This window comes from Pseudomonas sp. efr-133-TYG-5 (genome assembly GCF_030209175.1).
Classification (GTDB): Bacteria; Pseudomonadota; Gammaproteobacteria; order Pseudomonadales; family Pseudomonadaceae; genus Aquipseudomonas.
The window spans coordinates 227,970-283,585 of record NZ_JARVSM010000010.1 but is presented as its reverse complement, the minus strand read 5'-3'; the positions used below and the strand labels follow the sequence as shown (position 1 = coordinate 283,585).

The following is a 55,616-nucleotide window of genomic DNA, read 5'->3' as shown; positions in this document are numbered from 1 at the left end:
CGACCCGGTTGCGCTTCTCGTCATCCGCGGTCTTCACCGCACGGATCGCACAGGTGCGCTCGGCCAGCTTGATCAGTGCGACGCGCACGTCGTCGACCATCGCCACCAGCATCTTGCGCAGGTTCTCTACCTGGCCCTGGGTGCCCAGCACCATCGATTGGCGCGGGCTCAGACTGGCGCTGATCGCCGCCATGCGCAGCACGCCGTCGATCAGTTTGGCGACCACCGGACCGAAGCGCTGGCTGACTGCCGCGAGCTCGATCTGGCCTTCACGCACGCCCCGGTACAGCACCGCGGCGACCAGCGAATCCTGGTCCAGCTTGAGGTCGGCAAGAATCTCCGCTATTTCCAGGCCCGTGCTGAAACTGCCGCTGCCTTCGGACCAGAGATTCTTCGCCGCATTGGATTGTTGCTCGGCCTGGCGAGCGTACTCGCAGGCTTCCTTCAAGGCCTCGCGATCCAGTGCCAGATCGACACTGACCGCATGATCGAGCCAAGCCTCGAGATTGATACTGCCGTCGGTGTTGATCGGCTGGTGTGCTCTCACCTGTACCATGTTGCTTTACCTTCCCTACGACGCAGATTCAATGCGTCAAATCGCTGACCTTCATTGCCCGTTCGCGCTCACGGGGCTAAGACGAGCGCTGCACGGGCGGACCAGTCGGATCAGACGAGCCATCCTAGCTCGCTTCAAATAACGCCATGGCCTCGACATGTGCCGTCTGAGGAAACATATCGAGAATCCCGGCACGTTTTAACCGGTAGCCCTGCTTGACCAATTCGACCGTATCGCGCGCCAGCGTTGCCGGGTTGCACGACACATACACCAACCGCTTGGCGCCCAGGGTCGCGAGCTTGCGCACCACCTCGAAAGCACCGTCACGCGGTGGGTCCAAGAGTACCGCAGAAAAGCCGCTTGCGATCCATTCGGCATCGGTCAAAGGCTGGGATAAATCGGCCTGAAAAAACTTTGTGTTATGCAAATTGTTACTAGCCGCGTTGGCCGCAGCGCGGTCGACCATGGTCTGCACGCCCTCGACCGCCACCACTTCGCGCACGATCGTGGCCAGCGGCAGAGCAAAATTGCCCAGGCCGCAGAACAGGTCAAGCACGCGCTCGTCCGCCTTGGGCTGCAGCCACTCCAGCGCCTGCGCCACCATGGCCTCGTTGACCGCGGCGTTGACCTGGATGAAATCGCCCGGCCGCCAGGCCAGATCAAGATCCCAGGTCTGCAGGCGATACCCCAGCGATTGCGTGGCGTCCACCGGTTGCGGTTCGCCGTCGCCGTGCAGCCACAACTGCGCTTGGTGGAACGCGCAGAAATCCTTGAGGATCGTCAGGTCGGCGTCGGACAGCGGCGCCATATGGCGCAGCAAGAGCGCCAGCGAAGAACCGCTGAACAGCTCGACATGGCCCAGGGCCTGAGGCTTGCTCAAGCGCCGCAGCATTTCCGGCAGGCGGGCCATGATCGGTTGCAAGGGCTGTACCAGCACCGGGCATTCGCTGATCGCGACGATGTCCTGACTACCGGCGGCGCGAAAGCCCACGTCGAGTTTTTTCGCCTTGCTGTCCCAGCGCACGGCGACGCGGGCGCGGCGGCGATAGCCGAACTCCGTCGCCGTCAAGGGCGCCGCCCAGGCCTCGGGTTCGACCCCGGCCACCCGCGACAACTGTTCAGCGAGCATGCGCTGTTTGAGGGCAAGCTGTTCGTCGTGGGGCAGGTGCTGGACACTGCAACCGCCGCAGCGACCCGCGTGCTGACACGGCGCCGGGCGCCGCAACTCGCTGGCGCTGAACACGCGTTCGGTACGCGCCTCGACCACTTTGCCGTGGGCGCCGAGCACCCGCGCTTCGACTTCTTCACCCGCCAGGGCGCCAAGGACGAACCAGGTACGACCTTCGAAAAACGCGATGCCACGACCGTCGTTGGCCAGGCGCTCGATCTTCAAGCGCTGCTTTTTGCCGGTCGGGATTTGCGCAGCCTTGCTGCCGCCGGTGGGCTGGAAGCGCAGGCCTCTTTCGTGCCTGGCCATCAGTTGGCCGCGTCGAAAATGCCGGTCGACAGGTAACGGTCGCCACGGTCACAGATGATCGCGACGATCACCGCGTTTTCAACTTCCTTGGACAGGCGCAGCATCGCTGCCACCGCACCACCCGAGGACACGCCGCAGAAGATGCCTTCTTCGCGGGCCAGTCGGCGGGTAACGTCTTCGGCTTCGCTTTGCGCCATGTCGACGATGCGGTCGACACGGTCGGCCTGGTAGATCTTCGGCAGGTATTCCTGCGGCCAGCGGCGGATGCCGGGAATGGCCGAGCCTTCCATCGGCTGCAGACCGATGATCTGCACGCTGTCGCTCTGCTCTTTCAGATAGCGCGACACGCCCATGATGGTACCGGTGGTGCCCATGGAGCTGACGAAATGGGTGATGGTGCCCTGGGTCTGGCGCCAGATTTCCGGGCCGGTGGTGGTGTAGTGCGCTTCAGGGTTGTCACCGTTGGCGAACTGGTCCAGCACCTTGCCGCGGCCTTCGGCCTCCATGCGCTGGGCAAGATCGCGCGCGCCTTCCATACCTTCTTCCTGGCTGACCAGAATGAGCTCGGCGCCATAGGCGGTCATGGCCGCCTTGCGCTCGGCGCTGGAGTTGTCCGGCATGATCAGGATCATCTTGTAACCCTTGATCGCAGCGGCCATCGCCAGGGCGATCCCGGTGTTGCCCGACGTCGCCTCGATCAGCGTATCGCCGGCATGGATCTGTCCACGCAACTCGGCCCGGGTGATCATCGACAGCGCCGGACGATCCTTGACCGAACCCGCCGGGTTGTTCCCTTCGAGCTTGAGCAAAAGCGTGTTGCTGGTAGCACCGGGCAGGCGCTGCAAACGGACCAGCGGAGTGTTGCCGACGCAATCGGCGATGGTTGGGTACTGCAGGGTCATGGCGTATTCGCAATCCAGACGTGCGGGGGCGCCTATCATACCGGCAAACCCGCGCAGGCCATATCACGCAAAGTGCGGTGCTTATGGTTTATGGGAATAAGCGCTTGAATCAGTCCGCGTCACCTTGCGCCATATTCAATGCATAAAACTCGTGCAGCTTGGCCTGCAACAATTGCTTGTCGGGCAGTTGCACCTGGTATTGCGCGATCAACGCCGGAGACAGACTGCGATTGAGCGCGTATTCGACCACTTCGTCCTCCTTGCTGGCGCAGAGCAACACGCCGATGGCCGGGTTTTCGTGCGGCTTGCGCTCATCACGATCCAGCGCCTCGAGGTAGAAGTTGAGCTTGCCCAGGTATTCGGGTTCAAAGCGACCGACCTTGAGTTCGATGGCTACCAGGCAGTTCAGCCCTCGGTGGAAGAACAACAGATCGAGGGCGAAGTCCCGACCGCCGACCTGCAGCGGGTACTTCGAACCCACGAAGCAGAAGTCACGCCCCAGCTCACTGAGAAATGCCTTGAGCCGGCCGAGCAGGCCCTGATGCAGATCGGTTTCGGCATGGCCGCCGGGCAGGTCGAGAAACTCGAGCATGTAGGCATCACGGAAGATCTCGAGTGCAGCAGGATGGCTTTGCTTGAGCATTGCCGAGGTTTTGGCCGGTTGGGTGACGCTGCGCTCGAACAGGGCCGCTTTGAGTTGGCGTTCCAGTTCGCGTTTCGACCATTTTTCCTGGATGGCCATGCGCAGGTAAAATTCGCGTTCTTCGGGGCGTTTGCTTTGACCGAAAATGACTACGTTGTGTGACCAGGACAATTGTCGCGCCAGTGGTGCGACTTTTTCTTCGGCGCGATAAATCTCATAGAACTGGCGCATTCGAAACAGATTGGAGCGGGTAAAACCGCGCAATCCGGGCTGACTTCTAGCCAGATGCTCGGCCAGTTGACCGACCACCGAATCGCCCCACTCGGCTCGCTCGATCTTGCGACTGATGTAGCCACCGACCTGCCAGTACAGGTCGATCAGCTGGGTATTCACCGCTTGGATCGCCTGTTGCCTGGCACCTTGAATCAGTGCCAGCACTTCGTTGAAACGATCAGTGTTTGCGTTGCCGGTGACGTCGGATGCGCGCATGCCTTACTCCTTGAAGACTCGTGAAGAGCGGAGCTTAATTCTTCACTCGCGCTGCCATTTGCCGCTGATCCCCTTTGGGAAACGTCGTACAAAAAGCTCGGAGCACTCCGACAAAATACGCCTGAGGGCGAATCTGCAAGCCGCTTCCCAGCCTGCGCAAGATCGGCCGAGTCAAACCAGGCCTGGCTGATACCCGGCCATATCGAGATCAGGCCGGTTCGCGCCTGTCTGCGCGACTAAAGGGCCGTCGTCGGCAATCAGGCGCAAATTCAGGCGCAACCCCGTGCCGCTGTTCTGCGCCCACAGTCTGCCGCCCTGGCGCTGTACCGCGTTGCGGGCAATGCTCAGGCCCAGGCCGAAACCGCCGTCCCCCGGGCGCGAACCGTCAAGGCGAATGAACGGTGAGAAGATCCGCTCCAGATCCGCTTCGGCCACCCCGCCGCCCTGATCCTCGAGCCACAGGTGCCAGTAAGCGCCATCGCGCCGACCGTCGAGACGGACGATGCCGCCCGCAGGCGAATGACGGATGGCATTGCGCAGGATGTTTTCCAGGGCCTGGGCCAGCGTATTGAGATTGCCCCGAACCCAGCACGCAGCGTCGACTGCACATTGCAGTTGCAGACTCGGCCAGCCACTTTCATAACAGGCGTTGTCGGTGAGCATTTCCCACAGCGCCTGGATCTGGATCGCCTCCTCCGGCAGTGGCGCGCGCTCGGTGTCGAGCCAGGCCAGTTGCAGGGTGTCTTCCACCAGCCGCTGCATGACGTCGACCTCGCGCCCGATGCGCTCGCGCAGCGCCAGCAGGTCCTGCTCGCTGTCGCTGGCCACGCGCAATCGACTCAACGGCGTGCGCAGTTCATGGGACAGGTCGCGGAGCAATTGCTGTTGCAGGGCGACGGTGGATTGCAGGCGTTCGGACATCGAGTCGAATGCCCGGGCCAGCTCGCCGAGTTCGTCCGGGCGTTCGGTGATGCCGCTGGAGAGCCGCACGTGCAACTGGTCGGCGCGCCAGGCGTTGGCCTGTTCGCGCAGGTTGTTCAGCGGCACCACCAGCAATCGATACAGACCGATACACAGCAACAAGGTGAACAGACCAGGAATCACCCCGTTGGTGATCACCCGCCAGAACACGCGATATTTGCCCGGCAGGAAGCGCTCGGGGAGCTCGATGACCAGACTGCCGGCGGCTGGATCAGTCGGGAACGGAACGCGCAGCCACGGTCGACCCTTCTTGTGGATCGGCCAGTCGAGACCGCGCAGAAAGGTCAGGTGCTGAATCTCTTCGGCGTTCAGCGCAGCGCTGCTCAGCGATTGCAGATTGCGGTCGATCACCCCGACCCAGGCCGCCTCGCGCAGCTCCATGCTCTGCAGCCAGCTATCGATTCCGGCACGCTGCCCGCGTTGCCAGGCCTGCTCGGCTTCAGCAGCGTAACGGCTGAGGGTGCCGCGCGCCTCGTCGGAGAGAAACTGATTGCGCTCCTCCATATAGCGCCCCCAGGACCAGCTCAGCCAGATCATCAACAGACAGAACGCCACCAGCAGGCAGGCGAGTTTCCAGAACAGCGAGTGCCGGCCCGGCAGGTCAGACATTGTCATCGCTGGCGCTCAATACATAGCCTTTGCCCCACACCGTGCGCACTTCGCGCTCGGTATAGCCGATGCCCTTGAGTTTGCGGCGGATCTGGCTGATGTGCATGTCGAGGCTGCGATCGTGCGCCGCGTAACCGCGCTGCAGCACATGCTGATAGAGGAAGGCCTTGCTCAGCACCTCTTCATCATTGCGGTTGAGGGTTTCCAGCAAACGGTACTCGCTACGGGTGAGGCCGGCGGCCTGCCCGGCGAAGAAGACGTCGCACTGCTCGTCGTCAAAGCGCAGTCCGCCCACCGCCGCGGGCGTGGCGACGGGCACGGGCCGCCGGTCGAGCGCGACCCGGCGCAGGATCGCTTCGATGCGCACATGCAATTCGGCCATGCTGAATGGCTTGGGCAGGTAATCGTCGGCGCCGAGGCGGAAACCGCTGATGCGATCGGCCTCCGCCCCCAGCGCCGACATCAGCAGCACCGGGGTGGAGTGGCTCTGGCGCAACTGGGTCAGCACATTGAGGCCGTCCAGGCCCGGCAGCAGGATATCCATCAGCACCACATCGAACGGCTGGCGCCGAGCCATGTTCAGGCCTTCGTTGCCATTCTGGCACCAGGTCACCTGGAAACCGCTGCGGCCCAGATGCTCGTGGACATAGGCACCGAGCACCGGGTCGTCTTCGATGGAAAGAATGCGTGGCGGGCCAACGGGAACAGGAGTCATGAGTATCTGCAAATAATTCTCAGTTGACCGATTATTCAAGATTGCCAGGCATCGGGCAACCCACGTCTGCCCTGTCGGCGATTCCACACGCCGGTGGCCGACGAATGACGACATCATTTTTCCGGAGAACGCCCGCCTGCAAATCGCTACACTGCGCCAATGTCGCGTGCCGGAAGCACGTGTGAGACAACGATCAGCGGGATGCGGGAGACAGGCGTGCTCAAGAAACTGGGAATCAAAGGTCGCGTGCTGTTGCTGACCCTGGTGCCGACAAGCCTGATGGCGTTGGTCCTGGGCGGCTACTTCACGTGGATGCAGCAGTCCGATTTGCAGTCGCAATTGATGCAGCGTGGCGAGATGATTGCCGAGCAGCTGGCGCCGCTGGTGGCACCGGCCATGGGCCATGGCAACACCGAACTGCTCGAGCGCATCGCCACGCAGTCCCTGGAACAACCCGACGTGCGCGCGGTGACGTTCCTCGCTCCCGACCGTTCGCCGCTGGCCCACGCCGGCCCGACCATGCTCAACCAGGCCCCCAGCGGCGACAGCGCGCAACTGCTGCGGCGCAGCGGCAACGATGCCACACGCTATCTGCTGCCGGTCTTCGGCAAGCACCGCAACCTGGCTGGCGAACTGATCCCCGCCGAATCCGAACGTTTGCTCGGCTGGGTCGAGCTGGAACTGTCACATAACGGCATGTTGCTGCGCGGCTATCGCAGCCTGTTCGCCAGCCTGCTGCTGATCGCGGTCGGCCTGGCCGGCGCGGCACTGCTGGCACTGCGCATGGGCCGCACGATCAATCGGCCGCTGAGCCAGATCAAACAGGCCGTGGCCCAGCTCAAGGACGGTCACCTGGAAACCCGTCTGCCACCCCTCGGCAGCCAGGAGCTGGACGAATTGGCCTCGGGCATCAACCGCATGGCCGGCACCCTGCAGAACGCCCGCGAAGAGTTGCAGCACAGCGTCGACCAGGCCACCGAAGACGTCCGGCAGAACCTGGAAACCATCGAAATCCAGAACATCGAACTCGACCTCGCACGCAAGGAAGCCCTGGAAGCGAGCCGGATCAAATCGGAATTCCTCGCCAACATGAGTCACGAGATCCGCACCCCGCTCAACGGTATTCTCGGTTTCACCCACCTGCTGCAGAAAAGCGAACTGACGCCGCGTCAGCTCGACTACCTGGGCACCATCGAAAAGTCCGCCGACAGCCTGCTGGGGATCATCAACGAGATCCTCGACTTCTCGAAGATCGAAGCCGGCAAACTGGTGCTCGACCACATTCCGTTCAACCTGCGCGACCTGCTCCAGGACACCCTGACCATCCTCGCCCCCGCCGCCCACGCAAAGCAACTCGAACTGGTCAGCCTGGTATACCGCGACACACCGCTGTCGCTGGTCGGCGACCCACTGCGGCTCAAGCAGATCCTCACCAACCTGGTCAGCAACGCGATCAAGTTCACCCGCGAGGGCACCATCGTCGCCCGGGCGATGCTCGAGGAAGAACACGAAGACAGCGTGCAGTTGCGCATCAGCATCCAGGACACCGGCATCGGCCTGTCGAGCCAGGACGTGCGGGCGTTGTTCCAGGCATTCAGCCAGGCCGACAACTCGCTGTCGCGGCAACCCGGTGGTACCGGCTTGGGCCTGGTGATTTCCAAGCGCCTGATCGAGCAGATGGGCGGCGAAATCGGCGTCGACAGCACGCCGGGCGAAGGCTCGGACTTCTGGATCAGCCTGAGCCTGCCCAAGACCCGCGACGACGCTGAAGACCTGCCCGCCGCGCCATTGCTCGGGCGTCGCGTGGCGGTGCTGGAGAGTCATGAACTGGCGCGCCAGGCCCTGCAGCATCAACTGGAGGATTGCGGCCTCGACGTCACGCCGTTCAATACCCTGGAAAGCCTGACCAATGGCGTCACCGGCGCGCATCAAACCGAGCAGGCGATCGATCTGGCGGTGCTCGGCATCACCAGCAACGACATGCTCCCGGAGCGCCTTAACCAGCATATCTGGGATCTGGAACACCTCGGCTGCAAAGTGCTGGTCCTGTGCCCGACCACCGAGCAGACGCTGTTCCACCTGTCGGTGCCCAATCCGCACAGTCAGTTGCAGGCCAAGCCGTCGTGCACGCGCAAGCTGCGGCGGGCGCTGTCGGACCTGGTCAACCCGCGCCAGCCACGCCACGAGCCGGGCGAACCGCTGTCGAGTCGGGCACCCAAGGTGCTGTGTGTCGACGACAACCCGGCCAACCTGCTGCTGGTGCAGACCCTGCTCGAAGACATGGGGGCCAAGGTGCTGGCGGTGGAGAGTGGGTACGCCGCCGTCAAGGCGGTGCAGAGCGAGTCCTTCGATCTGGTGCTGATGGACGTTCAGATGCCGGGCATGGACGGCCGCCAGAGTACGGAGACCATCCGCCAGTGGGAAAGCGAGCGGCACTGCACGCCGTTGCCGATCGTGGCCCTCACCGCGCACGCCATGGCCAACGAAAAACGCGCGTTGCTGCAAAGCGGCATGGATGACTACCTGACCAAACCGATCAGCGAACGGCAATTGGCCCAGGTAGTGCTGAAGTGGACCGGTCTGGCCCTGCGCAATCAGGCGCCCGATCGACTCGGCGACAGCCCCGCGGGCGCTCAGGAACTGCCGGTACTCGATCACGAAGAAGGCCTGCGCCTGGCCGCGGGCAAGGCCGATCTGGCCGCCGACATGCTGGCCATGCTGCTGGCTTCGCTGGAAGCCGACCGCGAGGCGATCCGTGCCGCGCGCGACAGCCACGACCCCACGGCCCTGCTCGAACGCGTGCATCGCCTGCACGGCGCGACCCGCTACTGCGGCGTGCCGCAATTGCGCGCGGCCTGCCAGCGCAGTGAAACCCTGCTGAAAAAGGACGACCCGAAAGCGCCGGCGGCGCTGGACGAACTGGAGCGCGCCATCAACCGCCTCGCCGCCCAGGCCCGTATCAGCGCCTGATCCAGGGCAACATCGCTGACCGTGGGGTCGGCTAAAGTGATCGCGGGTGAACCGGCCCGCGACGATGTTCCAGGAGGACCGCATGCGTACGATCGTTTTCAGCAGCCAGACCTACGACCGCGACAGTTTCCTTGCCGCCGACTGCCCGCCCGGCATCGAACTGCACTTTCAACCGGCACGGCTGAGCCTCGATACGGCGGCGCTGGCCGAGCAGCACGAGGTGGTCTGCGCCTTCATCAACGACGACCTCGGCGCACCGGTGCTGGAACGCCTGGCCCAGGGTGGCACTCGGCTGATTGCCCTGCGCTCGGCCGGCTACAACCACGTCGACCTGGCCACGGCAAAACGCCTGGGACTGGCCGTGGTGCGGGTGCCGGCCTATTCGCCGCATGCCGTGGCCGAGCATGCCGTGGCCCTGATCCTGGCACTCAACCGCCGCCTGCATCGCGCCTACAACCGCACCCGCGAAGGTGATTTCAGCCTGCACGGGCTGACCGGTTTCGATCTGGTGGCCAAAACCGTCGGCATCGTCGGCACCGGGCAGATCGGCGCCACGTTCGCGAAAATCATGCACGGTTTCGGGTGCCGCTTGCTGGCGTTCGATCCCTGTCCGAACCCGGCTGTCGAAGCCCTGGGTGCGCGTTATCTGGCGCTGCCCGAGCTGCTGACGCAAGCCCAGATCATCAGCCTGCACTGCCCGCTCAACGAGCAGAGCAAGCACCTGATCAACCGCGCTTCGCTGGCGCAAATGCAGCCGGGGGCCATGCTGATCAACACCGGGCGCGGCGGCCTGGTGGACACGCCGGCGCTGATCGACGCCTTGAAGGACGGCCAGCTCGGTTACCTGGGCCTGGATGTCTATGAAGAGGAAGCGCAGCTGTTCTTCGAAGACCGTTCCGACCTGCCGTTGCAGGACGATGTGCTGGCGCGGTTGCTGACCTTTCCCAACGTGATCGTCACGGCGCACCAGGCATTCCTGACGCGCGAAGCACTCGGCGCGATTGCCGCGACCACCCTGCGCAACATCGCGAACTGGGCGGCAGGTGCGCCGCAGAACCAGGTCGAGGGCTGAACCGACAGCGGTTCAGGACGGTGACAGCGACGACGCCAGGATCAACAGACCGAGCCAGCCGAAACCGAACAGCCGCTGCTGGAACGAGTGGCCCCGGCGCAGCAGGAACCAGACGAACACCATGGGCAGCAGGAACACCATGATCCTCAGCCAGGTTTCCACCGTACGCGAACCGTCGGGGTTCAGCGGCGGCTGAAATTCCGGCTGCTGCGCCTGCTGGCGGCGACGACGCCCGGCGGCGGCCGGCATCGCTTTCGGTGCTGGCGCCGGGGCTGGCGTGCTGGCTACGGTCTCGGCCACCGCCCGGTTGCGCGGCAGGCTGCCAAAGGAAATCGTCGTGCCTTTGGCAGCGGCGGGCGCGACCTCTGCCTGCGTCTGCTGCGCCGCCATCGGCGCCCCGCAATGAATGCACGCCGACGCTTCGGAGCTGATGCTCCGTTGGCATTCATAACATTCGATCAGCGCCATGTTCCGTTCCTTCAGATTCGAAGGCGGCAGTTTGCCACGACTGTCGGGTCGATTTGAACCGGATCGAAGGTCGCATGCGTGCGTCATTCTGCAATCGAGCCCGTGCTAGCATGTCGCGCATATTTGGAGGACCCATGGTCGAACACGATTTCCGCTACACCCTGATGAACCCGCAACACACCCTCACCGAATGCCGCGCGCTGGTCCCGGGCCGCTATCAGGTCACCGGCAACGGTGGCTCGATCCGTACCGGCGACGTGCTGCTGGTGACGCTCAAGGGCAGCAAGGACTTGTCCATGCGCCTGACCGTCGACACTGTCCGCCACCTGATCAATCCGCCGGGCCAATGGACCGCGATGACCAGCGGGCCGGTGTTCGGTGAACTGGCGATCCACACCTGGCAGGTCAACTGCGACAGCTGCGCCAAGGAACTGAGTTTCGAATTCGCCGTGGATGCCAAGCTTGGCAAGCCGGCGGAAAAAGTCGCCGCCACGGCACGCATCGCCGAACTCGGCTGGAAAGCCGTCGGTGACAAGCACCTGTGCCCGCAATGCCAGGAGCCGGCGTGATGAAACACCTGGTCCTGACCGCCGCAGTCGGCGCCGGCCTGCTGGGCTGCTCCGCGGAGCCGGTGCAGCTGCAACAGAACCGCAGCTACATTCTGGAATGGATCGGCGAACGTCCGCTGATGGATTACAGCCACCTGACCATCACCCTCGGCGACGATGGTCGCGCGTATGGCAATGGCGGCTGCAATCACTGGTTCGCGCCGTACACCCTCGAGGGCGACAAGCTGAGCTTCGGCAAGATCGGCAAGACCCGCAAACTGTGTGCCCCGGCGCTGATGGAGCAGGAGCAACGCTTCCTGCAGGCGCTGGAACATGTGCAACGCTGGGACATCTCGCCGATCGAGCAGATGCGCTTCTGGCCGGCCGAAGGCAAGCCTTTGCGCTGGTGGCTGGAAGAAGGCTGAGCCGCTGACGCCGATTCGTTCCCGCGCTGAGCGTGGGAACGAATCGGCGCGCCGGCGTCTTATTTCGTCGCCTGCAACGCCTGCAGCCGGGCCATCACGCCGGCGGCGGTCTGCTCGCCGAGCAACTGCTCACGCACCTTGCCCTTGTTGTCGATGATGTAGGTCACCGGCAGCGCTTCGCTGCGCGGCAGGTCGAAGAGCTCCGCCGGATCCTGCGCCAGCACGGTGAATTTGATTCCCAGTTTCTCGCTGGCGCCCTTGAGTTCTTCGCCCTGCACGTTGTCGAAATTGACCCCGAACACGCCGACTTGCTTGTCCTTGAGCTGTTCGGCCAGGTGATTGAGCTCGGGGATTTCCGTGCGGCAAGGCCCGCACCATTCCGCCCAGTAGTTGAGCACCACCCATTGTTTGTCCAGGCGCTCGGACGCCACTTTCTGACCGTTCTGGTCAATGCCATAGTCGTTGCCGCAGCCCCCCAGCAATAACGCTCCCATGATCGTCAGTGCTGCTGCCAATCGCCGTGTCATGTCGTGTTCCTTGTGAAAAATTGAATGCGCCTGCGACCCATCGCCTCCCACGGTTCTGGATTGCGCGCTGCACAGTTAGAATAGCCGCCACTTTACGCCAGAAGCGACCTGCCATGACCGATCTGACGCTTTATCACAACCCGCGCTGCTCGAAATCCCGCGGTGCGCTGGAACTGCTCGAAGCCCGAGGCCTGACGCCGAACGTCGTGCGCTACCTCGAAACGCCGCTGGACGCCGGGCAAATCAAGGCCTTGCTGGGCAAGCTCGGCATCAGCGCCCGGCACCTGCTGCGCACCGGGGAAGATGAATACAAAATGCTTCAGCTCGCCGACGAAAGCCTTGGCGAAGAACAACTGATCGCCGCCATCGCGGCCCACCCGAAACTGATGGAGCGGCCGATTCTCGCCGTCGGCGACCGCGCCGTGATCGGCCGGCCACCGGAGCGGATCCTGGAGTTGCTGCCGTGAGCGCGCCGTACATTCTGGTGCTGTATTACAGCCGCAGCGGCTCGACCAACGAGATGGCCCGGCAGATTGCCCGCGGCGTCGAACAGGCCGGCCTCGAAGCGCGCCTGCGCACCGTGCCGGCGATTTCCACCGAGTGCGAAGCGGTCGCGCCGGACATTCCTGACGAAGGCGCGCTGTACGCAACCCTCGACGACCTGAAGAACTGCGCCGGCCTGGCGCTCGGCAGCCCGACCCGTTTCGGCAACATGGCCGCGCCGCTGAAGTATTTTCTCGACGGCACCAGCAACCTGTGGCTGACCGGCGCGCTGGTCGGCAAACCGGCCGGGGTGTTCACCTCCACTGCCAGCCTGCATGGCGGCCAGGAAACCACCCTGCTGTCGATGATGCTGCCGTTGCTGCACCACGGCATGCTGATCACCGGCCTGCCCTACAGCGAATCGGCGCTGCTGGAAACCCAGGGCGGCGGCACCCCTTACGGCGCCAGCCACCACGCCGGCGCCGATGGCAAGAAAGGCCTCGACCAGCACGAAATGGCGCTGTGCCGCGCACTCGGCGCACGCCTGGCGAAAACCGCGCAGAAACTGGAGAGCTGAGATGGCCCGGAAGCCGAAAGTCCTGCCCAGCATCGCGTGGCTGGAGCCACGGGTGCGGGCGATGCGGGTGCTCAGTCTGCTGTGCTTTTTCGCTCTGGCAGGATTGCTGGCGGCTTATTACCTGGGCTTCGCCGACCTGCACGGCGCCCGCCCGTGGGTGATTTTGCTGGTCGAGCTGATCCCGTGGCTGATCCTCGCGCCAGGGATGCTCATGGGCAACGCACGTGCGCACTCGTGGATGTGTTTTGTGGTGAACCTGTATTTCATCAAAGGCGCACTGGCGGCGTACGACCCGAACCGGCAGCTGTTTGGCGTATTGGAGATGCTGGCCAGTCTGGCGCTGTTCTGCTCGGCCCTGCTGTATGTGCGCTGGCGCTATCAGCTGAATCGCAAACTGGCGGGTGAAGGCGAGATCGCCGTCGCCTGACAGAGGGCTATCGCTGGCAAGCCAGCTCCCACGGCTTTTGTGTCGATCACAAGATTGTGTTTCAACAAGGGATCCTGTGGGAGCTGGCTTGCCAGCGATTGAAGCGACTTGGTGTCAATGATTGACGGTGTACGCCAGCATCATCGAGATCTGGCTCATCGGCCGACCGCCACTCTGTTCATGCCACTGGTTGAACGCGTTCTGCACAATCGCCAGATCGCGCAGGCTGGTCGGCACCTTGTCGACGATCTTCTGCGCATTCAGCGCCGCGACCACGTCATAGCTGGGCACGAACGTGTCCTTGCCGACCATGCGCAAGAAGCGTGGCGCCGACAATCCACCCAACTGATGACCGTGCTTTTTCAGGTAGGTCCACAAGCCAACGATATCGGTCACCGGCCAGTCGGCGATCAACGCACCAAAGCTGCCCTGCTCCTTTTCCACGTCGAGGATGAACTGTGCATTGCGCGGCACGCTCTTGAGCTTGCCCAGGTGGCGGATGATCCGCGCATCCTGCATCAGCCGCTCGAGGTGTTCGGCGCTCATCAGCACGACTTTTTCCGGATCGAACCTGAAGAACACTTCCTCGAAGGCCGGCCACTTGGCGTCCACCAGACTGTGCTTGAGCCCGGCGCGAAACACCCGCAGGGCCATGGTCGAGAGGTAGCGATCGTCGCTGATCTTGCGCAGTTGCGCCGGGGTCTTGGGAACGGGCAGATGGGCTTCCAGTTCAGCCGCCGAACCGAAGCGGTTCAGACAGTATTCGTGCAGCCACTTGTAGTCGCGCATGCCCTCTCCTGAGGTTTAAATGAAATTTCACCGGTGAACCGAAAACACTGTGGGAGCTAGCCTGCTAGCGAATGCGGTAGGCCAGTCGACAAGCATGTCGGCTGACAGTTCGCCATCGCTAGCAGGCTAGCTCCCTCAGAGATCGGGTTTACAGGTTGACGACGTTGACGAAGCGCGAAGCCGCGGTTTCGTCGATCTTCAGGCTGGTGAAGTCGAACAGGTTGCGGTCGGCCAGTTGCGACGGCACCACGTTCTGCAGGCTGCGGAAGATGCTCTCGGTGCGGCCCGGAGTCTTGCGCTCCCAGTCCTGGAGCATTTCCTTGACCACCTGACGCTGCAGGTTTTCCTGCGAACCGCAGAGGTTGCACGGGATGATCGGGAATGCCTTGAAGTCCGAGTAGGCCTGGATGTCCTTCTCGTTGCAGTAGGCCAGCGGACGGATCACCACGTTGCGCCCGTCATCGGCGCGCAGCTTCGGCGGCATCGCCTTGAGGGTGCCGTTGAAGAACATGTTGAGGAAGAACGTCTCGACGATGTCGTCGCGGTGATGACCCAGGGCCATTTTCGTTGCACCGATTTCGTCGGCGAAGGTGTACAGCGTGCCGCGACGCAGGCGCGAGCACAGCGAGCAGGTGGTCTTGCCTTCCGGGATCAGTTCCTTGACCACCGAATAGGTGTCTTTCTCGACGATGTGGTACTCGACGCCCAGCTCTTTCAGGTAGGCCGGCAGCACGTGCTCGGGGAAACCCGGCTGCTTCTGGTCCATGTTCACCGCAACGATCTCGAACTTGATCGGGGCAACCTTCTGCAGGTGCAACAGCACGTCGAGCATGGTGTAGCTGTCCTTGCCCCCGGACAGGCAGACCATGACCTTGTCGCCGTCTTCAATCATGTTGAAGTCGGCGACCGCTTCGCCGGCCAGGCGGCGCAGGCGCTTTTGCAGTTTGTTCTGGTTGACCGTAAGAGTGCCCATGACGCGAAATCCGTGAGGTGTGACGAAAGGCCGGCATTTTACGCAAAAACCCAGCCGCGGCGCAGCATCCTGACGGACGCACCCTGCAGGAGCTGCCGACGGCTGCGATGGTTTGCGCCTGTTTTCGGCAATCCAGGAATCGCAGCCGTCGGCAGCTTCTACAGATGCAACTGCGATTACCCCACCTGTTTACAGCGCGATTTGCTCTAAGCCCCTATCACCTGTGCGGGTAAGTCCTTTCTATACTGCGACATAAGGTCGCACACAATCTGAAGACCTGTATTTGCTCGGCCACCTTGGCCCGTAGGCGCTCCGTTGGGGGGCGATGGCAATAACAAGAGGAGTGACTGGCATGATCCATCACGTAGTGGGACTTTTTACCCACCCCGATCAGGAATGGAAGGAGATCCGTGGCGACCAAGAGGAAAGCATCAGCCACATGTACCTGACCCACACGCTGATCCTGGCGGCCATCCCCGCCGTGTCGGCGTTCATCGGTACCACTCAGGTCGGCTGGGTGATCGGCAATCGTGCGCCGGTGATGCTCACCGTCGAAAGCGCGATCTGGATGACCGTCATGTCGTACCTGGCGATGCTTGGCGGCGTCGCGGTGATGGGCGCCTTCGTGCACTGGATGGCCCGCACCTATGACGCCAATCCGAGCCTGGCCCGCTGTGTCGCGTTCGCCACCTACACCGCTACCCCGTTGTTCGTCGGCGGACTGGCGGCGCTGTACCCGCATATGTGGTTGGGCATGATCGTCGGCACCGCAGCGATCTGCTACACGGTGTACCTGCTGTACGTGGGGCTGCCGACCTTCATGAACATTCCGTCGGACGAAGGCTTCCTGTTCTCCAGTTCGGTACTGGCCGTGGGCCTGGTGGTGCTGGTGGCCATCATGGCGTTCACCGTGATTGTCTGGGGGCTGGGCGTGGGCCCGGTCTACACCAATTGACTTGATTCACCGTCGAGAACAACAAGATCTGCCAATACAGGCCGCCGCAAGGCGGCCTTCTCGTCGCTGCGCCGCAGTCGACGACCATTCGGCAGTTCGCCGATTCGCAAGTCCCGAGGGTTGCGGCATACTCGACGCCTCTGGAGATCCATCAAGCATGCCCGAGCAACTCAATACCCGCGTCGAAGACTGTTACCAACTCGCTGAATCCTTTTTCAAACGCTCCTTCAAACGCCCCGTGGTGAGCCTCAAGCTGCGCGGGCAAAAAGCCGGGGTCGCGCACCTGCACGAGAATCTGCTGCGCTTCAACCCGCAGCTGTACCGGGAAAATACCGAACACTTCCTCAAGCAGACCGTGGCCCATGAAGTGGCGCATCTGATCGCCCACCAGTTGTTCGGCGACCGCATCCAGCCCCATGGCGAAGAGTGGCAACTGATCATGCGCGGCGTCTATGAGCTGCCGCCGGATCGCTGTCATACCTACGCCGTCAAACGCCGCAGCGTGACGCGCTACATCTACAAATGCCCGTGCGCCGACAGTGACTTTCCGTTTTCCGCGCAGCGCCATAGCCTGGTGCGCCAGGGCCGACGGTATTTGTGCCGCAGGTGCCGCAACACCTTGGTGTTCAGCGGCGAGATGCGGGTGGAATAAGCAGTTTTGCAGTGTTGCGACTGGCCTCATCGCTAGCAGGCTAGCTCCCACCAGAGATTTGTGAACCCTACAGATTCAATGGTGGGAGCCAACCTGCTGGCGATGAGACCGGTGCAGGCGCTAGAGAATCACCTTGGCCGCACGCAATTGCGCAATCCGCTGCGCACTGAAGCCCAACTCCGTCAACACCTGCTCCGTGTGCTGCCCCAACGCCGCGCCGACATGTCGCGGCGCCGGCAAAGCCTCGGAAAATTTCAGCGGACAGGCGATCTGCGCCTGCGTCGTGCCGTCCCCGCGCGGCACCTGCGTCACCAGCTCCCGCGCCTGCAATTGCGGGTGACGCAGCGCTTCACCCAGGCTCAGTACCGGTTCGACACAGGCATCGAGGCCGGCGAACAACTCGCACAATTGGCCGAAGTCATGTTTCTCGAACTCGATTTTCAACGCCTCCTTCAGCGCCTGCTGTTGCTCCGGCCTGGCTGACAGCCCTGACGCCGCCAGCTCCGGCCGGCCCAGTGCGGCGCACAGTGACTGCATGAACCCGGGCTCCAGGCTGCCCACCGACATCCAGCGGCCGTCGCGCGAGCGGTAGTAGTCGTAGAAGCTGCCGCCATTGAGCATCTGCGCTTCCCAATCCGGTTCCTCGCCGCAGGCCAGATAACCGGCACCGGCCATGGCGTTGAGGCTGAACGCACAGTCGGTCATGCTCACGTCCAGGTGCGTGCCCTGCCCGGTCTGCTGGCGCGCGATCACCGCCGCCAGCAGGCCGATCACCCCGTGCAGCGAGCCACCGGCGATGTCCGCCACCTGCATGCCCAGCGGCAACGGCCCGCTGTCGGCGCGGCCGGTGTAACTGGCGAGCCCGGCCAGCGCCAGATAATTGATGTCGTGCCCGGCGCGATCACGGTAGGGGCCGGTCTGGCCGTAACCGCTGATCGACAGGTAAATCAGCTTCGGGTTGATCGCCTTCAACGCTTCATAACCCAGGCCCAGGCGCTCCATCACCCCGGGGCGAAATTGCTCCAGGACGATGTCGTAGTCGCTGACCAACTGCTTCACCACCTCGAGCGCTTCGGGCTGCTTGAGGTCCAGTGCCAGGCTGCGTTTGTTGCGGTTCAGGTAGGCGTGGCTGGCCGACATGCCGTGGTCGTGCGGGGGCAGCACGCGCATCAGGTCGAGCCGCGTCGGCGACTCGATGCGCAACACCTCGGCGCCCATGTCCGCCAGCAACAGCGAGGCAAACGGCCCCGGCAGCAGCGTCGAGAAATCGAGAATCTTCAGTGAAGCCAGCGGTGCGGACATGGGCGAACTCCTTGGGCAATGCTTGCAGCCTAGGCAGCGCCGGCGCGTACAGCAATCACCGGATCCATCAGCCCGGGTGACCGTTGCGCTCAAATCGCCGGCAAGAAAAAACCCGCCGCAGCGGGTTTTTCCATACAGCCAAGGTTACTTGACGTTGCTTGGGGTCGGGCCTTCAGCCACACCCAGGTCATCTTCCTGACGCTCGTCGGAGATACCGCGACCGCCCGAGGCCAGCTCGGATTGCAGCACGTCGGTGTCCAGCTCCTTGACCCACTTGGCCACCACGATGGTCGCCACGGCGTTACCCACCAGGTTGGTCAGGGCACGGGCTTCGGACATGAAGCGGTCGATGCCGAGGATCAGCGCCAGACCAGCCACCGGCAGGTGACCGACCGCCGACAGGGTGGCCGCCAGCACGATGAAGCCCGAACCGGTCACACCGGCAGCGCCCTTGGAGGACAGCAGCAGCACCACCAGCAGAGTGATCTGGTGAGTGATGTCCATGTGGGTGTCGGTGGCCTGGGCAATGAACACGGCCGCCATGGTCAGGTAGATCGCCGTACCGTCGAGGTTGAACGAGTAACCGGTCGGGATCACCAGACCGACGACGGATTTCTTCGCGCCCAGACGCTCCATCTTGATCAGCATGCGTGGCAATACCGATTCGGACGAGGACGTACCCAGCACGATCAGCAGTTCTTCACGGATGTAGCGGATCATCTTCAGCACGCTGAAGCCGTGCATGCGGGCGATCGCGCCGAGGACGATCAGAATGAACGCCAGGCAGGTGATGTAGAAGCAGATCATCAGTTGACCCAGCTGCACCAGCGAGCCGACACCGTAGGCACCGATGGTGAAGGCCATGGCACCGAAGGCACCGATGGGTGCGAGCTTCATGATCATGTTGATGATGTTGAACATCACGTGGGCGAAGCGATCGATGAAGTCGAGGATCGGCCGGCCGTAGTCACCCAGACGGTGCAGGGCGAAACCGAAGATCACCGAGAACATCAGCACTTGCAGGATGTCACCGGTGGCGAACGCGCCGACGATGGTGGTCGGGATCACGTTGAGCAGGAAGCCAACGACACTCTGGTCGGCGCCCTGAGCCACATAAGTGGCGACTTTCGAGGCGTCCAGGGTGCTGACGTCGATGTGCATGCCGTTGCCCGGCTGCACGATGTTGACCACGACAAGGCCGACCAGCAGGGCGATGGTCGAAACGATTTCAAAGTACAGGAGCGCGTAACCACCGGTCTTGCCGACCGACTTCATGCTCTGCATGCCGGCGATGCCGCTGACCACGGTGCAGAAAATGATGGGCGCGATGATCATCTTGATCAGTTTGATGAACCCGTCACCCAGCGGCTTTACGGCGACGCCGAACTGCGGGTAGTAGTGACCCAGCGCGATACCGATGATGATGGCGATGATCACCTGGAAATACAGGGATTTGTACAGTGGCTGACGAGTCGTCATTGCAAAGTTCCTCAAGAGTCTCGCGCGGCAACATCCATCTGTTGAACGCGACACCTGAATTGCGAACCCTCCTGCACTGGAGGGATTTGTTGTGTCGAACGGCGCGTTTTCATACCGACTCGGCGCACGCTTCTGTCGCTCTTATCGCAAACGTCGTGCCACTTTGGTGCAAATCGCTGCAAGCCTTTTGATATCAGGGACTGCAGGTTTTTCCATGTCACCCTCCGGTTACCCGACAATGGCGGATTTCCGCCAACCCGGCCGATCCCGTCCTACAATTTGGCGGAAATCCGCCTTGTTGCCACTTGCCGGCCGCGGCTACCATCCAGCGCCAGAGGAAGGATTTGCCGCTTATGCGCGAACGCACCATCGCCAGTCATTTCGCCCGCGCCGCCCTCGGTGGCGCGCGCCGCTCGGGGCTGGACTGCTCGGACCTGCTGTTGCAACTGGGCATCAGCCCCGAGTTGCTCGACGAACCTCGGGCGCGCATCGCCCCGGAGCAGTTCACCCGCCTGATCCAGGCGCTGTGGCTGGCACTGGACGACGAGTACCTGGGTTTCGCCAGCGCGCCGAGTAAACCCGGCAGCTTCGCCATGATGTGCCACGCCATTATTCATTGCCGCAATCTGGAGAAGGCTCTGCATCGCGGCTTATTGTTTTATAGCTTATTCCCCGCAGCCCCGCGCCTGACCCTGAGCCGCGAAGACGAATGGGTGCGCCTGAGCCTCGACGACGCACAGCTCTGCGACCCGGATCACTTTCTCAGCGAAAGCCTGCTGGTGATCTGGCACCGCCTCGGCAGTTGGCTGATCGGCCAGCGCATTCGCCTGGAGCAGGCCACGTTCAGTTACCCGAAACCGGCGCATGGCGCCGAGTACGACTTGCTGTTCCCCTGCCCGCTCGAGTTTGGCAAAGGGCAGAGCAGCCTGCTGTTCCACAGCCGTTATCTGCCGATGCCGCTGTTGCAGGACGAACGCACCCTCAAGCATTTTCTCGAGCGCTCCCCCGCCGACCTGCTGTCGCGCCCGGACGACGGCGACAGCCTGAGCAGCCGCCTGCGCCGCTTGCTCAGCCGCGACAGTGCGCGCTGGCCGGATCTCGAATCGGTGGCGGCGCACCTGCATAGCAGTCCGCAGACCCTGCGCCGGCATCTGCGCGAGGAAGGCACCAGTTTTCAGGCGTTGAAGGATCAGTTGCGCCGCGACATCGCGATTTATCACTTGGGCCGGGCAGACCTGTCACTGCAGCAGATTGCCGAGCAGTTGGGCTTTTCCGAGCCGTCGGCGTTTCACCGCGCGTTCAAGAAGTGGACTGGGCTGACGCCGGGGGCTTATCGGGCGCAGGAGCAGTAAGCCCCGCTGTGAACTGACTGACGCCTTCGCGAGCAGGCTCGCTCCCACAGAGGATTCAATCTGGGAGCGAGCCTGCTCGCGAAGAGGCCGGCAAGGCCTGCAATCACACCGCAGGAAAGTGAATGCGGAACGCTGCGCCGCCCATCGGCGAATCGCCCAGGGTCAGTTTCGCGCTGTAGCTCTCGATGATGTCCTTGACCACCGCCAGGCCGATGCCCTGCCCCGGATGCTGGCGATCCAGGCGCTCGCCGCGCTCGAGAATCCGCGCGCGCTGATCCGGCGGCACGCCCGGGCCGTCATCCTCGATGCACAACTCGATGCCGGCGAGACTGTCGCGCACGCTGATGCGCACTTCGCCCAGACACAGGCGATAGGCGTTCTCCAGCAGGTTGCCCATCATCTCCAGCAAGGCGCCCTGTTCGATCGGCACGTAGCAATGCTCCGGCAGATCGAACGCCACCCGCACATGTTTGTCGCGGTAGACCTTGTCCAGCGTGTCGCACAGGCTCTGCAGCACCGGGCGCAGGCGCACCTGATGGCGCACCAGGCCGCTTTTGCGCAGGCTGGCCCGCTGCAACTGGTAACCAATCTGCTGGCTCATGCGTTCGATCTGGGTTTGCAGGACCCAGGCCTGATCGCGATCCTCGGGGCGCTGGGCCATGTCTTCGCTGACCCCCTGCAACACCGCCAGCGGGGTTTTCAGGCTGTGCGCCAGATCGTCGAGGGAATCGCGGTAACGGCTGCGCTGCTGGCGTTCGCTGTGCAGCAGGCGGTTGAGCGAGCCGGTCAGGCGCAGCAGTTCCCGCGGGTGCTGTTCGCTGAGGCTTTCGCGAGTGCCGCTTTCGATCTCGTCGAGTTCCTGGCTGAGCCGGCGCAAGGCCTTGAGGCCCCAGGTCAGGCCGATCCACAGCAGCGCGAGCAACACCAGAAGCGCCGCGCCAAAGCCCAGATAAAGGTTTTCACGCAACCCTTCGAGGGTGGTTTCGTATTCGCGTACCGGTTGCAGGGCGACGATGCTGAACGCCGCGCTCTTGCCGCCGAGCAGTTTGACTTCGACGTCATAGACAAAGAATTCCTGGCCACTGGCTTCGCGGATCCGCGCGAACTCGTTGCCACGCCCGTCATAACGCGGGGTGTAGTTGATTTTCTCTTCCTGGGTCGCCTTCGAGCGCCAGACCAGATGCCCCTCGCGGTCATAGATGTAGCCGAGCAGACGGCTGTCGGTGAGATTGAAGCGCTCGTCCGGCAGTTGCGCCGGCATCACCAGGCGATTGCTTTCAATGCGCGCGGCGGAAATCAGCGTGGTCACGTCCGAGGCCAGGCGCTGCTCGATCGAATCCTGCAGCGCCAGGCTGAAGGCGCCCTGCATCGCCGGCAGCAATGCCAGCATGAACAACACCGCCAGTGTGGTGGCGGCGAGCATCAAGCGAACACGCAGCGAACGGATCAAGTGCAGCGCTCATTGAACAGGTAGCCGAGCCCGCGCACGGTGTCGATCGGCTTGAACCCGGCCGGCCCTTCGAGCTTGCGCCGCAACCGGCCGACCAGCACTTCGATCACGTTCGGATCGCGCTCATCGTCATCCGGGTACAGCTGCTCCATCAGGCGATCCTTGGGTACCACCTGCTGGTGGTGACGCATCAGGTATTCGAGGATCCGGTATTCATACGCGGTCAGCGCCAGCGGTTGCTCATCGAGGGTCGCCTGCTTGCGGTTCAGGTCGAGCAACAATGGGCCGGCGACGATGGTCGACTGGGTGAACCCACTGGAGCGCCGCAGCAAGGCATTGAGCCGCGCTTCGAGTTCTTCGAACTGGAACGGCTTGACCACATAGTCGTCGGCACCGGCGGCCAGGCCTTCGACCTTGTCCTGCCAGTTGCCGCGCGCGGTGAGAATCAGGATCGGGAACGTCTTGCCCGTCGAGCGCAACTGGCGGATCAGGTCGAGCCCGCCCATGCCCGGCAGGCCGAGGTCGATCACCGCCAGGTCAAAGTTGAACTGCGCGGTCTGGTACAACGCCTCTTCGGCATTGGCCACGGACTCGACCACATGGCCGCTCTCCGTCAGGCGGGTTTGCAGGTGATGGCGCAACAGCGCTTCATCTTCGACGACCAACAGTTTCATGCCCTTCTCCCGGATAAATCGACAACTGCACAGGCTTTCGCCTGACATGGCTGCGCCGGATCGCCCCCTGAGGGACGACCCGGCGCGGGCCTGACGCCAGTCGCTTGTCAGAAAGCGTAGTTGGCCGACAGGTAGGTCTGGGCGCTGCTGGTCAAGTCCAGCGAACCCTGTTTGCTGCCGCCGCGCTCGCTCATCTCGGTGCTGGCGTTGCTGCGCAGGTAACGGTAACCGAGTTCCACCGAGGTGTTCTGCGAGACTTGCTGCAACACACCGAACTGGCCGCCGAGGGCATAACCGATATCGCTGTCGTGGCTGTAGCCTGGCGATGTCTGGCTCAGCTTGGTCACGCCGGCGGTGGCGCCGCCGAACAGCTTGGTGCTGCCGCCCACCGGGTAGAACAGATCGTAGCTGCCCAGCAGGTTTTCCTGGCGCAGTTTAATGCCATTGTGCGAGCCCGAAACATTGTCGTAGGTGGCATAGTAGCGGCCCTGGCTGTTCTGCTGACCGAGGCGCACACCGTAGGTATTGTTGCCGTCGATCGCGCCACTGGCGTCCGGGTGCCCCAGGTTGTCGTTCAGGGCATTGGATTTTTTCACCTTGTCACTGGTCTGGCCGAAGGTCAGGCCGGCGAAGTTCGAGGAAGTGTCAGCGTGGGCGGCAAGGCTGGCGCCCATCACGGTGAAAGCCAGCAGCAGCTTGTTCAAACGAGTCATCGAGTAGTCCTCAGTTGTGCTCTTCGGGTATGGCGCAAGGTTACTGGGGTACCCCTGTACCGCCCCTGAACGCTCTCTGAACCCGAGCTGAATCAAATCGACTAGGCTGTCTTGACCACTCACTGTCAGGAGACCTCGACCATGCGCCTGTTTCTCGCCTTCGCCCTGCTCGCCATGAGCAGCCTCAGCCAGGCTGCGATCAAGACCCAGGAAATCCCCTATCAGAGCGCCGACGGCACGAAACTGATCGGCTACTTCGCCTACGACGATGCCATCCAGGGCCCGCGCCCCGGCGTCGTGGTGGTGCATGAGTGGTGGGGCCTCAACGATTACGCCAAGCGTCGCGCCCGCGACCTCGCCGGGCTCGGCTACAGTGCGCTGGCCATCGACATGTACGGCGAAGGCAAGAACACCGAGCACCCGAAAGACGCCATGGCCTTCATGCAAGCGGCCACCGCGGACGCAGCGGCGGCCAGCAAGCGCTTCCAGGCCGGGCTGGACCTGTTGAAGAAACAGCCGCAGACCGACGTCAACAGACTCGCCGCCATCGGCTACTGCTTCGGCGGCGGCGTGGTGCTGAATGCGGCCCGTCAGGGTGAGCCGCTGGCCGGGGTGGTGAGTTTCCACGGCGCGCTGGCGACCAAGACGCCGGCCACGCCCGGCAGCGTCAAGGCCAAGGTGCTGGTCGAACACGGCGCGCTGGACAGCATGGTGACGCCGGACAATGTCGCCGCGTTCAAGGCGGAAATGGACAAGGCCGGCGCCGACTATAAATTCGTCAGCCTCGACGGCGCCAAGCACGGTTTCAGCAATCCCGATGCCGATCGCCTGAGCCACGGCGAGCATGGCGGTCCGGACATCGGCTACAACAAGGCCGCCGATGAAAAATCCTGGGCGGACATGCAGGCGTTCTTCAAGAAAATCTTCAGTTGAGCCACCCGCGGCTGTGCCGAGCATTCCCCCGCAGCGCCTGGGAATGCTCACGGCACGGCGCAGCGGAACGCGCCTGTCCACTATCCAGTCCCGCAGCTAACCGGCAAAATGCCCGCCATGAATTCCAGCCCCTTCTTCCCCGCCTGCTGCACCCCGCTCGATGCCCACTGGCCGTTGCCGACGGTACTGCCGGACACGGTGCTGCTGAGCACCCATTTCGACCCGTCACGCCTGCTCGGCGATGACTTCAGCCGCAGCGCCATCGAACCGCCGGCGAGCATCCAGCGCTCGGTGGCCAAGCGCCAGGCAGAGTTTCTCGCCGGACGCCTGTGCGCGCGGGCCGCGCTGCAGCAACTGGAGGGCTCGAACGTGGTGCCGGCGATTGGCGAGGATCGCGCCCCGGTCTGGCCCGCGCACATCTGCGGTTCGATCACCCACAGCACCGGTCGCGCAGCGGCGATTGTCGCCAACCGCCAGCACTGGCGCGGCCTGGGCATGGATCTGGAAAACCTGCTCAACGCCGAACGCGCCGAGCGCCTGGCCGGGGAAATTCTCACGCCGGCGGAAATGCAGCGCATGGCCGCCGGCCCGCGCGATCAACTGGCGCTGCTGGTGACCCTGACGTTTTCGGTGAAAGAGAGCCTGTTCAAGGCGCTGTATCCGCTGGTGCAGCAGCGCTTCTACTTCGAGCACGCCGAAGTGCTGGATTGGACAACGGCCGGTCACGTGCGGCTGCGGCTGCTGACCGACCTGTCCGGCGAATGGCGCAACGGCACGCAACTGGACGCGCAGTTCGCGGTGCAGGACGGGCAGTTGCTCAGCCTGGTCAGCGTTCGCGCCTGAGCCCTGCTGGGCTCAACGCCGCTCCTGGTGGCGCGGCCAGCTCAAACTGAAACACGCCCCGCCCAGACTCTTGCTCTTGCCGATCAACGCCCGGCCGTCGTGCCAGTGGATGATCCGCCGCACAATCGACAGACCCAGGCCATGCCCGCCAGACGCCCGCGTGCGGCTGTCATCGAGGCGCAGGAACGGCGTGAAGATTTTTTCCCACGCCGATTCCGGCACACCCGGGCCGTCGTCCTCGACGTCGACCCGGCAGCGCATCTGCCCGACCTGATAACTGACGGTGACCTTCGACGCCGCATGACGCATGGCGTTGCCCACCAGATTCTGCAAGGCGCGGTGCAGGTAGCGCGGTTCAGCTTCGACCCAGGCATCGTCGCAATCGGCAGCCGACAGGCACAGGCCGCGCTGCACGGTGACGCCGGCGCGCAACGGCGCCAGTTCGGCGATCACCTGGTTGACCAGCGCGTCCAGATCGACACGCTGGAAAGTCAGCGCCGGCGAGCCCTGCTCCAGCCGCGCGTAGGTGAGCATTTCGTCCACCAGCTTGTCGAGGTCCTCGATGTCGTGATCCATGCCTTCGCGGTACTTCTCCAACTGTTGCGCGGTGGTCGCCGAACCGATCATCTCCAGGCCGAAACGCAGGCGCGCCACCGGCGTGCGCAGTTCGTGGGACACCGCACGCACCAGTTCGCGCTGGATCGCCAGCAGTTGTTGCAAATGCTCGGCCATGCCGTTGAACGCCGCCGCCAGTTTGCCCACCGAATCGGCGCCACGGGCCGGCACCCGGGTTTCCAGACTCCCCCGGGCAATCCGCGTGGCGGCTGCCTCGAGGCCGCGCAACCGGCGCTCGAGCTGACGCACCAGCAGGTAGACGATCAGCCCGATCAGCGTCAGGCCCAGCGCGGCAATCAGTACCAGCCACTCCGGCGGATAAGGATTCATCTGGTACAGCGGGCCGATCTCCAGGACCCACGGTGTGCCGACCATGCCGGCAAACACGCGGATCGAATCGCCGCCCTTGCCCAGCGCCATCACCGTATCGCCCTCGGACACCCGCCGGCTCTGGTCTTCGTCCATGTCGGCCTCGCCCACCGTGACCAGCCGCAGGTCGAAACCGAAGCCCTTGTCGTCCTTCAACTGCGCCAGGCGTTTGGGCTGCTCGGCCACGGGCACGCGCACCAGTTCATCGGCGAGCAGGTAAATCGTCGCCCGGGCCAGTTGCTCGCTGATCTGCTGGACGTCGCCGGTCAGCAGCAGTTGCTCCTTGTCGCTGACCAGTCGGTAGACCCGCGCCGCGTGCGGGCCGGTCTGCACCACCAGTGCCTGGCCTCGCTGCACGCGGCTGCGCTGGGTCAGGTCGAGGTCGGTTTCGGCGAAGGTTTTCAGCGCCAGCGGAATGCCGAGCAGGCGCTCCCACACCAGCAAGGCGCGATGACGTTCGGTTTCATTCAGCGGCTGCAGGTTGTCCGCCATCAGCGAGAACGTGCCGTGGGCCAGGCGCTCGCGGTACTGCTCGCTGCGCACCTGATTGAGCAGGTGCAGCGCCAGTACACCGAGCACCGCTACCAGAATCAGCGCTGCGCACATGCCGCCATAGATGCGCAGGAAGATCGAGTTCACAGCGGCAGGTCTGCGCAGGCTTCGGGGACGAACAGGTAGCCTTTGCTGCGCACGGTCTTGATCAGGCGCGGGTGATCGGGGTCGTCGCCGATCTTCGGGCGGATGCGCGAGATGCGCACATCGATGGAGCGGTCCTGACCGTCGTAGCCGATGCCGCGCAGCGCGGTGAAGATCTCTTCCCGGGACAGGATCCGGCCGGCGTTCGACACCAGCAGCCACAGCAGGTCGAATTCGGCGCTGGTCAGCTCGATGCCGCTGTCACTCAGCCACGCTTCGCGCAGGGCGTTGTCGACCACCAGCGGTCCGAATTGCAGGCGACGGCTGTTGGCGGCCGTCGGTTCGCCGGCGTCGCTGCGCCGCAACAGGGCCTGGATGCGCGCCAGCAACAGCCGCGGGCGCACCGGTTTGCATACATAGTCATCGGCACCGAGGTCCAGGCCCTGGATCTGGTCGGCATCATCGGTGCGCGCGGTGAGCATCAGGATCGGCCCGTCATAGCGGTCGCGCACCTTGCGGCAGATGCTCAGGCCATCCTCGCCGGGCAGCATCAGGTCGAGGATCACCAGGTCCGGTTGTTCCTTGATGATCCGCGCGGCCGCCAGCGCGCCATTGCCTTCGATCTCCACACGCAAGCCGTTGGCTTGCAGGTAATCGCGGGTCAGTTCGGCCAGACGCTGGTCGTCCTCGACTATCAATACCTGCCAGGCTTCTTGCTCCACCGGTGACCTCTGCTTGCTGTTGTTATTGATAAGGCAGGAATGCGGCGCTCCCCGACACAGCTGTGCGGGTGCCCGCAGATCCGGATCCTCCCGACTTTTTGTCATGTTGGTGGAGGATAAGAATGGCTGAACACCGCCCGCTTGTATAAACGCCGTACAGCCAGAACACAAGTCGGCAAATGCGTTCGGACACGGCGGATTTTTGTGATAGGGTTCGCGCCCTTAAAAATCCGCTGAAGCGTTTTTCCCGGCGAAAAAACAGTGACAAACGGTCTAGCTCAGCAGGTTCGCGGCCTACACGCGGATTCCCCTTTTCGCACACAATTTACGCACAGGGTTATCCACAGGTAGTACGTTGCAATCCCCCCCTAAAACGCATTATCTTGTAGCCCGTGCGCAAAAAAACCCTACATGTAGGGGTAGGCGCTAAAAAACCAAACACAAACCGGACAGTGAATTCAAGGCTTTTTATTGCCATTGTCGGGTTGAACCAAACGTATTTTCAGAAGCCCAAACCGCGCCTGCGGATGGCTACCGTTTTTCAGTCGACCACGGCGATAACGGTACGGGTGTTGCAGTCCGAAACTGCCCCCCAACGGAATGCGGTTTCACGCGTATCGCGCGAACCGAAGACTTCGGCATGGAAGCGGCGCCCACAAGGCCCCCTTCCTGAACTGTCCCGAAGTCGTTACCCGGCGCATGCCGGTCGTAGTGCTTCAGGACGGAACGGTGGGCACCGTGATGGTGCCCAAACAAACATAGAGAACGTGGAGACACCCATGCAAACCGACACAACTCGCGAGAACCCGCAGGGCACCTTGCCGCAGGCCGCCGATTCGAATTCGGATCTGGCTGCCACCGCGCCAGGTCAGCTGCGCGTGATCAAGCGTAATGGCACTGTCGTTCCTTACACCGATGACAAGATCACCGTCGCTATCACCAAAGCGTTCCTCGCAGTTGAAGGCGGCACCGCTGCCGCTTCGTCGCGAATCCACGACACCGTTGCCCGCCTGACCGAACAGGTCACCGCGACCTTCAAGCGTCGCATGCCATCGGGCGGCACCATCCACATCGAAGAAATCCAGGACCAGGTCGAACTGGCCCTGATGCGTGCCGGCGAGCAGAAAGTCGCTCGCGACTACGTGATCTACCGCGACGCCCGTTCCAAGGAACGCGCCACCCGCACCACCGCCGAAGCACCGGTGCAGGCTCACCCGTCGATCCGCATCACCCGTGCCGACGGCACCCTGGCGCCGCTGGACATGGGCCGCCTGAACACCATCGTCACCGAAGCCTGCGAAGGCCTGGAAGAAGTCGACGGCGACCTGATCCAGCGCGAAACCCTGAAGAACCTGTACGACGGCGTAGCCCTGAACGACGTCAACACCGCCCTGGTGATGACCGCGCGTACCCTGGTCGAGCGTGAGCCGAACTACTCGTTCGTTACCGCCCGCCTGCTGATGGACACCCTGCGCGCCGAAGGCCTGGGCTTCCTCGAAGTGGCCGAGAGCGCCACTCACCACGAGATGGCCGACCTGTACGCCAAGGCCCTGCCGGCCTACGTGGCCAAAGGTATCGAATTCGAACTGCTGAACCCGGTGCTGGCCACCTTCGACCTGGAAAAACTGGGCAAGGCGATCAACCACGAGCGCGATCAGCAATTCACCTACCTGGGTCTGCAGACCCTGTACGACCGTTACTTCATCCACAAGGATGGCGTGCGTTTCGAACTGCCGCAGATCTTCTTCATGCGCGTGGCCATGGGCCTGGCGATCGAAGAGAAGCAGAAAGAAGACCGCGCGATCGAGTTCTACAACCTGCTGTCCTCGTTCGACTACATGGCGTCGACCCCGACCCTGTTCAACGCCGGTACCCTGCGTCCACAACTGTCGAGCTGCTACCTGACCACCGTGCCGGACGACCTGTCGGGCATCTACCACGCGATCCACGACAACGCCATGCTGTCGAAATTCGCCGGTGGCCTGGGCAACGACTGGACCCCTGTGCGCGCACTGGGCTCGTACATCAAGGGCACCAACGGCAAGTCGCAGGGCGTCGTGCCGTTCCTCAAGGTGGTCAACGACACCGCCGTTGCCGTGAACCAGGGTGGCAAGCGCAAAGGCGCTGTGTGTGCCTACCTGGAAACCTGGCACATGGACATCGAAGAGTTCATCGAGCTGCGCAAGAACACCGGTGATGACCGTCGTCGTACCCACGACATGAACACCGCCAACTGGATCCCTGACCTGTTCATGAAGCGCGTCTTCGACGACGGCAAGTGGACCCTGTTCTCGCCATCCGAAGTGCCGGATCTGCACGACCTGACCGGTAAAGCCTTCGAAGAACGCTACGAGTACTACGAAGCCCTGACCGAGTACCCGGGCAAGGTCAAGCTGTTCAAGACCATCCAGGCCAAAGACCTGTGGCGCAAAATGCTCTCCATGCTGTTTGAAACCGGCCACCCATGGCTGACTTTCAAGGACCCGTGCAACCTGCGCAGCCCGCAGCAGCACGTCGGCGTGGTCCACAGCTCGAACCTGTGCACCGAGATCACCCTGAACACCAACAAGGACGAGATCGCGGTCTGCAACCTGGGCTCGATCAACCTGCCGAACCACATCGTCGACGGCAAGCTCGATACCGCCAAGCTGCAACGCACCGTGAACACCGCCGTGCGCATGCTCGACAACGTGATCGACATCAACTACTACTCGGTGCCGCAAGCGAAGAACTCCAACTTCAAGCACCGTCCGGTCGGCCTGGGCATCATGGGCTTCCAGGACGCGCTGTACCTGCAGCACATCCCGTACGGTTCGGATGCAGCAGTCGAGTTCGCCGACAAGTCGATGGAAGCCGTCAGCTTCTACGCCATCCAGGCGTCCTGCGACCTGGCCGACGAGCGTGGCGCGTACGAGACGTTCAATGGTTCGCTGTGGTCCAAAGGCATCCTGCCGCTGGATTCGCAACAGATCCTGATCGAGGCGCGCGGCCAGAAGTACATCGACGTTGACCTGAACGAAACCCTGGACTGGGCACCGGTTCGCGCCCGTGTACAGAAAGGCATTCGTAACTCCAACATCATGGCCATCGCACCGACCGCGACCATCGCCAACATCACCGGCGTCTCGCAGTCGATCGAACCGACCTACCAGAACCTGTACGTGAAATCGAACCTGTCGGGCGAATTCACCGTGATCAACCCGTACCTGGTTCGCGACCTCAAGGCGCGCGGCCTGTGGGACTCGGTCATGATCAACGACCTGAAGTACTACGACGGTTCGGTGCAGCAGATCGAGCGCATCCCGCAGGAGCTCAAAGAGCTCTACGCAACCGCGTTCGAAGTGGACACCAAGTGGATCGTCGACGCCGCCAGCCGTCGTCAGAAGTGGATCGACCAGGCTCAGTCGCTGAACCTGTACATCGCCGGTGCCTCGGGCAAGAAGCTCGACGTGACCTACCGCATGGCCTGGTACCGTGGTCTGAAAACCACCTACTACCTCCGTGCCCTGGCGGCGACCAGCACCGAGAAGTCGACCATCAACACCGGCAAGCTGAACGCTGTTTCCAGCGGCGGCAATCACGGCGACGATTCGGTTCTGGCAGCTCCAGCCGGTCCGGCGCCAGTGCCGAAGGCTTGCGCCATCGACGAGCCGGATTGCGAAGCTTGCCAATAAGCTGAGCCGAGTCAGGCGTTGCGAGACGCCTGATCGAAAAACCCCCGACAGACCTCTGGTCTGTCGGGGGTTTTCTTTTGTCCGCGGGAAAAGCAAAGCGCCCTCTTCCCTGAGCCTGCGTTTCGCGCAGCCCAACACATCGAGAGCAGGTGCAGCGAAGCAAACCGTAGGCGATGCCCCGGATGAATCCCGCCGCGAAGGAAACCGAGCCTGAGCGAGGGACCCACGCCATTCACCAAACAGCCACCCACAAAAAAGCCCCTCCAAAGAGGGGCTCCCTTGCACAACCAGAAACCGCAATCAGGTCATCTGAATGATGGTCTGCATGATGGTGCTCTGGGTGGAGATGGTCTTGGCGTTCGCCTGATAGTTGCTCTGACCCTTGATCAGGTCCACCAGCTCGTTAGTCAGGTTGACGTTGGACTCTTCCAGCGAGTTGGACTGGATGGAACCCAGGGTGCCGGTTTCCGGCGCGTCGTAACCCGGGATACCCGAGGCGAAGGTTTCCTTCCAGCTGGTACCGCCGACAGCCTGCAGACCCTGTTCGTTGGTGAAGCTGGCCAGCGCAACCTGGCCGATGGCCTTGTTCTGGTTGTTGCTGAAGTTGGCGAACAGCGTACCGGTGCCGTCGATGGTCAGGTTGGTGATCTGGCCAGTGGCGTAACCGTCCTGAGTCGGGATCGAACGGGCGGTATCGGCGTTGAACTGGGTGGTCTTGGCCATGGAAATGGTGATGCCGGCCGGGTTCGCGGCAGCGCCGTTGGCGGTCCAGGTGCCATTGGTCACGGTACCCGGTACCCAGCCCTTGAGGATCAGGTCGCTGCTGATGATCGGGGCGCCGCCCGCCGGGTTCGGCGTGCTGACCTGAGTCAGTTTGCCCGTGGCGTCGAAGGACATGGTCGAAGCCACCGGCGCGGTGACTTTCGGATCGCTGCCGGTCGCATCCGGGTTGCGGCCATCCACCAGCGTGTAGACCTTCCAGGTGTTGCTGCCAGTCTTCACCATGTACTGATCCATGGTGTGCTGGTTGCCCTGGCTGTCGTAGATCGGCGTGCTGAACGACTTGGTGTAGGTCGCGGTATTGCTCGGGTCAAACTTGCCCGCAGCCGCGGTGTCGTCGATCACTGGCGCGGTCGAGTTGAGGTTGATTGTCGAAGTCACCAGCGAGGTCGACTTCGGCGCCAGGTTCGAGGTGTCGATCTTCAGGTCGGTCAATACGCCGTTGATGATCTTGCCGTTGGAGTCCACACCGTAGCCCTGCAGACGCGAGGTGTAGTCGGTGTTGGTGATGTAACCATCCTTGTCGACCTTGAACGTGCCGGCACGGGTGTAGGAAATCGAGCCGTTGTTGCTCAGGGTGAAGAAGCCGGAACCGTTGATGCCCATGTCCAGCACGTTACCGGTGTTGTTGATGTCACCCTGGGTGAACTGCTGGGAAACGTTGGCCAGGCGCACGCCGTTGCCGATCACTTTGCTGCCGCTGCCCAGACGAGTCGCCGAGTAGACGTCTTCGAATTCCGCGCGCGAGGATTTGAAACCGGCGGTAGCGACGTTGGCGATGTTGTTGCCGGTCACGTCCAGTTGTTTGTTGGCTGCATAGAGACCGCTAAGGCCGATATTGAAAGACATATTCCACTCCTTTGTGCCGGTTAGTCGGCTCTATATACCAATGGTTTGAACTTTGGACAGGGCGACCGTGCCTTTGCCGGACAGGTTGAGCATCAGCTCGCCGCCGGTCTGGCTGATGGTCACGCTGTTGACCGTTGCCGGCAGGTAGGTCGCCAGGTCGGTCGACGTGCCATTGATCGAGGCGTTGGCCTTGACGGTATAGGTACCGGCCTTGACCAGGTTGCCGTCCTTGTCCTTGCCGTCCCAGGTGAAGCTGGCATTGCCTGCCGCGCGACTGCCCAGATCGATGGTGCGAATCGCCGTGCCGCTGCTGTCGGTGATGGTGACCGTGCCGCCGGCAATCGACGACGGAACGGTGACCGAACCGGTCATGCCCTTGCTCGGGTCGTCCATCTGAACGCTGTTGGTCTGCACGATCACGTTGCGGCCCACCAGCGACGAGGCCTGCAGGGCCTGCGACGAGTTGTAGTTGCCGGCCAGCGAGCTGACCGTGCTGTTGAGCGTGGTGATGCCTTCGAGGCTGCTGAACTGCGCCAACTGCGCGACGAACGCACTGTTGTCCTGCGGATCGAGCGGGTTCTGGTTTTTCAGCTGGGTCACCAGCAGTTGCAGGAACGCGTCCTTGCCCAGGGCCTGGCCGCCGGTGCTGCTGTTGGTGGCCGAAGCGATGCCATCGGCGGTCGAACTGGTCTTCTTCGACGAGTTCGCCAGGATGTCGTTCATGCTCAGGCTGCTGGTGGTATCGGTAACGCTCATGGCAGTCGCCCCTTATTACTGACCGAGGGTCAGTACCTTCTGCATCATGGTCTTGGCGGTGTTCATCATTTCGGCGTTGGTCTGGAACGAACGGCTCGCGGAAATCATGTCAGCCATTTCTTCCACCACGTTGACGTTCGGGTAGTAGACGTAGCCCTTGGCGTCGGCGGCCGGATGGTTCGGCTCGTAGCGCGCTTCGAGATTGCTCTGGTCTTCGACCACGCCGAGCACCTGCACGCCCTGCCCCGCCGCGTCCTGGCTCTGGAACAGCGAGTTGCTGCCGCTGTTCTGGCCGCCCTGGAACATGGTGGCGAACACCGGGTGACGGGCACGGTAGGTCTGGTCGATGCTCGACGAGACGGTTTCGGCGTTGGCGATGTTCGAGGCCACGGTGTTCAGACGCGTGGTCTGTGCGCTCATGCCGCTGCCGGCAATGTTGAAAACGCTGGACAGGGACATGGATTATTCTCCGCGCAGGGCTGATACCAGCCCTTTGAATTTGCTGTTGAGCAGCGTGAAGCTGGCCTGGAAACCGACGGCGTTTTCCGCGTAGTTGGACTGTTCCAGTTGCGCGTCCACGGTGTTCTGGTCGATCGACGGTTGCATCGGCGTGCGATACAGCAGCGACTCGTCGCCATTGCCCAGGCCTTCAGCTTCGATGTGACGGCTGTTGGTCATGTTCAGGGCGATGGTGCCGTTGGCGTTCTTCTGGGTCTGTGCTTCAAGCACTTTGGAGAAGTCCAGATCCCGAGCCTTGTAGTTCGGGGTATCGGCGTTGGCGATGTTGTTGGCCAGCACTTCGGCACGCTGGGCGCGGAAGCCCAATGCCTTTTCGTGAATGCCGAGCGCTTTATCGAAGCTGATGCTCATGTCGGGAACCTTCAGGTGACCGGATTTTTCGTACCTGAGCTTTAGCAAGCGCCGTGCCAAACAGGAAAACCCCCGTAAACCGGGGCTTTGCCAGCATTCGGCAAAGCGGCAATGCCAGAAAAGCGGCAAACGGTTTCCGCTGGCTGCCGCTTTTCTGCCGCCTGCCTGCCTTCGATCAGCCAACACTGAACCCTGTGGGAGCGGGCTTGCCTGCGAAGACGTCAAGTCAGTCGAAATTGGTTTTTCTGCCACCCCGCCTTTCGCGAGCAGGCTCGCGCCCACCGGGTTTTGCCGTGATTCGGGCTAAAGACCAGGCAAAAAAAACGGGAGCCCCTGAGGACTCCCGTTTTTGTGTTGCCGCGGCCAATCACTTGGCCTGATAAATGATCCCCGGGCTGCACTGGACCATCTGGTAGTGATCCGGCAAACCGTTCAGCGCCTCGGAAGCGCCAAGGAACAGATACCCGCCCGGCTTCAGCGTGCTGTGGATGCGCAACAGGATGTCCTTCTTCACCTCGGCGGAGAAGTAGATCAGCACGTTGCGGCAGAACACGATGTCGAACTTGCCGAGACTGGCGTAGCTGTCGAGCAGGTTGAACGAGCGGAATTCCACCCGGCTCTTGATCGGCGCCTTGACCGCCCAGCGCCCCGGCCCTTTCGGATCGAAGTAGCGCTGCAGACGGTCGGCGGACAAGCCGCGACCGATTGCCAGGCTGTCGTACTCGCCGGTCTTGCAGTTGGTCAGCATGCTGCCGGACAGATCCGTGGCAACGATCTGCACGCCCATCTTCAACTGGCCGAGGTTGCTGCGCTCGAACTCATCGATCGACATCGACAGCGAGTACGGTTCCTGGCCCGACGAACACGCCGCCGACCAGATCCGCAGACGCTGGTTGGGACTGGCCTTGATCGCCTCGGGCAGCACCTTGTTCTTCAAGACTTCAAACGGATAGGTGTCGCGAAACCACAGGGTTTCGTTGGTCGTCATGGCATCGACCACCTGCTCGCGCAAACCGCTGCGCGGCTGGGTCTGGATGCGCTGTACCAGCTCACCCAGGGACTTGATGCCCTGCTGCTCCATCAGTTTGTTGAGACGGCTCGACACCAGGTACTGCTTGTTTTCACCGAGCAAAATGCCACAGGCTTTTTCCAGGAAGACCCGGAACTGTTCGAAATCCAAATTACCCGTAGACAAATGATGCCGCCTCTTAAATCGTGTTGACCGCCAGGGGCAGAAGGCCCCTAGCTGATATCTGCTGCTTTGATCCGGTCGACTACCCGGGATGCCAGGTCATCAGGACGGAATTTGGCCAGGAAGTCATCGGCACCGACTTTCTTGACCATCGCCTGGTTGAACACACCCGACAACGAAGTATGCAGGATGATATGGAGCTTTTGCATGCGCGGGTCGCTGCGGATTTCCGCCGTCAGGGTGTACCCGTCCATCTCCGGCATCTCGATGTCGGAGATCATCATCAGGAACTCTTCTTCCGGCTTCTTGCCCTCGTCGACCAGTTTGCGCAGGTAATCCAGCGCCTGCCGGCCGTCGTTCAGCGCCACCACCTCGACACCCACGGTCTGCAGGCAACGCGTGACCTGCTTGCGCGCCACCGAAGAATCATCGACCGTCAGCACCCGCAGCGACAAGGCCTTGCTCTGGGTCTCGACATCCACCACGCCGACCGAAATCGCCTCCGGCGTCGGCGCAACCTCGGCCAGCACCTTCTCGACGTCGATGATTTCGACTAACTGATTGTCCACCCGAGTCACAGCGGTCAGGTAGTGATCGCGACCCGTGCCCTTGGGTGGCGGATGGATCTCTTCCCAGTTCATGTTGACGATACGTTCCACCGAGCGCACCAGGAAACCCTGGGTCTTGGTGTTGTATTCCGTGATGATCACGAACGGACTGTTCTTGTCTTTCAACGCACCGGAGCCGGTCGCCATTGCCAGATCCAGGATCGGAATGGTCGCCCCCCGTATATTCGCCACCCCGCACACGACAGGACTGGACTTGGGCATCAGCGTCAGTTGCGGGCATTGCAGCACTTCCCGCACCTTGAACACGTTGATCCCGTAGAGCTGCTGGCCGTCGAGACGGAACAACAACAGCTCCAGGCGATTCTGCCCTACCAGTTGCGTGCGCTGGTTCACCGAATCCATTACACCAGCCATGCCCAGACTCCTACCCAACGCCAAGTGTTGTTGCGACGCACATTCATTGCTAAACGGCACGGCGCTTGCTTTTTAACTCGTATGAACATTCAAACGACATTTTTCCGACGCCTGACATCCCTCATCCGCAGATGGCTTTGCGCGGTGTCGGCCGTTTGCTTTTTTTACGCGGGCAGCCCTGCCGTTGCTGATGCGGTTACCTTGCCTGACATGCTTATCGGCGTCACTCAGGGCTTTCTTGAATTCACCGTAGAAGACTATCTGGCTACCAGTCAAACGGAAGGTCGCTATGAAATCGAGGTCAACCAGCTCGATCCGCGTATGCGCATGCCTATGTGCGACAAGGAATTGACAGCCAGCCTGGAGAGTCCGGCACGCCCGTTGGGGCGGGTCACGGTCAAGGTTCGCTGCGAGGGCGCCTCGCCCTGGACGGTGTTCGTGCCCGCTCAAGTGCGCCTGTTTCGCGAGATTGTCACCACCACCCGACCGCTCAAGCGCGCCGGTATCATCGAGCCGCAGGACGTGACCTTGCGCGAACGCGATGTCAGCCAGATCAACCAGGGCTTCCTGACGTCGGTGGATGAGGCGATCGGGCAGAAATTGACCCGACCAACGGTAGCCGATCAAGTGATTACCCTGGTGCATCTGGAACAGGCCGAAGTCGTGCGCAAGGGCGACCAGGTAGTGATCACCGCCCGCAGCGGCACGCTGGCGGTACGGATGCCGGGCGAAGCCCTGGCCAACGGCGGTTTGAAGGAACAGATCCGGGTAAAAAACCTCAATTCCCAGCGGGTCATCAAGGCGCAGGTCACCGCGCCGGGCCAGGTGGAAGTCGCCATGTGAACGAGCCTGTCGGCGGCCACGGAGAAAACTGGCGCTGACCTCAGTCGTTCCCTAAACTGTGGCTCATCCACGGCGAGCGCTGACGCGCGCAAGCTCATTGATAAATGGGCCTAAAGTTTTGTCGGGTATGGCCGAAAACATGGCAAGCGTCCAAATACCCAGAGGTTTTTATCATGGTCATCGATTTCAGCCGTTTGAACAGCTCCTCGTCACTTACGGGCAGTACACGTACCAGCAACGCCAAGGAAACCGCCGAAACCGGCACCTCCGCGCCGCTGAATACCCCGGCCGAACAGGCCAGTACCGCTAAAAGCGGGGAATCGGTACACCTCAGCAATGAGGCTCAACAGTTGCAGAAGGTCACTGACAAGCTGCGCGATCAACCTGCCGTCGACAAGGCCCGCGTGGCCGAATTGAAAGCAGCGATTGCCGATGGCAGCTATAAAGTCGACAGCAACCGTGTAGCCAGCAAACTGCTCAACTTCGAAGCCCAGCGCTAGGCCTCGGTCTGCGCCAGGCTTTTGGACGCTTAAAACCCAAGGCCAGCCATGCACGACACTACTTTATTGCAACTGATCACCGACGACTTTGCTCCAGCTCAACAATTGCTGGAGTTACTGCATACCGAGTCCCTCGCCTTGCACGGTCGTGACATGCCACAACTGGAAGACGTTCTGGCACGTAAACAGGGTCTGATCATTCAACTCGAGCAGCATGGCCGCAAACGCAGCGAAATCCTCGCCAGCCTCAACCTGCCGGCCAATCGCCAGGGCCTGGAACAACTGGCCAGCCAGTCGAGCATCGGCGACCAGTTGCTGGCACAGAGCGATGTCCTGACCGACCTGATTGCCCAATGCCAGGCGGCCAACCTCAAGAACGGCCAGTCGATCGTGGTGCAACAGGCCGCGACCGCCAATCAGCTGAAGATCCTCACCGGTGGCGAGCCGCCCGCGCTCTACGACGCCAGCGGCACCTTCTCCAAACTGCAGAAACCGCGTGCGCTCAGCCAGGCGTGAGCCGCGGCATGCGCTTGCTCTATCCACTCGGGAAACATGCTGGCAAAATGCTGGCCAGCCGTAGTCAAATTTTGTCTGGAGATTGATTCAACGTGTCCAACGTCCTCAGCGCGGATGATGCTCCGCAGCCACCAAAGGTGCTTACCACACCTCTGGAAATCTCCAGCAACCTGCGCCAGCTGCAAGAAAGTCATGATCCGCTGATCATCACGTTTCACGAGCGTAGCCAGCGTTTCCAGAGCTACCTGATCAAAGTCGACCGGGAAACCGCCACCATCGCCCTGGATGAAATGATCCCGCGCGACGGCGAGCGCTTCCTGCAGGCCGGCGAACCGTTCAAGGTCGAAGGCTTCCACGACGGCGTGCGCATCGCCTGGGAATGCACCGGTACGCTGAACATCGAAGAATCCGCCGGCGACCGTTTCTACACCGGCGCACTGCCGAGCGAAGTGGTCTACCACCAGCGCCGCAACGCCTTCCGCGCCGCGCTGAAACTGACTGACCTGGTCAGCGTCGAACTCGGTGGCGAAAAACTCAAGGCGCCGATTGGCGGCAAGCTGCTGGACATTTCCGCCACCGGTTGCAAGCTGCGCTTCGAAGGCGACATCACCGACCGCCTGCAACTGGGCCAGGTCTATGACCGCCTGATCGCCGCGCCACTGTTCGGCAACCAGCCGACCTCGGTCGAACTGCGCTACCTGCACTTCGAAGAAAAACTCAACATCACCTTCGCCGGCCTGCGCTTCCACAACATCAGCGGCCAGGCGGCGCGCAACGTCGAGCGTTTCGTCTATCAGCTGCAACGTGAAGCACGGCGGTTCGACAAAGACGATCTGTAAGGCGTCGGCGCCAATGAAAACGGGCAGTCCCTGGCGGGAACTGCCCGTTTTTTTTTACGCCGATTTTCTGTCAGGGCCTGGCGCCACTGATGTCCGGGGCGGGCGGCTCGTTACCGGCCTCGGCCTCAGTGGCCGGCTGCGGTTCGGGTTCGGGCTCAGGTTCCGGCTCCGGGCTGACCGGATTCTGCATCTGCTCCTGCACCACCTGCTCATCGACCCGTGGATCGAGGGCGGCCACCAGTGGCGAACTGGACATGCTGTCCGGCATGGCCACGTGATGCAGCGGCGCATCGTCGACCTGATGCAGGTTGGTCACGGCTTTCGGCCGGATGCGCCACACCAGCACCAGCGCAAAGAACGTGAAGAACGCGTACAGGCTCTGGCTGCCGAACAGCTTCATCAGCACGCCTGCCACCAGCGGCCCGATGCTGGCGCCGACACCGTAGGTCACCAGCAGCATCGCCGTCAGCGAGACCCGCCGATCGCCCTCGACGTGGTCGTTGGAGAACGCCACCGCCAACGGGTACAGGCAGAACTGCACCAGCGAACAGAGGAAGCCGACGACAAACAGCACCTCCAGCGGCACCTGCGGCAGGATCGCCAGCGGCAATGCCGCCACCGCCAGAAACCCGGCAAAACAGCGAATCAGCAGCGCCCGGTCATAACGATCGGACAACCAGCCCAGCGGCCACTGCACCAGCAGCCCGGCGAAAATGCAGCTACCCATGAACAGACCGACCTGCTCGGTGGACAGCCCCTGCTGCGAGGCATACAGCGGCGCCAGGCCGTAGAACGAGCCGATGATCAGACCGGCGCCGAGCACCGTGCTCAGCGACTGCGGAACGCGCTTGATAAAGAAGCGCGGCTCCATCGGTGCCGGGTGCAGCGGTGCCGGGTGAATCCGTCGGGTCAGTGCCACCGGCACCAGACACAGGGCAAAACACAGCGCCACCAGCATCAGCAGCTCCAGGCCGAGGCCCGGGTGCATGACCAGAATCAGCTGCCCGAGCACCAGGCCCAGGTAAGACGCAATCATGTAGCCGCTGAAGACCAGGCCACGCTGGTTGGCGTCCGCCTGCTCGTTGAGCCAGCTCTCGATCACCATGTACTGGCACATCATGCCGAGGCCGACGATGGTCCGCAGCACCAGCCAGGCCGGCAGCCAGTCGACCAGGCCATGGCCGAGCACCGCCGCGCCGACAATCCCGGCACACGCCGAATACGCACGGATATGCCCGACCCGGGCAATCAGTCGGTGACCGATCTTGCCGCCCAGCACCAGGCCGAAATAGTTGGCCGCCATCAACGCACCGACCCACAGTCCGTCGACGTTATCGGCGGCCAGGCGCAAGGCCAGATAAGTACTCAACAGGCCCGAGCCGATCAACATCATCAGCGAGGCGAAATACAGCGCTCGAAAGGATTTCCAGATTTGGCGCATCGGCGTTCCGAGCGGCTCCTTGCAGTAAGTATCGGGCTATCCAGACGATAGCCCGACGGCGACGGTACGTCAGGCCTGGGCTGCTAGAACACGCCGTTCCCAGGGAGTGATTTCATCGAAGAAGTTGGTCAGCTCCATGGTCTTCGAAGCGATGTAGCCTTCGATGAACTCGTTGCCGAACAGTTCCTTGGCCAATTGGCTACGTTTCAGACGCTCCAGGGCCGCGTGCAAGGTACACGGCAGCGAAAGATTGTCCGGCACCTCGAATTCGCCCTGGATCGGCGCACTCGGCTCCAGCTCGTGCTCGATGCCGTACAGGCCGGCGGCAAGGCTCGCGGCAATCGCCAGGTACGGGTTGGCATCGGCGCCGGGCAAGCGGTTTTCGACGCGCCGCGCCACCGGCGAACTGGCCGGAATCCGCAACCCCGCCGCCCGATTGTCATGCGACCAGCAAGCATTGTTCGGCGAAGCGAACGGATGGCACAGGCGCTGATAGGAATTGACGTTCGGCGCAAACAGCGCGGTGAAATCGGCCATGCCGGCCTGCTGCCCGCCGATGAAATGGCGGAACATCGCGGTCGGCTGGCCATCGGCGTCATTGAACACATTCCTGCCGCTGCCGATTTCGACCAGGCTCTGGTGAATGTGCATCGAACTGCCCGGCGTGTGCGCCAGCGGCTTGGCCATGCAGACCACGGTCAGGCCATGCTTGAGCGCGACTTCCTTGAGCAGGTGCTTGAACAGGAAGGTCTGGTCGGCCAGCAACAGCGGATCACCGTGCAACAGGTTGATCTCGAACTGACTGACGCCCATCTCATGCATGAAGGTATCGCGCGGCAGCCCCAGGGCCGCCATGCATTTGTAGACTTCGTTGAAGAACGGGCGCAGCCCGCTGTTGGAGCTGACGCTGAATGCCGAATGACCGTCCTCGCGGCGCCCGTCGAGGCCCACCGGCGGCTGGAACGGCCGGGTCGGATCGGTGTTCGGGGCGAACACGAAGAACTCCAGCTCGGTCGCCACCACCGGCGCCAGGCCCAGCGCCGCGTAACGCGCGATGACCTTCTTCAACTGGCCGCGGGTCGACAGGTTGGAGCTTTCGCCGGTCAGCTCATCGGCATCGCAGATCGCCAGGGCGCGTGGCTCTGCGCTCCACGGCAAGGCGTGGATCTGCGCCGGATCGGCGACCAGCGCCAGGTCACCGTCATCGCTGCCGTAGAAGCGCGCGGCGGGATAGCCGCCCATGATGCATTGCAGCAGTACCCCACGGGCCAACTGCAGACGCCGCCCTTCGAGGAAACCCTCGGCGGTCATTACCTTGCCCCGTGGCACGCCATTCAAATCCGGCGTGACACATTCAATCTCATCAATGCCCGTCAATCGCTGCGCGAGTGAACGCTGGCCATCGGTTGTCATGACGCAATCCTTGTTATTGTGCGAGCCGCGAACGGCGACCCGGACAAAATAGGCCTGCGCTGTTCGGAATATCAAGCAGCGTCAACCAAAAAGCCAAACAACACCAATAACCCCTGCCGCCGCGAGACATTTCAGGGCAGATAGAGGCTGAATACCCCGCCACCCAACGGCCCGCCATTGCGGATCTCGGTGCGCCCGCCGACGCCGTTGCGCTGATGCAGCGCGGCGATGCGTCCGGCGAAGTACAGGCCCAGCCCGGTGCTGCCACTGCTGTGATTGATGCCCTGCACGTAATCGCTCTGGCGTTCGAGCATTTGCGCCGGATAACCCGCGCCGTCGTCGTTGATGCTCAGCACCAGTTGCCCGGCCTCGTCGCTGACGGTGATCAACAGCGATTCGCGGGCATGGCGGATGGCGTTGTTGATGCAGTTGCCGAGCACCGAGGCGATCAGTTCGCGATCGAAGAAACCCAGCGGACTGAGCGGATCGACCTCATACGTGGCGACGATGCCGCGACTGGCGAACACTTCCTGATGCGCCGCCAGCTGCGCCTCGATGAAGTCATCCAGTTCGTGGTACGCCGGCTGCAACGGCATCTGGTTGACGCCGAGTTTGTACAACCCGAGCAACTGCACCAGCATGCCGTTGAGATGGGCGAACTCGAAGTCGATCACGCCTTGCTCGGGCCCGCCGCGCTGCGCGGCGGGCAGACGCGCCAGCCATTGACTGTGGGCCTGCATCAGCATCGCCAGAGAGTTCTTCATGTCGTGGACGGTGGAGGCGATCACCGTGGAGAAATCCAGTGCCTGCTCGTCTTGATTCATTCGCCAAACGCCTTGCTTTTCAGCTTCTGATAACGCGGATAACGCGCGTCGGTGTCGGGCATCAGACCGACCATTTTCAGGCAGGCCCGACATTCTTCCAGCTCCGCCGACGGCACACTGGTGTCGGTGCCGTGCAGCAGCGACTGAGCCATGTTCAGCGCAATACTGATGTTCTTCGGTTGCATCTTCAGCGCCTTGCGGAACACCTCGCGGGCCTCCACCAGGTTGCCGGTCTTGTACACGCGCACGCCTTGCCGGTTGAGGTCGGCGGCAGCGTTGCTGGAACTGAGGATAGTCGGGTCATCGGTGAGCTTGGCGATGTCTTTCATGACCGTCGGATCGTCGCCGTAGATTTCCGCGCAACTCTTGAGCATCGACGTGCCCGCCTCGGCCTGGCCGAGCATCTGCAGCTGCTTGGCCACCAGCAACGCCGCCTCCGGACTCATGAACTGCTCCATGCCGTCGAGGCGCAGCAGTGCCTGCTCGGTAAGCTTCTCGGCGGTTTCGGCGTCGTTGAGCAGCAGGCTGGTGGCCTTCATCAGCCGGGCACGAATCTGCAGGCCCGGGTCGCTCGGGTTTTCCTTGGCCACGGCACTGAGGGTGGTGTTGATCTCCAGCCGCGTGCGCGTGTCGAGCCCACGCTCGCTGCCCTTGCTGATCAGCGCGTGGGCCAGGCCGAGATTGCTTTCCGGGTCCTTGAAACGCGACTGCGCACCCTGGGACACAGCCTGCCGGTAAGCCCGCGAAGCCGTGTCGAAATCTTCGTTGGCCATCGCCAGCTTGCCGAGCAGCGCCTGGCGGCGCACCGCCAGCGGCGATAGCCGGATCGCCTCTTCCAGCACCCGCTGCGCGCCTTTGCTATCGCCCTCGGCGACCAGCACGTCGGCCATGCCGTCATACAGCGCCGGCATCATCGGGAACACTTTCAGGGCTTTTTCATAGACGTCCTTGGCCTGGCTGACCTGCCCGCGCTTGAACAGCAACTTGCCCAGTCCGGCAAACGCCCACGGCAGCGGTCGGTCGGCAATGATGCCGTCGTACAGGCGTTCGAGCGCTTCGTTCTGGTTCATGTCACGCAACGCATCGGCGCGGTAGCGCAGGCACAGCGGCGAATAACGGATGTCCTGCTTGCACAGGGCGATGCAGGCGTTGAGCACCTCGACCGGCTTGCCGCGATCGAGGGCCTGCAGAATCGGTTTGAGCAGCGTCTTGCGCTGCTCCAGACGCTCCAGGCGCTGGGCCAGCCCGGAGCGGTTGAACGGTTTGGTCAGGTAGGCATCCGGCTCATGCTCGAGGGCGCTGAGCACCATCGCCTGACTGGTCTCGGCCGTCACCATGACGAACACCGCTTCATGGCTGATGAGCTTTTCCGACATCAAGTCTTCGAGCACCTGCTGACCGTTTTTCTTGCCATCGCCGAGATGGAAATCCTGCAGGATGAAGTCGTAGGACTTCTGCGCGCACATCTTCAGCGCCTGCTCACCGGTGTCGGCAGTATCCACGTCCTTCACACCCAACTCGCGCAACATCGAGCGCACCGAACTGCGGAAATCCGAGAAATCGTCGACGATCAGAAAACTCTTTTGGTGATACGACAGCATCGAGGATTTCCAGGCAATTTAGAGGATGGACCGAGGGTTTTACAGGCGCGCAGATGATAACTGGAGGCCAAATGCTATCAAGCGATTTCGTGCGCCGCTGAAGCCACCGAATGAGTTATCGGCAGGCTCTGCGGTTCTCTTGAAGCAGGGCTTCAAGATTCCTTGCGCAGTGATTACCCTGCACACCCGCCAACTTCTCGATACAAGGCTGATCCCGTGTACCTCAAAGGACGCTACATCCTGTCCGCCTGTGCGCTGCTGTTTCTCCAGCACGCCACGGCGAGCGCAATGGACTGCACAAAAGCGGCGAACGCCGTGGAAAACACCATTTGTGCGAATAACGGCTTATATGAACTCGACGCACAGCTGGGCGAGGTTTATCGAGAGCTGATGAACGCCTCTGCGGCGGTGAAACCGCAACTCAGAGGCACGCAACGCCTCTGGCTGCAATCGCGCAATGAATGCGTGGCCGATATCGCTTGCCTGGAGCAGCGCTACCGCGAGCGCCTGAAAGACTTGCAGGCGCAGTGGACGGAAGTGCTCGCCCATCAGCCGCGCGGCGTCGACAAACAAGTATTGGACGAGCTGCAGAACCGGGTTCGCGCCAGCAGGAAAAATGACCCGGAGTTTGCCCTCGAGCGAACCCTCGCTTCGCTGGCGCTAAAAGGCCCGGAGACCACCTTTTCTGCCGAGCCGGACGCCGATCCGTCTTCGGAAAAAACCCACTTCCCGAAGACTGTCGCCAAAGGTGTTTCCGCGGATGAGTGGCAGGCGTTGAGTGCAACTGATTTCGCCGCTGACACCGCCCTGGGCGCCACGTCGTTCACCCTGCTGGACCTGGACGGTGACGGGCAGCGCGACCTGATCGTGCAGACCTACACCGGCGGCACCGGCCTGTTCACTTTCGTGGAAGTGTTTCGCCGCGACGGCGACCGCTTCATCCGCCGGACTCCGGCGTCGGACGGCGAATCCATTGGCGGCGCGCTCTACTCCATCAGTGAGCGCGGCGCCAACCAGTCGGTGAACTGGATCAGTCTTGGCGACAGGGTCTATGCCGCCTATCGCGAGGGGGGCTACGGCATCGACGAGGTCTACCTGCTCAATCCCTTTCAGGTCAACCATGAAGTCCCCAAGCTGACGGTGCGCTATCGCTATCGACTCAGCATCCCTCGCACCCAGCCTGACGCTGAACATGAAACCACCTATCAACTGACGCAGGCGCTGCACCGCGCGCTCGCCCAAGGCCTGGCCACGGTCGACGCAGACTCGTCCGACAGCGGGCAAGCGCGCAAGCCGCTGTGCCCGATTCCCGCCGCCGCCACTGACAGCGAGGAATATTACGGCTACGGCGCGGGCTATTACGCCATCGAGCCAGTTGCCGACTTCGCGGTGACCATTGCCGGCGAGTGCTTCATTGCCAGGATGAATGCCTGGTTCGGCGCCTACAGCGCCAAGGATGGCCTGTACGCGCAAGTCACGGTGCGCAAACCGGGCGAGGCCGAACAGGAGCGCGGCTACGAGATCAACGGACGTCGATACCTGACCGACATCAGCACTGCAATGGGCAGACCCACAAGTGGCGAGGAGCAATAGCCCGGACGCCGAACATGAAAAAGCCCCGCCAACTGACGCTGCGCGGGGCGTTGTTCATGCAGGCTTCATCGACTTCGGGAAATCATGCCGGCCATGTACTCATTCAAGTCGCGGAAATCCTTGACGCTCCAGGGGTGCGGCGCCAGCTTCACGCCATTCTCTCGCAATGTACGTGGAATCAAGTCGCCATTTGGCCGAAGGATGATCGACGACACGATGACGCCTGGGTAGGCCGCCAGGCGTTTCCTGAAAGAAGGCGTGGTCAGGTCAGGGGTCGGTGGATCGCTTTTATGCGCCAGCGGCCCGCTTGCCCGCAGATCCGCGCCATGGCACATCGAGCAGCGCTGCACATACAGGTTCTTGCCCGCGACAGTATCCGCACAGGCAAGCGAGGCCTGAACCAGCAGAAAAACGCTCAGTCCGGCGACGCGTATTCTTTTCATCACTCACACATCCTTGTGTTCTGCCTGCCGTGCCAAGTGTTGGCCGCAGGTCGGTAAAAGCTCTCGGACTTTCCCTTAACAGAGCCATGAATGCAAAAAAGCCTCCTCCAGATCTTTCTGAAAGAGGCTTTGACGTGCTCTCCCCTGCGGCGAAACCGGGCAGGCAGAACATAGGCCACGGGGGCCGGAAACATATGGTGTCCCAGGGCAGGTTCGAACTGCCAACCTTCCCCTTAGGAGGGGGATGCTCTATCCAATTGAGCTACTGGGACACAGAACTGCCGGTGCGACAGACGGCGTGCATGTTAACGGCCGGGCCCGGGTTTGTCATGTCGTCCGTAGGGCTTTTTAAGTGTAGGCAGGCGCCCTGCAATGGCGCCGGAGCATTTACCGTGCAATTTGCATCACCGCAAAAAGCCAGCCTTGCAGAATGCAATGCTTAGCATCCGAAAAATCCTGCTAAATCCTTGTTTTTAAAGGACTTAACAGCGGTTAGACTGTTGGCACGACAGCTGCTTTGTCTGTTCCATAGAAGAACAAACGGAGTCGCGCCTCATGAACAGCACCCTCTTGCTCGCAAACGCAATTGCCCTGGCGGTTCTGCTGGGTTTCCATTTTGCCCCCGAGAGTGCCGAGCCTGTAGTCGCCCAGCGCATGCCGCACTACCTGCAGGTGCAGCGCACGCCGCAGCTGGCGGTGCTGAGCGATCAACGCGGCTACGTTTCGCGCGAAGTCAGCGAGATTGCCGAGCCCATGCAGACGCAGTCGACCGAACGTCTGGTGTTTTGAATCATCCTCAGGAGTACAGCATGTCCAAATCAGCCACGGGATTTCTGATCCTCGCCTTGTTGAGCGGCGCCTTGCATTTTTCGCTGTTCGAGGACACCCGGGTGACCCTGCCGCTGATTGGCTGCGGCGTATTCGCGGTACTTTTCGTGCTGGCACTGGTGGCCGGGCGCAAGATCAAGTTTGATCCGGTGCTGCGTTGACACTGATCCATTGCAGCAGCTGATCGACGGCCTCCGCCAGATTGCCGGAGTTGTCGAGCAGGTAGACCGGCCGGTCCACGGCCCTTCCCTCGATAAACAGGGCATTGCGCGCCAGCCGTGCGTCGATCTGCTCCAGTGTTTCGCGACCGCGCCTGAGCAGGCGCTCGCGCAACACCTCCTCCCTGACCGTGAGCAGGACAGGCAACAGCGTCGGGTAGCGCGCCTGGGCCTGACGCAGATTCTCCCGGGAGCCGTTTACCAGCACATGCTTGCCGGCCTTGAGCCATTCATCCAGCTCGCGCGGGATGCCGTAATCCAGGCCATTGGCGTGCCATGCCAGCGCAAAGTCGCCCGCGCGCTGGCGTCGTTCGAACTCCGCCGGGGTCACACCCACGGCATCTTCTCCGACTGACTCCGCTGATCGGGTGATGACGCGCCGGATCACCTGGCAATTCATCTCGCCCAATCGCTCACGTGCGGCGTCGATCAGGCTGTCCTTGCCGGAACCGGACGGCCCCATCAGATAAATAAGCTTGCCATCCATCCTGAAATCGCCCTCCAGCACGGGTCTGCCCCTAGTAAATCGGCCATTTGCCACTATCCTGTAAAGGTAAGGAACAAGGATCGGAGCCGCATAGCATGCACGTTCTGACGCCTGCGGGCATCACCTCACGTGCAGCGGGACGCGGTCAGTGATACGGGCAGAGGCAATCTTTTCAAACCAGTCCGCATTTCTGATAATTGGTGCTGGCATTACGCCTTTACCCAGCTCAATATTTGTCACAGAATTGACGCCAATGATCTGGCAATTTTGAGGCATGATGCGGGCCTCTTAACAATTCAGGTTGAACCATTTGGCGCGGATGCTTGTCCTACCACACATCCTGCGGCCAATCCCGAGAACCGCTCCCCTGAACTAACCGGTTAAATATATGCGCCCATTGAAACAGGCAATTTATTCCAGCCGTACGGCTGACAAGTTCGTCGTACGTCTGCCAGACGGAATGCGTGAACGCATTGCCGAGGTGGCTCGCAATCATCATCGCAGCATGAACTCCGAGATCATTGCGCGCCTTGAGCAGAGTCTTATTCAGGAAGGCGCACTGGGCGAAGAGCTGAGCATGCGCCTGGACAGCCCGGAGCTGTCGTTGCACGAACGCGAGCTGCTGCAACGCTTCCGCCAGCTCTCCCACCGCCAGCAGAACGCTCTGGTATCGCTGATCGCTCACGATGCCGAAATGGCCGCAGACGCGTCCTGATTCATAGCGACACCTCAAGCCAGCAAGCATGCTGGCTTTTTTTTGCCCGGGATTACCCCGTATTTTTGCCGCGACATGAAAAAGCCCGCCAATTGGCGGGCTTTTTCGTGCGAGTCGATCAGAGCAGGAAGATCGTCGCCAGGCCAAGGAAGATGAAGAAACCGCCGCTGTCGGTCATCGCGGTGATCATCACGCTGGCGCCCATTGCCGGATCACGGCCCATCTTGGCCAGTGTCATCGGGATCAGCACGCCCATCAGCGCCGCGAGCAGCAGGTTGAGGGTCATCGCCGCCGTCATCACCACGCCCAGCGACCAACTGCCATAAAGCAGGTAAGCGACCACACCGATCACCCCGCCCCAGACTAGACCGTTGATCAACGCTACCGCCAGCTCCTTGCGCATCAGACGCGAGGTGTTGCCGGTGCTGACCTGGTCGAGCGCCATGGCACGCACGATCATGGTGATCGTCTGGTTACCGGAGTTACCGCCGATACCCGCCACGATCGGCATCAGCGCCGCGAGCGCCACCAGTTTTTCGATCGAACCTTCGAACAGGCCGATCACCCGCGAAGCGACAAAGGCAGTGATCAAGTTGATTGCCAGCCACGCCCAACGGTTGCGCAGGGATTTCCAGACGGAGGCGAAGATGTCTTCCTCTTCGCGCAGACCGGCCATGTTGAGGACTTCGCTTTCGCTTTCCTCACGGATCAGGTCGACCATTTCGTCGATGGTCAGACGGCCGATCAGCTTGCCGTTCTTGTCGACCACCGGGGCCGAGATCAAGTCGTAACGCTCGAACGCCTGAGCGGCGTCGTAGGCGTCTTCGTCCGGATGGAAACTCACCGGATCGCTGGCCATGACTTCAGCCACCTGTTTTTCCGGGTCATTGACCAGCAGGCGCTTGATCGGCAGCACGCCTTTGAGCACGCCGTCGTAGTCGACTACGAACAGTTTGTCGGTATGCCCTGGCAGCTCTTTCAGACGCCGCAGATAGCGCAACACCACTTCGAGGCTGACATCCTCACGGATGGTGACCATCTCGAAGTCCATCAGCGCACCGACCTGCTCCTCGTCGTAGGACAGGGCCGAGCGCACACGCTCGCGTTGTTGCTGGTCAAGGGTCTCCATCAGCTCATGGACGACGTCTCGCGGCAGCTCGGAGGCCAGGTCAGCAAGTTCGTCGGCATCCATGTCCTTGGCCGCAGCCAGGAGCTCGTGATCGTCCATGTCGGCGATCAGCGTTTCACGGACGGAATCGGATACTTCGAGCAGAATGTCGCCGTCGCGATCGGCCTTGACCAGTTGCCAGAGCGTCAGACGATCGTCCAGCGGCAATGCTTCAAGAATGTAGGCGACGTCGGCGGAGTGCAGATCATCGAGCTTGCGTTGCAGCTCGACGAGATTCTGCCGGTGAACCAGGTTCTCGACCCGGTCATGATGCGGGCCTTCCTGGCGGTGAGTCAGGTCTTCGACAACCCGCTGGCGCTGCAGCAGCTCGACCACCTGAGCTAGGCGATCCTGCAGGCTTTCCTGCGTTTTCTTTACTTCGATTTCGGACATAGGCGAACTCCACTCCCAGCAGCGGGGCACGCCGGAAGGATCAATCAGTCAATTCATGATTGGTGAAACGGGGTACTGAGTAACTACTGGGTAAGTCCATGGAAGTTTTCCATAAGCCCCGGCGGGGCTGACGGGCGCAATGATACACCGCCTGACGGTTTTAAACGTTAAAAAATCGTGGCTGAAACAAGCGCTTGCGAGACAAACCTGAGCGCCGTCCTGATCCCTGCAAGTGCGACGACTCATCCTGAAAAGAAAACACACCGACAGCGAAAAATGTAGCAGCTACCCTTGAGCATGGAACGTCATGGAGGACGGCAAATGCCAACAATTGCCGCGCCAATGGCCCTGACCACCCTGCTCTGCCTGCCGCTCCTGGCAAGCGCCAGCACCCTGCATCGCTGCGAGGCAGCCGACGGCAGCGTCACGTTCACCACCTTGAGCTGCGCCAGCGATGAGCACCTTTCGCCCCACGAAGTTCATCCCTACTCGCCCGGCCCTGTCGCTTTGCTGCCTGATGCCCGCTACGAGGAAAGATCCGGCATGACATTCAGGGGACGAGAAGTCGGCATTGTCGGCCAGGCGCAGGATAAATGCGGAAACCTGATCGACGCCCGGCAACGCCGCGAAGCAATCATCAACCGCAGGGTCGTCGTCGGCATGAGCCAGCAGGATGTTGAAAGCGCGCTGGGCAAACCGGACAAGGTCAGCCTGCGCAATTCGAGCACGATCTACCGATACGACCTCAAGCGAGGCCGTACTGCACAAATCGATTTTGATGAAAGAGGATGCGTGACCGGAAAAGCCAAATCCCGGACAGCAAAAAGCCCGCGTTGAACGCGGGCTTCTTGGTATATGGTGCACTCGACAGGATTCGAACCTGTGACCGCTCGGTTCGTAGCCGAGTACTCTATCCAGCTGAGCTACGAGTGCATTTTGTGTTTGTTAGACCAGATCACAACTGGTTGAAGCCAAGTCACTTGCAATGCTGCAACCAACTCTTAAATGGTGCACTCGACAGGATTCGAACCTGTGACCGCTCGGTTCGTAGCCGAGTACTCTATCCAGCTGAGCTACGAGTGCATTTGTGTTTGATAGACCAGATCACAGCTGGTTGAAGCCGAGTCATTTACATCGCTGCAACTGACTCTTAAATGGTGCACTCGACAGGATTCGAACCTGTGACCGCTCGGTTCGTAGCCGAGTACTCTATCCAGCTGAGCTACGAGTGCATTTGTTGCGCCGCATTATAGCCCGTCTAATCTCTATTCCAACCACTTTTTCTAATAAATTCAACAACTTACAGAAAAAGCCAGATTACAACGTACTAAGCAAATAATGGCGGAGAACGGGGGATTCGAACCCCCGACACCCTTTTGAGGTGTACTCCCTTAGCAGGGGAGCGCCTTCGGCCACTCGGCCAGCTCTCCGCAACACGGGGCGTATATTAACCAGCTTCTTCCCCGTTTGCAAACATAAAAAACGATAAAAATTAATGGCTTGGTTCTTCGTCCTTCTCTTTCTTTATACGCAGGTAAATTTCCTCACGGTGCACGGCCACCTCTTTCGGCGCGTTGACGCCAATGCGCACTTGGTTTCCTTTAACGCCGAGCACGGTCACGGTGATTTCGCCATCACCGATAATCAGGCTTTCTGCGCACCGACGAGTCAGAATCAGCATACCTTTCTCCTCACGCAATTCAGTTCAGGGACAACAGTCTGCAAAAAAAAGGCACCCGACCTACAACCGGAGCGATCGTAGCCCTACATGCCTGAGTATTGACCAGCGCGGGCAAAAGAACAGTTCCCCCGCCTCGCGCCATTCAAAAATAAAGGGCGCGGTCAGACCGCGCCCTTCAAGTCAGCGGATTACTCGCCCTGACGGGCCGGAGCATCCAGTTCGAAAGCCGTGTGCAGGGCGCGCACGGCCAGTTCCAGGTACTTCTCTTCGATCACCACGGAAACCTTGATTTCCGAGGTCGAGATCATCTGGATGTTGATGCTTTCCTTGGCCAGGGATTCGAACATGCGGCTGGCCACGCCTGCGTGCGAACGCATGCCGACGCCGACGATCGAGACCTTGGCGATCTTGGTGTCGCCGACCACTTCACGGGCACCGATCTCGCGAGCGGTGTTTTCCAGCACGGTCTGTGCGGCCTGGTAGTCGTTGCGGTGCACGGTGAAGGTGAAGTCGGTGGTGTTATCGTGCGCGACGTTCTGCACGATCATGTCGACTTCGATGTTCGCGGCACTGATCGGGCCGAGAATCTTGAACGCCACGCCCGGGGTGTCTGGCACGCCACGGATGGTCAGCTTGGCTTCATCGCGATTGAAGGCGATGCCGGAAATGATCGGCTGTTCCATGGTTTCCTCTTCATCAATAGTAATGAGGGTGCCCGGACCCTCCTTGAAGCTGTGCAGTACGCGCAGCGGAACGTTGTACTTGCCGGCGAACTCCACCGCGCGGATCTGCAGCACCTTGGAACCGAGACTGGCCATTTCCAGCATCTCTTCGAAGGTGATCTTGTCCAGGCGCTGGGCCACGGACACCACACGCGGGTCAGTGGTGTAGACACCATCGACGTCGGTGTAGATCTGGCATTCGTCAGCCTTCAGCGCGGCGGCCAGCGCCACACCGGTGGTATCGGAACCGCCGCGACCGAGAGTAGTGATGTTGCCGTGCTCGTCGACGCCCTGGAAACCGGCGACAACCACCACGCGACCGGCCTTCAGGTCACCACGGATCTTCTGGTCATCAATCTGCAAGATACGCGCTTTATTGTGCGCACTGTCGGTGAGGATCCGCACCTGGTTGCCGGTGTACGACACCGCCGGCACACCACGCTTGATCAGCGCCATGGCCAACAGGGCAATCGTCACCTGCTCACCGGTGGAAACGATCACGTCCAGTTCACGCGGAACCGGTTGATCTTCGCCACTGATTTGCTTGGCCAGATCGATCAGACGGTTGGTTTCGCCGCTCATTGCAGACAGCACAACCACCAGGTCATCGCCGGCATCGCGGAATTTCTTAACCTTGTCGGCGACCTGCTCGATTCTCTCGACAGTGCCGACCGAGGTGCCTCCAAATTTCTGTACGATCAAAGCCATTTCAAAGCCGCCTCTGCCCATGAAGGGCGCCCAATAATCACTCGAACAGCCGCCGGGCCCGCCACTAGACTGCGGGCCCGACGGGCCGTCTTATAAACCCTGCTCGACGAATGGAACGGTCAGCGCCAGCGCGCCATCCAGTGCGCCGGCGTCAACACCACCGCCCTGCGCCATGTCCGGACGACCACCGCCCTTCCCGCCCACTGCCGCAGCAGCCTGCTTCATCAAATCACCGGCTTTGAGTTGGCCAGTCAGGTCCTTGGTCACGCCTGCGACCAGTACGACCTTTTCCTCATGGACACTGCCGAGCAGGATCACTGCGCGACCGAGTTTGTTTTTCAGCTGATCGACCAGCGCCAGCAGCGCCTTGCCGTCCTGCCCGTCCAGGCGTGCGGCCAGAACCTTCACACCCTTGACGTCGACTGCCGAGTTCGACAGATCGTCGCCCGCGGCGCTGGCAGCTTTCGCCTGCAACTGCTCGAGCTGCTTCTCCAGCGCACGGTTGCGCTCGAGCACCGCCGACAGCTTGTCGATCAGGTTGTCGCGGCTGCCCTTGACCAGGCTGGCCGCTTCCTTGAGTTGTTCTTCCGCCGCGTTCAAGTAGGCCAGCGCCGCAGCGCCGGTGACCGCTTCGATACGACGCACACCCGATGCCACACCGCCTTCGCTGATGATTTTCAGCAGGCCGATGTCGCCGGTACGGTTGGCGTGGATACCGCCGCACAGCTCGACGGAGAAATCGCCGCCCATGCTCAGCACGCGCACGTTGTCGCCGTACTTCTCGCCGAACAGCGCCATCGCGCCTTTCTGCTTGGCGGTGTCGATGTCGGTTTCTTCGGTTTCCACCGCCGAGTTCTTGCGGATCTCGGCGTTGACGATGTCTTCCAGCTGTTTCAGTTGCTCAGGCTTGATCGCTTCGAAGTGGCTGAAGTCGAAACGCAGGCGCTGACTGTCGACCAGCGAGCCCTTCTGCTGAACGTGATCGCCCAGCACTTTGCGCAATGCCGCGTGCAGCAAGTGAGTGGCCGAGTGGTTCAGCGCGGTGGCGTGACGCACTTCGGCTTCGACGTGGGTCTGTACCGGTGCGCCAACGATCAGGCTGCCCGAGGCCAGCACGCCGTGGTGCAGGAACGCGCCGCCGGTCTTGGTGGTATCGCGCACGTCGAAGCGGCTGTCGCCGGCCTGGATGTAACCGCAGTCGCCGATCTGGCCGCCGGACTCAGCGTAGAACGGGGTCTGATCCAGCACGACCA

55 protein-coding genes and 5 tRNA genes (2 of these 60 cut by a window edge) are annotated in these 55,616 nt (G+C 61.8%); 22 read left to right on the top strand and 38 right to left on the bottom strand.

The features are described from left to right. From relA to QRN70_RS27455, 6 genes are all read right to left on the bottom strand, one after another. Positions 1–556, bottom strand: partial view of a GTP diphosphokinase gene (gene relA, locus QRN70_RS27480; RefSeq protein ID WP_285420975.1) — the beginning only. 1,688 nt of this gene lie to the left of the window's left edge; only the first 556 of its 2,244 coding nucleotides appear in the window; the start codon lies at positions 554–556; its stop codon lies off the left edge, out of view. 124 nt (positions 557–680) lie between these two features. Continuing rightward, on the bottom strand, positions 681–2,033 hold the full coding sequence (gene rlmD, locus QRN70_RS27475; protein WP_285420974.1) for a 23S rRNA (uracil(1939)-C(5))-methyltransferase RlmD: 1,353 nt from the start codon (positions 2,031–2,033) through the stop codon (positions 681–683). Next, entirely contained in the window at positions 2,033–2,935 is a 903-nt protein-coding gene (cysM, locus tag QRN70_RS27470) for a cysteine synthase CysM (protein WP_041067515.1), read from the bottom strand. The genes rlmD and cysM overlap by 1 nt, the downstream gene beginning before the upstream one ends. A gap of 109 nt (positions 2,936–3,044) precedes the next feature. Next, on the bottom strand, positions 3,045–4,067 hold the full coding sequence (locus QRN70_RS27465) for a PDDEXK nuclease domain-containing protein (RefSeq protein WP_285420973.1): 1,023 nt from the start codon (positions 4,065–4,067) through the stop codon (positions 3,045–3,047). A 171-nt stretch (positions 4,068–4,238) separates the two neighbouring features. Continuing rightward, on the bottom strand, positions 4,239–5,663 hold the full coding sequence (locus QRN70_RS27460; RefSeq protein ID WP_285420972.1) for a sensor histidine kinase: 1,425 nt from the start codon (positions 5,661–5,663) through the stop codon (positions 4,239–4,241). Further along, the gene (locus QRN70_RS27455; RefSeq protein ID WP_285420971.1) at positions 5,650–6,372 is read right to left on the bottom strand and encodes a response regulator transcription factor; all 723 of its coding nucleotides are present in this window, start codon (positions 6,370–6,372) and stop codon (positions 5,650–5,652) included. Before QRN70_RS27455 ends, QRN70_RS27460 begins: the two co-directional genes overlap by 14 nt. 216 nt (positions 6,373–6,588) lie before the next feature. Between QRN70_RS27455 and QRN70_RS27450 the strand changes: the two genes are divergently transcribed. Together QRN70_RS27450 and QRN70_RS27445 are read left to right on the top strand one after the other, a co-directional pair. After that, positions 6,589–9,342, top strand: coding sequence for a response regulator (locus QRN70_RS27450; RefSeq protein ID WP_285420970.1), 2,754 nt, complete (start codon positions 6,589–6,591; stop codon positions 9,340–9,342). An 82-nt stretch (positions 9,343–9,424) separates the two neighbouring features. Next, positions 9,425–10,414, top strand: a complete 990-nt coding sequence (locus tag QRN70_RS27445; protein WP_285420969.1) for a 2-hydroxyacid dehydrogenase — start codon at positions 9,425–9,427, stop codon at positions 10,412–10,414. Between the two features lie 12 nt (positions 10,415–10,426). Here the strand turns inward: QRN70_RS27445 and QRN70_RS27440 are convergent, their stop codons facing one another. Continuing rightward, positions 10,427–10,882, bottom strand: a complete 456-nt coding sequence (locus QRN70_RS27440; protein ID WP_285420968.1) for a hypothetical protein — start codon at positions 10,880–10,882, stop codon at positions 10,427–10,429. A gap of 134 nt (positions 10,883–11,016) precedes the next feature. Between QRN70_RS27440 and QRN70_RS27435 the strand changes: the two genes are divergently transcribed. Beyond that, entirely contained in the window at positions 11,017–11,451 is a 435-nt protein-coding gene (locus QRN70_RS27435) for a hypothetical protein (RefSeq protein WP_285420967.1), read from the top strand. Then, on the top strand, positions 11,451–11,855 hold the full coding sequence (locus QRN70_RS27430; RefSeq protein WP_285420966.1) for an META domain-containing protein: 405 nt from the start codon (positions 11,451–11,453) through the stop codon (positions 11,853–11,855). Before QRN70_RS27435 ends, QRN70_RS27430 begins: the two co-directional genes overlap by 1 nt. Positions 11,856–11,914: 59 nt before the next feature. Here the strand turns inward: QRN70_RS27430 and QRN70_RS27425 are convergent, their stop codons facing one another. Then, complete coding sequence (locus QRN70_RS27425; protein WP_285420965.1) at positions 11,915–12,382, bottom strand: TlpA disulfide reductase family protein; 468 nt, start codon at positions 12,380–12,382, stop codon at positions 11,915–11,917. A 113-nt stretch (positions 12,383–12,495) separates the two neighbouring features. On the opposite strand from QRN70_RS27425, the gene arsC reads away from it, so the two are divergent. The 3 genes from arsC to QRN70_RS27410 are packed head-to-tail and all read left to right on the top strand — an operon-like array spanning position 12,496 to position 13,869. Further along, complete coding sequence (gene arsC / locus QRN70_RS27420) at positions 12,496–12,849, top strand: arsenate reductase (glutaredoxin) (protein ID WP_285420964.1); 354 nt, start codon at positions 12,496–12,498, stop codon at positions 12,847–12,849. Next, on the top strand, positions 12,846–13,442 hold the full coding sequence (gene wrbA, locus QRN70_RS27415; protein WP_285420963.1) for an NAD(P)H:quinone oxidoreductase: 597 nt from the start codon (positions 12,846–12,848) through the stop codon (positions 13,440–13,442). The genes arsC and wrbA overlap by 4 nt, the downstream gene beginning before the upstream one ends. Position 13,443: 1 nt before the next feature. Beyond that, on the top strand, positions 13,444–13,869 hold the full coding sequence (locus QRN70_RS27410) for a DUF2069 domain-containing protein (RefSeq protein WP_285420962.1): 426 nt from the start codon (positions 13,444–13,446) through the stop codon (positions 13,867–13,869). 114 nt (positions 13,870–13,983) lie between these two features. On the opposite strand, the gene QRN70_RS27405 is transcribed toward QRN70_RS27410, so the two are convergent. Both QRN70_RS27405 and ttcA read right to left on the bottom strand, forming a co-directional pair. Continuing rightward, a complete protein-coding gene (locus QRN70_RS27405) occupies positions 13,984–14,658 on the bottom strand; it encodes a DNA-3-methyladenine glycosylase I (protein WP_285420961.1) in 675 nt (224 codons plus the stop codon). A 148-nt stretch (positions 14,659–14,806) separates the two neighbouring features. Further along, positions 14,807–15,631, bottom strand: a complete 825-nt coding sequence (ttcA, locus tag QRN70_RS27400; protein WP_285420960.1) for a tRNA 2-thiocytidine(32) synthetase TtcA — start codon at positions 15,629–15,631, stop codon at positions 14,807–14,809. A 352-nt stretch (positions 15,632–15,983) separates the two neighbouring features. Between ttcA and QRN70_RS27395 the strand changes: the two genes are divergently transcribed. Together QRN70_RS27395 and QRN70_RS27390 are read left to right on the top strand one after the other, a co-directional pair. Beyond that, positions 15,984–16,586 carry a Yip1 family protein gene (locus tag QRN70_RS27395; RefSeq protein WP_007917515.1) on the top strand — a complete coding sequence of 201 codons (603 nt, stop codon included), beginning with the start codon at positions 15,984–15,986 and terminating at the stop codon, positions 16,584–16,586. A 157-nt stretch (positions 16,587–16,743) separates the two neighbouring features. Then, positions 16,744–17,238, top strand: coding sequence for a SprT family zinc-dependent metalloprotease (locus QRN70_RS27390; protein ID WP_285420959.1), 495 nt, complete (start codon positions 16,744–16,746; stop codon positions 17,236–17,238). 120 nt (positions 17,239–17,358) lie between these two features. Here QRN70_RS27390 and QRN70_RS27385 read toward each other — a convergent pair whose 3' ends face one another. Then, entirely contained in the window at positions 17,359–18,540 is a 1,182-nt protein-coding gene (locus QRN70_RS27385; RefSeq protein WP_285420958.1) for a CaiB/BaiF CoA transferase family protein, read from the bottom strand. Positions 18,541–18,684: 144 nt separating this feature from the next. Beyond that, positions 18,685–20,019: a dicarboxylate/amino acid:cation symporter gene (locus QRN70_RS27380; protein WP_285420957.1), complete on the bottom strand. Its 1,335-nt coding sequence runs from the start codon at positions 20,017–20,019 to the stop codon at positions 18,685–18,687. 353 nt (positions 20,020–20,372) lie between these two features. Here QRN70_RS27380 and QRN70_RS27375 point away from each other — a divergent pair, with 353 nt between their 5' ends. Then, positions 20,373–21,371: an AraC family transcriptional regulator gene (locus tag QRN70_RS27375; protein ID WP_285420956.1), complete on the top strand. Its 999-nt coding sequence runs from the start codon at positions 20,373–20,375 to the stop codon at positions 21,369–21,371. Between the two features lie 103 nt (positions 21,372–21,474). Here QRN70_RS27375 and QRN70_RS27370 read toward each other — a convergent pair whose 3' ends face one another. The 3 genes from QRN70_RS27370 to QRN70_RS27360 all read right to left on the bottom strand — a co-directional run bounded on the left by QRN70_RS27370 (position 21,475) and on the right by QRN70_RS27360 (position 24,208). Next, positions 21,475–22,821 carry an ATP-binding protein gene (locus QRN70_RS27370; RefSeq protein WP_285420955.1) on the bottom strand — a complete coding sequence of 449 codons (1,347 nt, stop codon included), beginning with the start codon at positions 22,819–22,821 and terminating at the stop codon, positions 21,475–21,477. Beyond that, on the bottom strand, positions 22,818–23,495 hold the full coding sequence (locus QRN70_RS27365) for a response regulator transcription factor (protein WP_285420954.1): 678 nt from the start codon (positions 23,493–23,495) through the stop codon (positions 22,818–22,820). The genes QRN70_RS27370 and QRN70_RS27365 overlap by 4 nt, the downstream gene beginning before the upstream one ends. Positions 23,496–23,602: 107 nt before the next feature. Beyond that, positions 23,603–24,208 (bottom strand): hypothetical protein, encoded by a 606-nt coding sequence (locus tag QRN70_RS27360; RefSeq protein ID WP_285420953.1) that lies wholly within the window; start codon positions 24,206–24,208, stop codon positions 23,603–23,605. Positions 24,209–24,349: 141 nt separating this feature from the next. Here QRN70_RS27360 and QRN70_RS27355 point away from each other — a divergent pair, with 141 nt between their 5' ends. Together QRN70_RS27355 and QRN70_RS27350 are read left to right on the top strand one after the other, a co-directional pair. Next, on the top strand, positions 24,350–25,141 hold the full coding sequence (locus QRN70_RS27355) for a dienelactone hydrolase family protein (protein WP_285420952.1): 792 nt from the start codon (positions 24,350–24,352) through the stop codon (positions 25,139–25,141). A gap of 117 nt (positions 25,142–25,258) precedes the next feature. Beyond that, positions 25,259–25,984 (top strand): 4'-phosphopantetheinyl transferase family protein, encoded by a 726-nt coding sequence (locus QRN70_RS27350; RefSeq protein ID WP_285420951.1) that lies wholly within the window; start codon positions 25,259–25,261, stop codon positions 25,982–25,984. Positions 25,985–25,996: 12 nt separating this feature from the next. On the opposite strand, the gene QRN70_RS27345 is transcribed toward QRN70_RS27350, so the two are convergent. Beyond that, a complete protein-coding gene (locus tag QRN70_RS27345; protein WP_285420950.1) occupies positions 25,997–27,607 on the bottom strand; it encodes an ATP-binding protein in 1,611 nt (536 codons plus the stop codon). Continuing rightward, positions 27,604–28,326, bottom strand: coding sequence for a response regulator (locus QRN70_RS27340; protein ID WP_285420949.1), 723 nt, complete (start codon positions 28,324–28,326; stop codon positions 27,604–27,606). The genes QRN70_RS27345 and QRN70_RS27340 overlap by 4 nt, the downstream gene beginning before the upstream one ends. Positions 28,327–29,105: 779 nt before the next feature. Between QRN70_RS27340 and QRN70_RS27335 the strand changes: the two genes are divergently transcribed. Continuing rightward, on the top strand, positions 29,106–32,000 hold the full coding sequence (locus tag QRN70_RS27335) for a ribonucleoside-diphosphate reductase subunit alpha (RefSeq protein WP_285420948.1): 2,895 nt from the start codon (positions 29,106–29,108) through the stop codon (positions 31,998–32,000). Between the two features lie 300 nt (positions 32,001–32,300). Here QRN70_RS27335 and flgE read toward each other — a convergent pair whose 3' ends face one another. The 6 genes from flgE to QRN70_RS27305 form a co-directional block, all read right to left on the bottom strand. Beyond that, positions 32,301–33,629, bottom strand: coding sequence for a flagellar hook protein FlgE (gene flgE, locus QRN70_RS27330; RefSeq protein ID WP_285420947.1), 1,329 nt, complete (start codon positions 33,627–33,629; stop codon positions 32,301–32,303). 30 nt (positions 33,630–33,659) lie between these two features. Beyond that, positions 33,660–34,385 carry a flagellar hook assembly protein FlgD gene (flgD, locus tag QRN70_RS27325; RefSeq protein ID WP_285420946.1) on the bottom strand — a complete coding sequence of 242 codons (726 nt, stop codon included), beginning with the start codon at positions 34,383–34,385 and terminating at the stop codon, positions 33,660–33,662. Positions 34,386–34,400: 15 nt separating this feature from the next. Beyond that, entirely contained in the window at positions 34,401–34,844 is a 444-nt protein-coding gene (gene flgC, locus QRN70_RS27320) for a flagellar basal body rod protein FlgC (RefSeq protein ID WP_003227217.1), read from the bottom strand. Between the two features lie 3 nt (positions 34,845–34,847). Further along, a complete protein-coding gene (flgB, locus tag QRN70_RS27315) occupies positions 34,848–35,255 on the bottom strand; it encodes a flagellar basal body rod protein FlgB (RefSeq protein ID WP_053122819.1) in 408 nt (135 codons plus the stop codon). A 367-nt stretch (positions 35,256–35,622) separates the two neighbouring features. After that, positions 35,623–36,450, bottom strand: coding sequence for a protein-glutamate O-methyltransferase CheR (cheR, locus tag QRN70_RS27310; protein WP_285420945.1), 828 nt, complete (start codon positions 36,448–36,450; stop codon positions 35,623–35,625). Positions 36,451–36,497: 47 nt separating this feature from the next. Next, positions 36,498–37,430, bottom strand: coding sequence for a chemotaxis protein CheV (locus tag QRN70_RS27305; protein WP_011335509.1), 933 nt, complete (start codon positions 37,428–37,430; stop codon positions 36,498–36,500). Positions 37,431–37,511: 81 nt separating this feature from the next. On the opposite strand from QRN70_RS27305, the gene flgA reads away from it, so the two are divergent. The 4 genes from flgA (at position 37,512) to QRN70_RS27285 (ending at position 40,128) form a co-directional block, all read left to right on the top strand. Next, the gene (flgA, locus tag QRN70_RS27300) at positions 37,512–38,273 is read left to right on the top strand and encodes a flagellar basal body P-ring formation chaperone FlgA (RefSeq protein ID WP_285420944.1); all 762 of its coding nucleotides are present in this window, start codon (positions 37,512–37,514) and stop codon (positions 38,271–38,273) included. 173 nt (positions 38,274–38,446) lie between these two features. Continuing rightward, on the top strand, positions 38,447–38,773 hold the full coding sequence (flgM, locus tag QRN70_RS27295) for a flagellar biosynthesis anti-sigma factor FlgM (RefSeq protein WP_007960324.1): 327 nt from the start codon (positions 38,447–38,449) through the stop codon (positions 38,771–38,773). A 48-nt stretch (positions 38,774–38,821) separates the two neighbouring features. Continuing rightward, positions 38,822–39,289, top strand: a complete 468-nt coding sequence (locus QRN70_RS27290) for a flagella synthesis protein FlgN (RefSeq protein WP_285420943.1) — start codon at positions 38,822–38,824, stop codon at positions 39,287–39,289. 92 nt (positions 39,290–39,381) lie between these two features. Beyond that, positions 39,382–40,128 carry a flagellar brake protein gene (locus QRN70_RS27285; protein WP_285420942.1) on the top strand — a complete coding sequence of 249 codons (747 nt, stop codon included), beginning with the start codon at positions 39,382–39,384 and terminating at the stop codon, positions 40,126–40,128. Between the two features lie 70 nt (positions 40,129–40,198). Here QRN70_RS27285 and QRN70_RS27280 read toward each other — a convergent pair whose 3' ends face one another. The 4 genes from QRN70_RS27280 to QRN70_RS27265 all read right to left on the bottom strand — a co-directional run bounded on the left by QRN70_RS27280 (position 40,199) and on the right by QRN70_RS27265 (position 45,407). Beyond that, positions 40,199–41,569: an MFS transporter gene (locus QRN70_RS27280; protein ID WP_285420941.1), complete on the bottom strand. Its 1,371-nt coding sequence runs from the start codon at positions 41,567–41,569 to the stop codon at positions 40,199–40,201. Positions 41,570–41,638: 69 nt separating this feature from the next. After that, positions 41,639–42,880 carry a glutamine synthetase family protein gene (locus QRN70_RS27275; protein ID WP_285421005.1) on the bottom strand — a complete coding sequence of 414 codons (1,242 nt, stop codon included), beginning with the start codon at positions 42,878–42,880 and terminating at the stop codon, positions 41,639–41,641. 233 nt (positions 42,881–43,113) lie between these two features. Beyond that, positions 43,114–43,806 carry a sensor histidine kinase gene (locus QRN70_RS27270; RefSeq protein WP_285420940.1) on the bottom strand — a complete coding sequence of 231 codons (693 nt, stop codon included), beginning with the start codon at positions 43,804–43,806 and terminating at the stop codon, positions 43,114–43,116. Further along, positions 43,803–45,407 carry a tetratricopeptide repeat-containing response regulator gene (locus QRN70_RS27265; RefSeq protein WP_285420939.1) on the bottom strand — a complete coding sequence of 535 codons (1,605 nt, stop codon included), beginning with the start codon at positions 45,405–45,407 and terminating at the stop codon, positions 43,803–43,805. The genes QRN70_RS27270 and QRN70_RS27265 overlap by 4 nt, the downstream gene beginning before the upstream one ends. A gap of 216 nt (positions 45,408–45,623) precedes the next feature. On the opposite strand from QRN70_RS27265, the gene QRN70_RS27260 reads away from it, so the two are divergent. Beyond that, positions 45,624–47,000: a lysozyme inhibitor LprI family protein gene (locus QRN70_RS27260; RefSeq protein WP_285420938.1), complete on the top strand. Its 1,377-nt coding sequence runs from the start codon at positions 45,624–45,626 to the stop codon at positions 46,998–47,000. A 65-nt stretch (positions 47,001–47,065) separates the two neighbouring features. Here the strand turns inward: QRN70_RS27260 and QRN70_RS27255 are convergent, their stop codons facing one another. Both QRN70_RS27255 and QRN70_RS27250 read right to left on the bottom strand, forming a co-directional pair. Further along, a complete protein-coding gene (locus tag QRN70_RS27255; protein WP_285420937.1) occupies positions 47,066–47,443 on the bottom strand; it encodes a c-type cytochrome in 378 nt (125 codons plus the stop codon). A gap of 195 nt (positions 47,444–47,638) precedes the next feature. Continuing rightward, positions 47,639–47,715, bottom strand: a tRNA-Arg gene (locus tag QRN70_RS27250). Positions 47,716–47,998: 283 nt separating this feature from the next. Here QRN70_RS27250 and QRN70_RS27245 point away from each other — a divergent pair. Both QRN70_RS27245 and QRN70_RS27240 read left to right on the top strand, forming a co-directional pair. Then, the gene (locus QRN70_RS27245; RefSeq protein WP_285420936.1) at positions 47,999–48,232 is read left to right on the top strand and encodes a hypothetical protein; all 234 of its coding nucleotides are present in this window, start codon (positions 47,999–48,001) and stop codon (positions 48,230–48,232) included. A 20-nt stretch (positions 48,233–48,252) separates the two neighbouring features. Further along, positions 48,253–48,432, top strand: coding sequence for a PA3371 family protein (locus QRN70_RS27240; protein ID WP_285420935.1), 180 nt, complete (start codon positions 48,253–48,255; stop codon positions 48,430–48,432). Here QRN70_RS27240 and phnN read toward each other — a convergent pair. Then, entirely contained in the window at positions 48,407–48,976 is a 570-nt protein-coding gene (gene phnN, locus QRN70_RS27235; RefSeq protein WP_285421004.1) for a phosphonate metabolism protein/1,5-bisphosphokinase (PRPP-forming) PhnN, read from the bottom strand. The two genes, QRN70_RS27240 and phnN, sit on opposite strands and share 26 nt — an antisense overlap. 388 nt (positions 48,977–49,364) lie before the next feature. Here phnN and QRN70_RS27230 point away from each other — a divergent pair, with 388 nt between their 5' ends. Continuing rightward, positions 49,365–49,691 (top strand): Arc family DNA-binding protein, encoded by a 327-nt coding sequence (locus tag QRN70_RS27230; RefSeq protein ID WP_003178899.1) that lies wholly within the window; start codon positions 49,365–49,367, stop codon positions 49,689–49,691. A gap of 118 nt (positions 49,692–49,809) precedes the next feature. Here QRN70_RS27230 and mgtE read toward each other — a convergent pair whose 3' ends face one another. Continuing rightward, positions 49,810–51,252 carry a magnesium transporter gene (gene mgtE / locus QRN70_RS27225; RefSeq protein WP_285420934.1) on the bottom strand — a complete coding sequence of 481 codons (1,443 nt, stop codon included), beginning with the start codon at positions 51,250–51,252 and terminating at the stop codon, positions 49,810–49,812. A gap of 321 nt (positions 51,253–51,573) precedes the next feature. Between mgtE and QRN70_RS27220 the strand changes: the two genes are divergently transcribed. After that, a complete protein-coding gene (locus tag QRN70_RS27220; protein WP_285420933.1) occupies positions 51,574–52,089 on the top strand; it encodes a cell envelope protein SmpA in 516 nt (171 codons plus the stop codon). Positions 52,090–52,108: 19 nt separating this feature from the next. Here QRN70_RS27220 and QRN70_RS27215 read toward each other — a convergent pair. The 7 genes from QRN70_RS27215 to alaS form a co-directional block, all read right to left on the bottom strand. Next, positions 52,109–52,185, bottom strand: a tRNA-Arg gene (locus QRN70_RS27215). Between the two features lie 73 nt (positions 52,186–52,258). After that, positions 52,259–52,335 (bottom strand) — tRNA-Arg (locus QRN70_RS27210). A 72-nt stretch (positions 52,336–52,407) separates the two neighbouring features. Then, positions 52,408–52,484, bottom strand: a tRNA-Arg gene (locus QRN70_RS27205). A gap of 107 nt (positions 52,485–52,591) precedes the next feature. Further along, positions 52,592–52,682, bottom strand: a tRNA-Ser gene (locus tag QRN70_RS27200). Positions 52,683–52,744: 62 nt separating this feature from the next. Continuing rightward, entirely contained in the window at positions 52,745–52,933 is a 189-nt protein-coding gene (csrA, locus tag QRN70_RS27195; protein ID WP_002554426.1) for a carbon storage regulator CsrA, read from the bottom strand. 188 nt (positions 52,934–53,121) lie between these two features. Next, the gene (locus tag QRN70_RS27190; protein WP_096818090.1) at positions 53,122–54,363 is read right to left on the bottom strand and encodes an aspartate kinase; all 1,242 of its coding nucleotides are present in this window, start codon (positions 54,361–54,363) and stop codon (positions 53,122–53,124) included. A 90-nt stretch (positions 54,364–54,453) separates the two neighbouring features. Beyond that, positions 54,454–55,616: the 3' end of an alanine--tRNA ligase gene (gene alaS / locus QRN70_RS27185; RefSeq protein WP_285420932.1), read on the bottom strand. 1,462 nt of this gene lie beyond the right edge of the window; 1,163 of the gene's 2,625 nt are visible here — the last part of the coding sequence; its start codon lies beyond the right edge, outside the window — the gene reads right to left on this strand; the stop codon is at positions 54,454–54,456.

Excerpts from the sequence above, each read along its gene's own strand:
- rlmD (WP_285420974.1), bottom strand. The coding sequence starts at position 2,033 with ATGGCCAGGCACGAAAGAGGCCTGCGCTTCCAGCCCACCGGCGGCAGC.
- cysM (WP_041067515.1), bottom strand. The coding sequence starts at position 2,935 with ATGACCCTGCAGTACCCAACCATCGCCGATTGCGTCGGCAACACTCCG.
- QRN70_RS27465 (WP_285420973.1), bottom strand. The coding sequence starts at position 4,067 with ATGCGCGCATCCGACGTCACCGGCAACGCAAACACTGATCGTTTCAAC.
- QRN70_RS27460 (WP_285420972.1), bottom strand. The coding sequence starts at position 5,663 with ATGACAATGTCTGACCTGCCGGGCCGGCACTCGCTGTTCTGGAAACTC.
- QRN70_RS27455 (WP_285420971.1), bottom strand. The coding sequence starts at position 6,372 with ATGACTCCTGTTCCCGTTGGCCCGCCACGCATTCTTTCCATCGAAGAC.
- QRN70_RS27445 (WP_285420969.1), top strand. The coding sequence starts at position 9,425 with ATGCGTACGATCGTTTTCAGCAGCCAGACCTACGACCGCGACAGTTTC.
- QRN70_RS27440 (WP_285420968.1), bottom strand. The coding sequence starts at position 10,882 with ATGGCGCTGATCGAATGTTATGAATGCCAACGGAGCATCAGCTCCGAA.
- QRN70_RS27435 (WP_285420967.1), top strand. The coding sequence starts at position 11,017 with ATGGTCGAACACGATTTCCGCTACACCCTGATGAACCCGCAACACACC.
- QRN70_RS27430 (WP_285420966.1), top strand. The coding sequence starts at position 11,451 with ATGAAACACCTGGTCCTGACCGCCGCAGTCGGCGCCGGCCTGCTGGGC.
- QRN70_RS27425 (WP_285420965.1), bottom strand. The coding sequence starts at position 12,382 with ATGACACGGCGATTGGCAGCAGCACTGACGATCATGGGAGCGTTATTG.
- arsC (WP_285420964.1), top strand. The coding sequence starts at position 12,496 with ATGACCGATCTGACGCTTTATCACAACCCGCGCTGCTCGAAATCCCGC.
- QRN70_RS27410 (WP_285420962.1), top strand. The coding sequence starts at position 13,444 with ATGGCCCGGAAGCCGAAAGTCCTGCCCAGCATCGCGTGGCTGGAGCCA.
- QRN70_RS27405 (WP_285420961.1), bottom strand. The coding sequence starts at position 14,658 with ATGCGCGACTACAAGTGGCTGCACGAATACTGTCTGAACCGCTTCGGT.
- ttcA (WP_285420960.1), bottom strand. The coding sequence starts at position 15,631 with ATGGGCACTCTTACGGTCAACCAGAACAAACTGCAAAAGCGCCTGCGC.
- QRN70_RS27395 (WP_007917515.1), top strand. The coding sequence starts at position 15,984 with ATGATCCATCACGTAGTGGGACTTTTTACCCACCCCGATCAGGAATGG.
- QRN70_RS27390 (WP_285420959.1), top strand. The coding sequence starts at position 16,744 with ATGCCCGAGCAACTCAATACCCGCGTCGAAGACTGTTACCAACTCGCT.
- QRN70_RS27385 (WP_285420958.1), bottom strand. The coding sequence starts at position 18,540 with ATGTCCGCACCGCTGGCTTCACTGAAGATTCTCGATTTCTCGACGCTG.
- QRN70_RS27380 (WP_285420957.1), bottom strand. The coding sequence starts at position 20,019 with ATGACGACTCGTCAGCCACTGTACAAATCCCTGTATTTCCAGGTGATC.
- QRN70_RS27375 (WP_285420956.1), top strand. The coding sequence starts at position 20,373 with ATGCGCGAACGCACCATCGCCAGTCATTTCGCCCGCGCCGCCCTCGGT.
- QRN70_RS27365 (WP_285420954.1), bottom strand. The coding sequence starts at position 23,495 with ATGAAACTGTTGGTCGTCGAAGATGAAGCGCTGTTGCGCCATCACCTG.
- QRN70_RS27360 (WP_285420953.1), bottom strand. The coding sequence starts at position 24,208 with ATGACTCGTTTGAACAAGCTGCTGCTGGCTTTCACCGTGATGGGCGCC.
- QRN70_RS27355 (WP_285420952.1), top strand. The coding sequence starts at position 24,350 with ATGCGCCTGTTTCTCGCCTTCGCCCTGCTCGCCATGAGCAGCCTCAGC.
- QRN70_RS27350 (WP_285420951.1), top strand. The coding sequence starts at position 25,259 with ATGAATTCCAGCCCCTTCTTCCCCGCCTGCTGCACCCCGCTCGATGCC.
- QRN70_RS27335 (WP_285420948.1), top strand. The coding sequence starts at position 29,106 with ATGCAAACCGACACAACTCGCGAGAACCCGCAGGGCACCTTGCCGCAG.
- flgE (WP_285420947.1), bottom strand. The coding sequence starts at position 33,629 with ATGTCTTTCAATATCGGCCTTAGCGGTCTCTATGCAGCCAACAAACAA.
- flgD (WP_285420946.1), bottom strand. The coding sequence starts at position 34,385 with ATGAGCGTTACCGATACCACCAGCAGCCTGAGCATGAACGACATCCTG.
- flgC (WP_003227217.1), bottom strand. The coding sequence starts at position 34,844 with ATGTCCCTGTCCAGCGTTTTCAACATTGCCGGCAGCGGCATGAGCGCA.
- flgB (WP_053122819.1), bottom strand. The coding sequence starts at position 35,255 with ATGAGCATCAGCTTCGATAAAGCGCTCGGCATTCACGAAAAGGCATTG.
- QRN70_RS27305 (WP_011335509.1), bottom strand. The coding sequence starts at position 37,430 with ATGGCTGGTGTAATGGATTCGGTGAACCAGCGCACGCAACTGGTAGGG.
- flgA (WP_285420944.1), top strand. The coding sequence starts at position 37,512 with ATGAACATTCAAACGACATTTTTCCGACGCCTGACATCCCTCATCCGC.
- flgM (WP_007960324.1), top strand. The coding sequence starts at position 38,447 with ATGGTCATCGATTTCAGCCGTTTGAACAGCTCCTCGTCACTTACGGGC.
- QRN70_RS27290 (WP_285420943.1), top strand. The coding sequence starts at position 38,822 with ATGCACGACACTACTTTATTGCAACTGATCACCGACGACTTTGCTCCA.
- QRN70_RS27280 (WP_285420941.1), bottom strand. The coding sequence starts at position 41,569 with ATGCGCCAAATCTGGAAATCCTTTCGAGCGCTGTATTTCGCCTCGCTG.
- QRN70_RS27275 (WP_285421005.1), bottom strand. The coding sequence starts at position 42,880 with ATGACCGCCGAGGGTTTCCTCGAAGGGCGGCGTCTGCAGTTGGCCCGT.
- QRN70_RS27270 (WP_285420940.1), bottom strand. The coding sequence starts at position 43,806 with ATGAATCAAGACGAGCAGGCACTGGATTTCTCCACGGTGATCGCCTCC.
- QRN70_RS27265 (WP_285420939.1), bottom strand. The coding sequence starts at position 45,407 with ATGCTGTCGTATCACCAAAAGAGTTTTCTGATCGTCGACGATTTCTCG.
- QRN70_RS27255 (WP_285420937.1), bottom strand. The coding sequence starts at position 47,443 with ATGAAAAGAATACGCGTCGCCGGACTGAGCGTTTTTCTGCTGGTTCAG.
- QRN70_RS27245 (WP_285420936.1), top strand. The coding sequence starts at position 47,999 with ATGAACAGCACCCTCTTGCTCGCAAACGCAATTGCCCTGGCGGTTCTG.
- QRN70_RS27240 (WP_285420935.1), top strand. The coding sequence starts at position 48,253 with ATGTCCAAATCAGCCACGGGATTTCTGATCCTCGCCTTGTTGAGCGGC.
- phnN (WP_285421004.1), bottom strand. The coding sequence starts at position 48,976 with ATGGATGGCAAGCTTATTTATCTGATGGGGCCGTCCGGTTCCGGCAAG.
- QRN70_RS27230 (WP_003178899.1), top strand. The coding sequence starts at position 49,365 with ATGCGCCCATTGAAACAGGCAATTTATTCCAGCCGTACGGCTGACAAG.
- mgtE (WP_285420934.1), bottom strand. The coding sequence starts at position 51,252 with ATGTCCGAAATCGAAGTAAAGAAAACGCAGGAAAGCCTGCAGGATCGC.
- QRN70_RS27220 (WP_285420933.1), top strand. The coding sequence starts at position 51,574 with ATGCCAACAATTGCCGCGCCAATGGCCCTGACCACCCTGCTCTGCCTG.
- csrA (WP_002554426.1), bottom strand. The coding sequence starts at position 52,933 with ATGCTGATTCTGACTCGTCGGTGCGCAGAAAGCCTGATTATCGGTGAT.
- QRN70_RS27190 (WP_096818090.1), bottom strand. The coding sequence starts at position 54,363 with ATGGCTTTGATCGTACAGAAATTTGGAGGCACCTCGGTCGGCACTGTC.